Origin of the sequence: Rhodocyclus purpureus, assembly GCF_016653115.1 — a bacterium.
Taxonomy (GTDB): domain Bacteria; phylum Pseudomonadota; class Gammaproteobacteria; order Burkholderiales; family Rhodocyclaceae; genus Rhodocyclus; species Rhodocyclus purpureus.
Map to the genome: position 1 here is coordinate 57672 of NZ_NHRX01000016.1, position 56504 is coordinate 114175.

Consider the following 56504-nt stretch of genomic DNA (forward strand, 5'->3'; position numbering starts at 1 on the left):
CGGTTGTAGCCGATGCGCAGGTGGCGTTGCACCAGCGAGATCGACGCGCGCTTGTTCTTGAGCACCACCTCGACAGCCTGGTCGTAGAGTGGGTCGGCCTCGGCATCGCTGCCATCGCCGTCCTCTCCACCCTCGCCGCCCTCCTCGTCGTCGGCAGTGCCGGTGAGGACACCATCGACGTAGTCGGGCGATCCGGTCGTCTTCAGGTAATCGACGATGCGGTGCACCTCGTCGTCGGCGACGAAGGCGCCGTGGACACGGGTCGGGTAGCCGGTTCCCGGCGCCATGTAGAGCATGTCGCCTTGGCCGAGCAGCGCCTCGGCGCCCATCTGGTCGAGGATTGTGCGCGAATCGATCTTCGACGAGACCTGGAAGGCGATGCGCGTCGGGATGTTGGCCTTGATCAGGCCGGTGATCACGTCGACCGACGGCCGCTGCGTCGCCAGGATCAGGTGGATGCCCGAGGCGCGCGCCTTCTGCGCCAGACGCGCGATCAGCTCCTCGACCTTCTTGCCGACGACCATCATCAGGTCGGCCAACTCGTCGATGACGACGACGATGTAGGGCATGGTCGACAGCGGCTCGGGCGTTTCCGGGGTGATCGACAGCGGGTTCGGCAGCTTCTCGCCGGCCTTCTCCGCCTCGCGGATGCGCTGGTTGAGGCCGGCGATGTTGCGCACGCCGACCGCCGACATCAGCTTGTAGCGCCGCTCCATCTCGGCGACGCACCACGACAGCGCGTTGGCCGCCTGCTTCATGTCGACGACCACCGGCGCCAGGAGGTGCGGGATGCCCTCGTAGATCGACAGTTCGAGCATCTTCGGGTCGATCAAGATCAGGCGCACGTGATCGGGCTCTGACTTGTAGAGCAGCGAGAGGATCATCGCGTTGATGCCGACCGACTTGCCCGAGCCGGTTGTCCCGGCAACCAGCACGTGCGGCATCTTGGCCAGATCGGCGACCACCGGCAGGCCGCCGATGTCCTGGCCGAGGGTGATCGTCAGTGGCGACGGGAATTCGAGGTAGGGCTTGCTCGACAGGATTTCCGAGAGTCGCACCGTCTGCCGGCGCGGATTCGGCAGTTCGAGCGCCATGCACGACTTGCCGGGAACCGTCTCGACGACGCGGATCGACACCAGCGACAGCGAGCGCGCGAGATCCTTGGCCAGATTGACGATCTGCGAACCCTTGACACCGACCGCCGGCTCGATCTCGTAGCGCGTGATCACCGGCCCCGGATAGGCAGCGAGTACCTTCACGGTGACGCCGAAGTCGGCCAGCTTGCGCTCGATCAGGCGTGCCGTGAATTCGAGGACGTCGGCGGCCGGACGCTCGGTCTGCGCGGGCGCCGGTTCGAGCAGGTTCAGCGGCGGCAGCGTGCCGCCGACCTCCGTCTCGGGGAACAGCGCCGGCTGCAGTTCGCGCTTGATGCGCTGGTCGACCTTGCTCGAACGCGGCATGGCAGCCGCCGAGGCGGCCGCCGCCGCCAGGACCGACGGCGCGGGCGGCGGCGCCGGCGCTGCATCGACCACCAGAACCGGCTCCTGTACCTCGCTGCGCTTCTTCTTGACCTCGACCACCGCCTCCCGCTGCCGCGCCGTCTGCCGGCCGATGCGCCGGTCGCGCCAGCGCTCGCCGGCGTTGCGCAGCGCGAGGACGCCGTCCTCGATCCAGCCGCCGACGCGCTCGGCGGCTGCGATCCAGGACATCCCGGTGAACACGCCCCAGCAGGCGAAGAAGACGGCGACGAGCAGCAGCGTCCCGCCGGTGAAGCCGAGATAACGGCCCGCTGCCGTCCCCGCCTCGAGGCCGAACATCCCGCCCGGCGCCAGCGGCAAGGTCGCGCCGAGCGAATGGAAGCGCAGCGATTCCAGCGCCGAACTGGAGACGAGCACGCCGGCAAAGCCGGCCAGCGCGATCAGCAAGGGCCGCCGGTCGCTGCTGCGGCTACCGTCGAGGCGCCGGTAGCCGCGCCCGACGAGTACGAAGAGCAGGACGATCAGCCACCATGCCGACAGGCCGAACAGGTAGAGCAGGAGGTCGGCGAGCCAGGCACCGGTGCGTCCGGCCGGATTGTGCACGACCGTGGCCGGCACTGCGTTCGACCAGCCCGGGTCTACGCGATCGTAGCCCCACAGCGCAATCGCCAGGAAGGCTGCGAGCGCGACCGCCACCAGCCAGCGCGCCTCCCGCAGCACGCCGACGATCTTGTCGGGCAGCGGGGTGGGGGTCGCGCCCGTGCGCTTAGAGTTCCTTGAAGACAGAAGCATCGGCAGAGGATCGGGTTCCGCGAAGGTGAGGCCACACGGCATGGACGTTCCGGCGACGGCGCCGTTCATCCAGTCCTGGCAGGAGAAGCCGGATTATAGCCCCGGCGCCGAAGCTGGCAGCGGCGCGCCAACTCAGCCACCCTGCTCCCGGACAAGACGAGGGAGAGCCGGCAGACCCGAATACTACGCGCCTGCCGCCGCCCCACGAAAACCATCCGGCATGGAGATCACCGCGTGGTCAGGCCGGCAGGCACGCAGCCCACCCGCTGCAATCGCCCCTCAGCGCCCCGGATCGACGGCGCCGATCGGGTCGATGCGCTGGTAGCTGACCTCGACCACCTCGATCTCGCGCCAGCCGGCCGGGCTCATGAAGCGGACCCGGTCGCCCTCGCGCGACTTGATCAGCGCGCGCGCCAGCGGCGACACCCAGCTGATGCGCCCGTGCGCGAAATCCGTCTCGTCGACGCCGACGATCTGGTAGCGCTGCTCGTCTCCCGCCTCGTCGGCGACGACCACCGTCGCGCCGAAAAAGACCTGGTCGGTCGCCTCGCGCGCGCAGGGATCGACGATCTCGGCGATGTCGAGGCGCTTGGTCAGGAAGCGGATGCGCCGGTCGATCTCGCGCAGCCGCTTCTTGCCGTAGAGGTAGTCGCCGTTTTCCGAGCGGTCGCCGTTCGATGCCGCCCAAGCGACGACCTCGACCACGTGCGGGCGCTCGAGGCGCAGCAGGTGATCGAGTTCGTCCTTGAGGCGGGCGTGCCCGCCCGGCGTGATGTAGTTGCGCGTTCCCGGCGGCAAGGGCGTCGCCGCGGCTTCCCCGTCCTCATCCTCGTCGTCGCGTTCGCGCGTGAATGCCTTGCTCATGCTCTCCCTTGACCCGAAGCGCCGCTTAATAACCGATGGTGAAGCCGGGCACGTCGACACGGATCATGTCGCGCCCGAGCGCCAGCGCCGCATTGCGTGCGAAGCACTCCGCCCAATCCTGGCCATCGGCAAAGCGCTGCTCGCCGCCGTAGCGCGCGACGTTCAGGATCTTGTCGATGATCAGCACCTTGCCCATCGGATTGCCCGGCTCGCACTCCAGATCGGCAAACTCGCGGTCGAACCAGCGCCTGGCCTCGTCCGCGTTTCCCTTGGCCAGACTGGCCGACGACATCTTGAACTCGTATTCCCGGTCTTTGCCGAAAGACACGATTAAGTGAGTCTGCATCGCTCTCCTCCTCGGTGATCGCACCCATTCGGGTTGCCCGCATATTCTATTCGTTTTCGCCGACCATCGGCCCCGGGCGGCGGACGCCGATCCGCTATAATCTTTGCCCGACTTTCGCTCGGCGCCCGCCGATCCCCTACTGCCCGTGCCTTCCGTCAAGCCAAGCTCCGCCGCAAAGCCCGTTCCCTCCCCCCTCACCGCCGGCAGCAGCCTGCTCCCCGGCCTGCCTGCGCTGCCGGGCGCCGGCCGCCGGCTCACGCTGCTTCCGCTGGCCGGCTCCGCCGATGCGCTGGCGATCGCGCAACTGGCGAGCGCCATGCCCGGACGCCTCTTCGCCGTGCTCACGGCGAGTGCCGGCGATGCGCAGCGCCTGCTCGACGAGATCCCGTGGTTCGCCCCCGGACTGCGCGTCCGCCTCTTGCCGGACTGGGAAACGCTGCCCTACGACAGCCTGTCGCCGCACCACGACCTGATTTCCGAGCGCCTGGCGACGCTCTACGCGGTGATGCGCGGCGACTGCGACGTGCTGCTGGCGCCGGCTTCCACCGCCGCCTGCCGCCTGGCGCCGCCCGCCTACCTCGCCGGCCACACCTTCTTCCTGAAGAAGGGCGAACGGCTCGACGTGAACGGCCTGCGCACGCAGCTGACAACCGCCGGCTACAGCCACGTCACGCAGGTAGTCTCGCCCGGCGAATACTCGGTGCGCGGCGGGCTGATCGACCTCTTCCCGATGGGTTCGCCGCTCCCTTACCGCATCGACCTGTTCGACGAAGAGATCGACAGCATCAAGACCTTCGACGTCGACACGCAGCGCACCATCTACCCGGCGCCGGAGATCCGCCTGCTGCCGGCGCGCGAGTTCCCGCTCGACGAGCGCGGCCGCACCGGCTTCCGTCAGCGTTTCCGCGAGCGTTTCGAAGGCGATCCGGCGCGCTGCCCGCTCTACCGCGACGTCTCCGCCGGCGTTGCCCCGGCCGGGATCGAATACTGGCTGCCGCTGTTCTTCGAGGAGACGGCGACGCTGTTCGACTACCTGCCCGAGAACGCGACGCTGATCACGCACGGCGCGGTCGCCGAGGCGCTGCGCGAATTCTGGAAGGACGCCGAGTCGCGCCACGCGATGCTGAACGGCGACCGTACGCGACCGCTGCTGCCGCCGGCCGAAGTCTTCCTCGCCGAGGAAGCCTTCTTCGCCGCCGCGCGCCGCCACGGCCGCATCCAGATCAGGCGCAGCGCGGCCGGCGGCGTAGCTGACAGCGAAGCTCACGGAGAAACGGCCAGCGACGAGAGCGCCGCGCCTGCCGAAGACTCGGCGCCGCCGACGATGGCGCCGCCGCCACTGGCCATCGAGCGCCGCGCCGAGGATCCGCTCAGCCGCCTCAAGGCCTTCCTCGCCGCCTACCCCGGCCGCGTACTGCTGCTCGCCGAATCGGCCGGCCGGCGCGAGACGCTCGCCGAACTGTTCGCGACGCACGGGCTGAAGCCCGCCGCCTGCGCCGACTTCGCCGCCTTCTGCGCCGGCGACGCGCGGCTCGCGCTCACCGTCGCGCCGCTGCACGAAGGCTTCCTCGTCGCCGGCGAGCATGGCGACGCGCTCGCCTTCCTGAGCGAGAGCGAGCTCTTCGCCGGCAGCCCGACGCGGCGCACCCGGCGCGAGGCGCAGCGCCGCGCCTCGATCGACAACTGGCTCAGGGACCTCACCGAACTCAAGGTCGGCGACCCGGTGGTGCACGAGCAGCATGGCATCGGCCGCTACCAGGGCCTCGTGCACCTCGACCTCGGCGAAGGCGACACCGAATTCCTCGAACTGCACTATGCCGGCGACGCCAAGCTCTACGTCCCGGTCGCGCAACTGCACGTCATCTCGCGCTATTCGGGCGCCGACCCGGACGCCGCGCCGCTGCACCCGCTCGGCTCGCCGCAGTGGGACAAAGCCAAGCGCCGCGCCGCGCTGCAGGCGCGCGACACCGCCGCCGAACTCCTGACCCTGTACGCCGCGCGCGCCGCCCGCCAGGGCCACGCCTTCGACTTCAAGGCCAACGACTACGACGCCTTCGCCGAAGGCTTCGGCTTCGACGAGACGCCGGACCAGGCCGCCGCGATCGCCGCGGTGATCGAGGACATGAAGTCGGGCCGGCCGATGGACCGCCTCGTCTGCGGCGACGTGGGCTTCGGCAAGACCGAGGTCGCGCTGCGCGCCGCCTTCTGCGCGGTCGCCGGCGGCAAGCAGGTCGCCGTGCTCTGCCCGACGACGCTCCTCTGCGAGCAGCACTACCGCACCTTCTGCGACCGCTTCGCCGACTGGCCGGTGAAGATCGCCGAGCTGTCGCGCTTCCGCTCGGCCAAGGAATCGGCTCAGGCGCTCGCCGAACTCGCCGACGGCCGCCTCGACATCGTCATCGGCACGCACAAGCTCCTGCAGAAGGACGTCAGGTTCTCGCGCCTGGGACTCGTCATCATCGACGAGGAACACCGCTTCGGCGTCCGCCAGAAGGAGGCGCTCAAGGCCCTGCGCGCCGAGGTCGACGTGCTGACGCTGACCGCGACGCCGATCCCGCGCACGCTCGGGCTCTCGCTCGAAGGCCTGCGCGACTTCTCCGTGATCACCACCGCGCCGGCCAAGCGCCTGGCGATCAAGACCTTCGTCTACACGCTCTCCGACGGCATCGTGCGCGAAGCGCTCCTGCGCGAGTTCAAGCGCGGCGGCCAGGTGTACTTCCTGCACAACGAGGTCGACACCATCGACAACATGCGCGAGAAGCTGGCCAAGCTCGTTCCCGAAGCGCGCATCGTCGTCGGCCACGGGCAGATGGGCGAGCGCGAGCTGGAGCGCGTGATGCGCGACTTCACCCAGCAGCGCGCCAACCTGCTGCTGTGCACGACGATCATCGAGACCGGCATCGACAACCCGCACGCCAACACGATCATCATCAACCGCGCCGAGAAGTTCGGCCTCGCGCAGTTGCACCAGCTGCGCGGCCGCGTCGGCCGCTCGCACCACCAGGCCTACGCTTACCTGCTCACCCACGACGAGGGCGCGCTGTCGAAGCAGGCGCGGCAGCGGCTCGAAGCGATCCAGGCGATGGAGGAACTCGGCTCGGGCTTCTACCTCGCGATGCACGACCTCGAAATCCGCGGCGCGGGCGAGGTCCTCGGCGAGAACCAGTCGGGCGAGATGCAGGAGATCGGCTTCAACCTGTACACGGAGATGCTCAACCGCGCCGTCGCCGCGCTGAAGCAGGGGCGCGAGCCCGACCTCACGCAGCCCCTGGGCCTCACCACCGAGATCAACCTGCACATGCCGGCGCTCCTGCCCGACGCCTACGCGCCCGACGTGCACGAACGGCTGACGCTCTACAAGCGGCTGGCCAACTGCGCGAGCGACGAGGAGATCGACGAGCTGCAGGAAGAACTGATCGACCGCTTCGGCGAACTGCCGGCGCAGGCGCAATGCCTCCTGGCGACGCACCGCATCCGTCTCCTCGGCAAGCCGCTCGGCATCGCCAAGCTCGACGCCACCGCCAGCCAGATCGTCGTCCAGTTCCTCCCCAACCCGCCGATCGAAGCAATCCGCATCATCGACCTGATCCAGAAGAACCGGAACTACAAGCTCGCCGGCCAGGACCGTCTGATCCTCACGCGCGCCACCGCCAACCTCGGTGAAAAGGTCGGCGCCATCCGCGAGATGTTCAAGCAACTGGCCTGAATAGAAGAACGAACTGGATTGCCACGGCGCTGCGCGCCTCGCAACGACGGGATGGCGACGCGTCATCGCGAGCCCACAGGGCGTGGCGATCCAGTACGTAGGGCTCATCTCCGGGCGCCCATGGATGGCCGGCAAGGGCGAGGAAACAGAAGAACGAACTGGATTGCCGCGGCGCTGCGCGCCTCGCAATGACGGGATGGCGACGCGTCATCGCGAGCCCGAAGGGCGTGGCGATCCAGTGCGTAGGGCTCGTATCCGGGCGCGCATGGATGGCCGGCAAGGGCGAGGAAACAGAACAACGAACTGGATTGCCACGGCGCTACGCGCCTCGCAATGACGGCAGCGGATGGGCGCGTTGCATGCCCGGGGGCGGCATAACTCGCCATGACTGGCAATTCCAGAGAATCAAGGATAACGTCCCCGGAATTGTGGGGGAATGCTCTTGCGCTGTTTCACGCTAAACTAGCGGTCTTTGTTCAGCCGACTTCTTGACCAAGGGGACGATCCATTTAATTCAAGGAATCAAGCACACCGTCCCCGAGATGATAAAACCATGACCACTGCCGATATCGACAACATCAACGTCGCGTCCTTCGACCCGATGCCGACGCCCCTGGAAATCATCGAGCGGCTGCCGCTCACCGTGGCCGCGGCCGAGTCGGTGCGGGCCGGACGCCAGGCGCTGCGTGCGATCCTCGACCGCCAGGACCCGCGCTTCTTCGTCGTCGTCGGCCCCTGCTCGATCCACGACCCGGTCGCCGGGATGGACTACGCGCGCCGGCTGAAGGCGCTGGCCGACGAGGTCGGCGACACGCTGCTGCTAGTCATGCGCGTCTATTTCGAGAAGCCGCGCACCACCACCGGCTGGAAGGGCTTCATCAACGACCCGGACATGGACGACTCGTTCCGCATCGACCGCGGCATCGAGGAGGCGCGCCGTTTCCTGCTCGCCGTCGCCGAGCTCGGGCTGCCGGTCGGTACCGAAGCGCTCGACCCGATCTCGCCGCAGTACATCGGCGATCTGATCACCTGGACCGCGATCGGCGCGCGCACCACCGAATCGCAGACCCACCGCGAGCTCTCCTCGGGCCTGTCCACGCCGGTCGGCTTCAAGAACGGCACCAACGGCGACGTCGGCATCGCCGTCAATGCGATCGTCTCCGCCTCGCGCCCGCACAGCTTCCTCGGCATCAACGAACAGGGCCGCTCGTCGATCGTGCGCACGCGCGGCAACCGCTACGGCCACCTCGTCCTGCGCGGCGGCGACGGTCGCCCGAACTACGACACGGTCAGCGTGCAGATCGCCACCGAGGCGCTGGCCAAGGCCAAGTTGCCGGCGAACATCGTCGTCGATTGCTCGCACGCCAACAGCCACAAGAAACCCGAACTGCAGCCGAAGGTGCTCGCCGACGTCGTGAACCAGGTCCGCCTCGGCAACCAGTCGATCGTCGGCGCGATGATCGAATCGAACCTCGTCGCCGGCAACCAGCCGATCCCCGACGACCCGGCCAAGCTGATCTACGGCTGCTCGGTCACCGACGCCTGCGTCGACTGGGAAACCACCGAAAAGGCGTTGCGCGAAGCCGCGGTCCTGCTGCGCGACGTGCTGCCCGCGCGCCTCTGAACAACCTCCATTTTCCGCTGACCCATCGTGAGCCGTGACCTGATCATCCTCGGCGGCGCCGTGCCGACCTTCCTCATCGACCGTGCCGCTGCCGCCACCGGCGCGGCCAGCATCGAACCGCGTCCGCCGCAGGCCGTGCGCCTGCGCGACGTCTGGCGCAACGCCGAATTCGACGCCGAGGTCGCCCCCCTGCTCCATCAGGAAAAGCTCGACTGGGCCTTCATCGACAGCGGGCGCAAGCTCGCCGACTACGGCCTGATCGTCTTCGACATGGACTCGACCTTGATCACCATCGAGTGCATCGACGAACTCGCCGACTTCGCCGGACGCAAGGCCGAAGTCTCGGCGATCACCGAAGCCGCGATGCGCGGCGAACTCGACTACCGCGAGAGCCTCGGCCAGCGCGTCGAAGTCCTCGCCGGGCTCGACGCGCGCGTCCTTGCCCGCGTCTATAGCGAGCGCCTGCAGTTGTCGCCGGGCGCCGGCGAACTGCTCGAGGCCGTGCGCGCCGCCGGCCTGCGCACCGCGATCCTCTCCGGCGGCTTCACCTACTTCACCGAGCGCCTGCGCATCGAACACGGCTTCGACTTCGCCACCTCGAACCGGCTCGAAATCGCCAACGGCAAGCTCACCGGCCGCGTCCTCGGCGAGGTCATCGACGCCGCCGCCAAGGCCGAGCACGTGCGCCGGCTGCGCGCCGAATTCGGCCTCGAGCGCGAGCAGGTGATCGCCATCGGCGACGGCGCCAACGACATCCCGATGCTCGGCGAAGCCGGCCTCGCGGTCGCCTTCCGCGCCAAGCCCGCCACCCGCGCCAAGGCCGACGCCGCGATCAACTTCGGCGGACTCGACCGGATCGCCGAAGTGCTCGGCTGAAATTCCAGGAGTGAATGAAGAGGGCTGAAACCGCAACCGTCGCGAGCCTGCAATGCGTGGCGAACGATAGCGCGTCATCGCAAGCCCGCAGGGCGTGGCGATCCAGTGCGGGGGGCTGATATCGGGTCGGTCGTGGATAGCCGGAAAGAGCGAGGAAACAGAAGAACGAACTGGATTGCCACGGCGCTACGCGCCTCGCAATGACGGCAGCGAATGGCTGCGTTTCATGCTCGGGGGTGGTACGAATCTCCACGAGCGTCAGCGCGGCGTAAACCCGACTACACCGTCATTGCGTAGTAGCCCCCATTTCCTAGCGCTCGTCGATCCACCCCTGCTGGATCGCTTCGAGGATCTTCTCGCCGCAGTGCCGGCTGTCGTCGGTGAAGCCCGGCAGCGCGAGCACCAGGTTCATCAGGTCGACGAAGTTGATGGTCAGCGGATCGATGTCCGGGTGACGGTCGGCGAGTTCGACGGCGATGTCGTTGACGTCGGTCCACTTCATGAGCGGTGCCCCTCCTTGGCCATGTTGATCGTGTAGCGCGGGATCTCGATCACCAGCGGCGTGTCGCCGACGGTCGCCTGGCAGGAGAGGCGCGAGTTCGGCTCCAGCCCCCAGGCCTTGTCGAGCAGGTCTTCCTCGAGTTCGTCGGCATCATTGAGCGAGGCGAAGCCTTCGCGCACGACCACGTGGCAGGTAGTGCAGGCGCAGGACATCTCGCAGGCGTGCTCGAGCGGGATGTCGTTGTCGAGCAGCGCCTGGCACAGCGAGGTGCCGGGCGCGGCTTCGATCAGCGCACCGTCGGGACAGAGCTCGACGTGCGGCAGGACGATGATCTGGGTCATTGGCTTTCCTCCCCGGCGATTTCGGCGACGCTGCGCCCGGCCAGGGCGCGGCGGATGTTCTTGTCCATGCGACGGGCGGCGAAGTCCTTGGTGTCGGCGTCGAGCGTGTCCATGGCGAGCGTGATGTGGCGGCGGTTCTCGCCGAGCGCGGCGGCCTGCAGCGCCACGATCGCCGCCTCGATGCGCGCGCGCTCGTCGTCGGCGAGCAGTTCGCCGTCGCTCTTCAGCGCCGACTGCACCGCCTCGATCAGCCGCTGCGCCTCGACCTGGATCTCCTTCAGCGCACGGCGCATCGCGTCGTCGCGCGAGTGTTCGAGCGAGTCCTTCAGCATGTGCGCGATCTCGTCATCGGAGAGGCCGTAGGACGGCTTGACGACGACGCTGGCCTCGACGCCCGCGGTCTGCTCGCGCGCCGACACCGACAGCAGGCCGTCGGCGTCGACCTGGAAGGTGACGCGGATGCGCGCGGCACCGGCGACCATCGGCGGGATGCCGCGCAGTTCGAAGCGCGCCAGCGAGCGGCAGTCGGTGACGAGTTCGCGCTCGCCCTGCACCACATGCACCGCCAGCGCGGTCTGACCGTCGCGGAAGGTGGTGAAGTCCTGCGCGCGCGCGATCGGGATGGTCGAGTTGCGCGGGATGATCTTCTCGACGAGGCCGCCCATCATCTCCAGGCCGAGCGAGAGCGGGATCACGTCGAGCAAGAGCCAGTCGTCGGCGCTGCGGTTGCCGGCGAGCAGGTTGGCCTGCTTGGCGGCGCCGAGCGCGACGACCTTGTCCGGGTCGAGGTTGTTGAGCGGTTCCTTCTTGAAGAACTCGCCGACGGCACGCTGGATCTGCGGCATGCGCGTGGCGCCGCCGACCATGATCACGCCGTTCACGTCATCGACGCCGAGTTTGGCGTCGCGTAGCGCCTTCCTCACCGGCTGCATCGTCTTGGTGACCAGGGTGCGCGTGATCTCGGCGAAGATCTCGGTGGTCAGCGTCAGGTCGACGACTTCGCCGGAGGAGAGCCGCGCGGTGATCGGCGCGGCGCCGTGGAAGGTCAGGTATTCCTTGGCTTCGCGTGCGCGCGACAGGATGAAGCGCGCGTCCTGCGGCGACAGCGGCTTCAGCTTGGCGGCCTCGATGATCCAGCAGAAGATGCGCTGGTCGAAGTCGTCGCCGCCGAGCGCCGAGTCACCGCCGGTGGACAGGACCTCGAAGACGCCGCGCGAGAGCTTCAAGATCGAGATGTCGAAGGTGCCGCCGCCCAGGTCATAGACCGCATAGACACCTTCGGCGGCGTTGTCGAGGCCGTAGGCGATCGCCGCGGCGGTCGGCTCGTTGAGCAGGCGCAGCACGTTGAGACCGGCCAGCCGCGCCGCGTCCTTGGTCGCCTGCCGCTGCGCGTCGTCGAAGTAGGCGGGGACGGTGATCACCGCGCCGACCAGGTCGCCGCCGAGCGCGGCCTCGCCGCGCTCGCGCAGGGCGCGCAGGATGTCGGCGGAGACCTCGACCGGGCTCTTCGGGCCGGCCGCCGTGTGCAGGCGGACCATGCCGGGGGCGTCGTCGAACAGGTAGGGCATAGACTCGCGATGGGCGATGTCCTTCAAGCCGCGCCCCATGAAGCGCTTGACCGAGACGACGGTGTTCCTGGGGTCGCTCGTCTGGTGCGCCTGCGCTTCATAGCCGACTTCGCAGCCGTCGCCCGTATAGCGGACGACCGAGGGCAGGAGCGAGCGACCGAGTTCGTCGTTGAGGACGACCGCCATTCCCGAGCGCACGGTGGCGACGAGCGAGTTGGTCGTGCCGAGGTCGATGCCGACCGCCAGGCGGCGCTCGTGCGGCGCGTCGGACTGGCCGGGCTCGGCGATTTGGAGAAGAACCATGGAGCGGTTTCCGGTTAGTTGTTTTTTTTCAGTCGTCGAGCGCTTCTTCGGCGTCGCCGATGTCGGCGAGGAGTTTCTCCTCGAACATCAGGCGGCGGATGCGGTCCTCGGCGGCGCGCAACTCGGCGGCACGCGCCTCACCAGCGGCGCTCCCTGCGCGCTCGAGGACGGCGGCGAGTTCCTCGTAGTGCGCACGCAGGCGGCGGTCGAGATCGTCGCGCAGGCGGTCGAGCTGATCGAGGTCGCGCGCCTGCGCCGCGTCGGCGACCGCCTCGCGCAATTCCATCTGCGCGATCAGGAAGTCGGCCGGCAGGGCGGTATGGTCGTGCGCGAAGTCCTTGTCGCTGCCGAGCAGCCCGATCAGGTAGCGCGCCCGCGCGAGCGGTTGCTTCAGCGTCTGGTAGGCTTCATTGACCCGCGTCGCCAGTTCCAGCGAGCGCCGTCGTTCGGCGTCGCCGGCGCTGGCGAAGCGGTCGGGATGCACTTCGACCTGCAGTGCACGGAAGCGGCTGTCGAGTTCGCGGCCGTCGATGCGGAAGTCGCGCGCCAGTCCGAACAAGGCGAAATGATCGCGCGCGGGTTCCCAGGTGCCCGGCGCGCCGTCGGCAAGCCCGGCCATCAGACCTGGAAGCTCTCGCCGCAACCGCAAGCGTCCTTGACGTTCGGGTTGTTGAACTTGAAGCCTTCGTTGAGGCCCTCGCGCACGAAGTCGAGTTCGGTGCCGTCGATGTAGGGCAGGCTCTTCGGATCGACGATGACGCGCACGCCGTGCGACTCGAAGAGGATGTCCTCGGCCTCGATCTCGTCGGCGAATTCGAGCTTGTAGGCCATTCCCGAGCAGCCGCTGGTGCGCACGCCGAGGCGCAGCCCGACGCCGCGCCCGCGTTTTTCGATGAACTTGGCCACGTGCGTGGCCGCCCTTTCGCTCAACGTTACCGCCATTCCTTCATCTCCTTTGCTGAGTGTGCTTGCGCCGGACCTACTGGCGCCGGCCCTTATTCTGCCGACTTCTTGCGGTAGTCGGCCACTGCCGCCTTGATCGCGTCCTCGGCGAGGATCGAGCAGTGGATCTTAACCGGCGGCAGCGCCAGTTCTTCGGCGATCTGCGTGTTCTTGATCGCCAGCGCTTCGTCGAGCGACTTGCCCTTGACCCATTCGGTCACCAGCGACGACGAGGCGATCGCCGAGCCGCAACCGTAGGTCTTGAAGCGCGCATCCTCGATGATGCCATCCTTGCCGACCTTGATCTGCAGTTTCATCACGTCACCGCAAGCCGGCGCGCCGACCATGCCGGTGGCGACGCCCTCTTCTTCCTTGGCGAAGGAACCGACGTTGCGGGGGTTTTCGTAGTGGTCGAGGACCTTGACGCTGTATGCCATGTTGAGTCTCCTTGTTGATTCGGACAGCCCGTAGCTGCCAGCGGCTCCGCCGATTGACCAGCGCGCGCCGCCCTTGTTCCGGATTTTCTAACGCGAAACTGCAAAAGATGAAGCGAGGGCACGCTCCCCGAACAACAGCCCGTCAGCGCGAGCCCGCAGGGCGTGGCGATCCAGACAACGCGTCATCGCGAGCCCGTAGGGCGTGGCGATCCAGTACGTAGGTCTCGCATCGGGTCGCCCGAGTTGGCGAGGCCGCGAAACTGGAAGAACACACTGGATTGCCACGGCGCTGCGCGCCTCGCAATGACGCCGAGGCTGAATTTCATGCTGGGGGATGGCGCAAGCTGCCGTGACCGTCACGAATTCGAGCGCGTTCAGTGCGCCGCCCACTGCACGGTCGACAGATCGACACCTTCCTGCACCATCTCCCACAGCGGCGAGAGTTCGCGCAGCTTGCCGATCTTCTCGTGCAGGAGCTTGACCGCGTAGTCGATCTCCTCCTCGGTGTTGAAGCGGCCGATGGTGAAGCGGATCGAGCTGTGCGCGAGTTCGTCGTCGCGACCGAGCGCACGCAGCACGTACGAGGGTTCGAGCGAGGCCGAGGTGCAGGCCGAACCGGACGACACCGCCAGGTCCTTGATCGCCATCAGCATCGACTCGCCTTCGACGTAGGCGAAGCTGATGTTGAGGTTGTGCGGGACGCGCTGGTCCAAGTCGCCATTGACGTAGGTCGCCGGCAGGTCGGCGAGGCCGGCGAGCAGGCGGTCGCGCAGCGCCTTGATGCGCGCGTTCTCCTCGACCATTTCTTCTTTCGCGATGCGGAAGGCTTCACCCATGCCGACGATCTGGTGCGTCGCCAGCGTACCCGAACGGAAACCGCGTTCGTGACCGCCGCCGTGCATCTGCGCTTCGAGGCGGATGCGCGGCTTGCGGCGGACATAGAGCGCGCCGATGCCCTTCGGGCCGTAGGTCTTGTGCGCCGAGAAGCTCATCAGGTCGACCGGCAGCTTGGCGAGATCGATCTCCACCTTGCCGGTCGCCTGCGCTGCGTCGACGTGGAAGACGATGCCGCGCTCACGGCAGATGGCGCCTATCTCGGCGATCGGCTGGATGACGCCGATCTCGTTATTCACGAACATCACCGAGGCGACGATGGTGTCGGGCTGGATCGCGGCGCGGAAGGCGTCGAGGTCGACGAGGCCGTTCTCCTTGACGTCGAGGTAGGTCGCCGTGAAGCCCTGGCGCTCGAGTTCGCGCACGGTGTCGAGAACCGCCTTGTGCTCGGTCTTGACCGTGATGATGTGCTTGCCCTTGCCCTTGTAGAACTGGGCGGCGCCCTTCAGCGCGAGGTTGTTCGACTCGGTCGCGCCCGAAGTCCACACGATCTCGCGCGGGTCGGCATTGACCAGCGCGGCGACCTGCGCGCGCGCTTCCTCGACCGCCGCCTCGGCTTCCCAGCCGAAGGAGTGCGAGCGCGAGGCCGGGTTGCCAAATTTCTCGACGAGGTAGGGAATCATCTTTTCTGCGACACGCGGATCGACCGGGGTGGTCGCCGAGTAATCGAGGTAAATCGGCAGTTTCAGCATGCTATCGCTCCATGTTCCGGTCCGTCGCGGAAGAGTCCGCGCCAACCCTGTTCAAATTCCCTGCAAACCTTTTGTTCCATCTTCAAACCGTGCTGCCATCCTGCCCAAGCTGCTGCACAGCCACTGGCGAGCGCTTGTTCCCTGCCCTGTCCGTTCCCTGCTCGCTCAAACACCGAGCAGGCGGCGCAGCTTCTGCGTGGTCGCCTGCACGGCCGCCAGGAAATCGTCGACCTGCCGCTCGTCGTTGCCCGCACCGAGGCTGACGCGCAGGGCGCCCTGCGCCAGCAGCGGATCGACCCCCATCGCCAGCAAGGTCTGCGAAGGCCCGACCTCGCTGCTCGAACAGGCGCTGCCGCTGGCCACCGCGAAGCCGGCGCGGTCGAGCTGGCCGACCAGGGTCTCGCCGTCGATACCCGGCAGGGCGAAGTAGCAGGTGTTCGGCAGGCGCTCGGCGGTGGCGGCGAAGATCGTCGCCCCCATCCCGGCGAGCGCGCTCTCCAGCCGCGCACGCAGCGCCTGCAGCCGGGCCGCCGCTTCGACACGGCGCGCCGCGGCGAGTTCGCAGGCGAGGCCGAAACCGACGATGGCAGCGAGGTTTTCGGTACCCGAACGCAGCCCACCCTCCTGACCGCCACCTGCGATCAGGGGCTCCAGGTCTACGCGACGGTCGCGGATCAGCGCGGCGGCACCCTGCGGGCCGCCGATCTTGTGCGCCGAGACGCTCAGCGCGCGCACCCCGGCGCGCTTGAGCGCGCGGAAATCGACCGCGACCTTGCCCAGCGCCTGCACGGCATCGGTATGGAAGCAGCTCGTGCCGCCTGCACGGGCGGCGTCTGCGGCCAGCGCCGCGACGTCCTGGACGACACCCGTCTCGTTGTTGGCGAGCATCACCGAGACCAGCGCCGGGCGCAGCGCGAGCACTGTACGCCAGTCGTCGGCGTCGACGCGTCCCTCGCCATCGACGGCGATCCGGCGCAGTTGCCAGCCACGCCGCTGCAGTTGTTCGGCCGGACGCAGCACGCTCGGATGCTCGGTCGCGCCGACCGCGATCAGGCCGGCCGGCAGCCGTCCGGCAGCGCCCTTGACGAACAGGTTGTTGGCCTCGGAACCGCCGGAGACGAAGACGACTTCGTCGGGCTCGGCGCCGACGGCCGCGGCGACCTGCGCACGCGCGGCGTCGAGCGCGCGCTTGGCGGCGCGACCGTACTCGTGCCGCGCCGAGGCGTTGCCGCAGCGATCGCCGAGCCACGGCAGCATCGCCGAGCGCACGGCCGGGTCGAGCGGCGTCGTCGCGTTGTGGTCGAAGTAGGCCGGGGCGAACATCGCGTCAGGGGTGCGCTGCAGCCTTGGCCGACGAGCGGCGGATGGTCAGCGGGCGCTGCTGCACGGGCGCGCTCAGACCGAGCTTGCTGCGCTGGCGTTCGACGAGGTCGGCCAGCGACACCGAGCTCAGGTAGTCGTACATCTTCATGTTGAGCGTCGTCCACAGATCGTGCGTCATGCAGCGCTCGGCGTCGCGGCAGTTCTCGAAGCCACCGCATTGCGTCGCGTCGAGCGGCTCGTCGACGGCACGGATGATGTCGGCGACCGACACCTCGGCGAGCGGGCGTGCCGTGCTGTAGCCACCGCCGGGGCCGCGCACGCTGTCGACGATTCCACTGCGGCGCAGCTTGCCGAACAGCTGCTCCAGATAGGACAAGGAAATGCTCTGCCGCTCGCTGATCCCGGCCAGCGTCACCGGACCTTCGCCATTGTTCAGCGCGAGGTCGATCATCGCCGTGACGGCAAAACGCCCTTTGGTGGTCAGTCTCATGCGTGCTCCTTGGTCCGGTACCCGAACGTTTTAGTCAAGTAATCGTACTATAGGAGATGCGCCGGCGATTAGTCAACGATTTTACTCAGGTATTTCGGATCGAAGCGGTCGGCGACGGCGAGTTCGTCCTCGACGCTGACGCCCGCCTCTTCCAGGCGTGCGCGCAGGAGCTCGATGCGCCGGTCGGTCTCGACCGCGTGGTCGAGCAGGCCGTGGATCGCCTTGGACAGGGGGTCGTCCTGCCCGGTCGCCAGCGCGTAGGCCGAGAAGCCGAGCTTGCCGGCCTTCTCCTCGCGCCGCTGCGCCTGCTCGTTGTCGATGATCCGCGCCGGGTTGCCGACCGCGGTCGAGCCGGGCGGCACGTCTTTGATCACCACCGCGTTCGAGCCGACCTTGGCGCCGGCACCGATGCTGATCGGGCCGAGCACCTGCGCACCGGCGCCGACGACGACGCCGTCACCGAGCGTCGGATGGCGCTTGCCCTTGTTCCACGAGGTGCCACCGAGGGTGACGCCGTGGTAGAGCGTGACGTCGTCGCCGATCACCGCGGTCTCGCCGATGACGACGCCCATGCCGTGGTCGATGAAGAAGCGCCGGCCGATCACCGCGCCCGGGTGGATTTCAATGCCGGTGAAGAAGCGGCCGAGTTGGGAGGTGAAGCGGCCGAGCCAGAACAGGCGCATCTGCCAGAACGCGTGCGCCAGGCGGTAGAAGATGACCGCGTGTATGCCGGGATAGCAGGTCAGGACCTCCCACGACGAACGGGCAGCGGGATCACGGTCGAACACCGACCGGATGTCTTCGCGCAGGCGGCTGAACATGAACTGGAAAACTCCACAAAGTCGCCGCAATCGAGGGCCCGGGGCCGCAAGGGCGGCGCGGCGCCGACACCCCTGCAAGGCCGGAATTCTAGAATGCCCGACTTTTTCAATCAACTTTTAACGTGAAACTGTGAAGGGATGAGGCAAAAGCGCTGCCCCGAAGCAGTAGCAGGTCATCGCGGGCCCGCAGCGCGTGGCGATCCAGACAACGCGTCATCGCGAGCCCGTAGGACGTGGAGATCCAGTGCGTAGGCCTCGAATCGGGTCGCCCGAGTTGGCGACGCCGCGAAACTGGAAGAACGAACTGGATTGCCACGGCGCTACGCGCCTCGCAATGACGGCAGTGAAGCGAATCCGTCATCGCGAGCCCGCAGGGCGTGGCGATCCAGTACGTAGGTCTCGCATCGGGTCGCCCGAGTTGGCGAGGCTGCGAAACTGGAAGAACGAACTGGATTGCCACGGCGCTACGCCCCTCGCAATGACGGCAGTGAAGCGAATCCGTCATCGCGAGCCCGCAGGGCGTGGCGATCCAGTACGTAGGTCTCGCATCGGGTCGCCCGAGTTGGCGACGCCGCGAAACTGGAAGAACGAACTGGATTGCCACGGCGCTACGCCCCTCGCAATGACGGCAGTGAAGCGAATCCGTCATCGCGAGCCCGCAGGGCGTGGCGATCCAGTACGTAGGTCTCGCATCGGGTCGCCCGAGTTGGCGACGCCGCGAAACTGGAAGAACGAACTGGATTGCCACGGCGCTGCGCGCCTCGCAATGACGGCAGTGAAGCGAATCCGTCATCGCGAGCCCGCAGGGCGTGGCGATCCAGTACGTAGGTCTCGCATCGGGTCGCCCGAGTTGGCGACGCCGCGAAACTGGAAGAACGAACTGGATTGCCACGGCGCTGCGCGCCTCGCAATGACGGCAGTTAGGCGTATCGGCGGGATCCGTGGTGCACAAGCGGCAACGCTCGATCGCGGCGGCTGCCGTCCGCGTAATTATGTCCTCTGATTTCAGCGCTTGATCTTGCGTTCAACCGCGTCGAGGATGCCGCGCAGGATGTTGATCTCGTCGCGCTCCAGCCCGGCACGGCCGAACAGGCGCCTGAGCTTGGGCAGCAGGCGTTTCGGCTGGCGCGGGTCGTGGAAGCCGGTGTCGATCATCACGCGCTCCAGGTGAGCGAAGAAGCCCTCGTTCTCCTCGATCGTCGCCGGTTTCGAAGCGAAGGGCACGACCGGCGAATCGACGGGCGGCTCACCCGAGTAGGCCGCGAGGCGCAGTTCGTAGCAGACGAGTTGCACCGCCGCACCGAGGTTGAGCGACTGGAAATCGGGTTGCGACGGGATGTGCAGGCAACGCTGGCAACGCTGCACCTCGTCGTTGGCCAGTCCCGCCGTCTCGTTGCCGAAGACGAAGGCGATCGGTCCGTCGGCGGCCGCAGCGAGGAACAACGGTGCCGCTTCGCGCGCGGCCAGCGGCGCGGGCCCCAGGTTGCGCCGGCGCGCGGTCACCGCGACCGCGAAGACCGCGCCGGAGAGTGCCTCGTCGAGCGTCTCGCAGACGCGCGCAGCGGCGAGGATGTCGTCGGCGCCGGCGGCCCGCGCACTCGCCTCGGCGTCGGGAAAACGCTTCGGCCGCACCAGCGCCAGGTCGGCGATTCCCATCGTCTTCATCGCCCGCGCTGCCGCGCCGATGTTGCCCGGGTGACTGGGGTGCGAGAGGACGATGCGCAGGCGGCCGAGCGCCTGCTCTGGATTCAAGGCGGGGCTCGGCGGGAGTGCGGTGATCGGATCGTTCAGGAGAGTGGACATCGAGGCTGGGGTCGGAAAGCAAAGTGGAACGAGGAGAGGCGTCGCGGCTTGAGCCGCTCTCACGGCTCGCGCGGAACCGGGCTGTCGTGGGAAGGCCGGAAGGCCGAATCAAGGACCGCCGACGCGGGCGTTTCACGTTAAAATGTTCGATTCGATCAACAGGAACAGTGGGCGGCAGCCGCCGCGCGTCGGGTTCTCAATCAGCCATGCATCCAGCACTCAACATCGCCATCAAGGCCGCGCGCCGCGCCAGCCAGATCATCAACCGTGCCTCGCAGGACATCGACCGGATCCAGGTCACGCGCAAGCAGCAGAGCGACTTCGTCACCGAAGTCGATCGCGCCGCCGAGGCCGTGATCATCGAGACGCTGCGCGAAGCGTATCCCGAACATTCGATTCTAGCAGAAGAGTCCGGCCGCTCCGCCGGCCGTGATACGGGCAGCGAATACGAGTGGATCATCGACCCGCTCGACGGAACGACCAACTTCATCCACGGCGTTCCGCAGTACGCGGTGTCGATCGCGCTCAGGCACAAGGGCGTGCTGACGCAGGCGGTGGTGTACGACACGGTGCGCAACGAGCTGTTCACCGCGAGCAAGGGCGCCGGCGCCTTCCTCAACGACCGCCGCATCCGCGTCTCGCGCTGCCTGAAGCTCGAGGACGCGCTGATCGGCACCGGCTTCCCCTACCGTGCCTTCGAGCACGCCGACGCCTACCTCGGCATCTTCCGCGAACTGATGCAGAAGAGCGCCGGCATGCGCCGCCCGGGATCGGCCTCGCTTGACCTGGCCTGGGTCGCCTGCGGCCGCTTCGACGGCTTCTTCGAGTTCGGTCTCTCGCCCTGGGACATGGCCGGCGGCGCCCTGCTCATCGCCGAAGCGGGCGGCATCGTCGGCGACCTCGCCGGCGAAACCTCCTACCTCGACAGCGGCAACATCATCGCCGGCAACCCGAAGGTCTTCGCGCAACTGCTGCAGGTAGTGGCGCCGTTCCGCTCGGCAGCGCTCAACGCCTGATCGGCGAGCTTGGTGGCGGCGCGCAGCGTCGCCGCTGCCGGCCCCGAGTACGGGCTTGCCGACCACCTCGCGCCGGAAACGCGCCTATACTGTTGCTTGAGGCGCGAGCCTTGCGTGTCGCGCGCGTAGCCGAAGGAACGAGGCGTCGGTGATCCCGCCATCGTCGACTTCATGACAGGCGGGAACCACGCAGGCAGCGCAATGCTTGTGCGGGACCAACGATGCGATCGGGAAGATCACATCGGCGAGGAGACGAAAATGTCGCTGAGCTACGTGGTGGTGGCGGGGCGTTACGAGCAAGGCGTGCGCAAGATAGAATGCTTCCGTCCTGCCGAGAACTTCGAAGAAGCCTTCGCCCAGCTGACGGCCGCAGCCAACGGACACCAGTTCGCCCATATCGAGATCTATCACGGCGGGCAGGTCTACACCTTCGCGAAGGATTCCGGCGCCTCCTGCACGCCCCAACCGCACGACCCGCTCCTGCTCAACGATCGGCGCAATTGCGCCCGTGGCGACCGGCGCAAGGGACCTGCGAACGATCGCCGCAAGGACAGGGACCGCCGCCTGGCGGCGACGGTGAACCAGTTCTACTGAAGGGTTTGGCGAATCACCCGCGGATGAAGTGCTGCCGGTAGTACTGCAGTTCGGCGATCGACTCGCGGATGTCCGAGAGCGCCGTGTGCGCGCCCTTCTTGACCATTCCCTTCGCGATCTCCGGCTGCCAGCGGCGGCACAACTCCTTGACCGTGGACACGTCGATGCTGCGGTAGTGGAAGAAGTCTTCGAGCTTCGGCATGTAGCGCACCATGAAGCGGCGATCCTGGCCGATCGAGTTGCCGCACATCGGCGAAGTGCGCGCCGGCACGTATTCGGCCATGAACGCGAGCGCTGCCGCCTCGACCGCTGCCTCGTCCAGGGTCGACGCGCGGACGCGGGCGACCAGGCCGGAAGCGCCGTGCGTCTTCTGGTTCCATTCGTCCATCGCCGCCAGCACCGGCTCGGGCTGATGCACCGCCCACTCGGGTGATTCGGCGATCACGTTGAGCTCGTTGTCGGTGACGATCATCGCCAGTTCGATGATCCGCTCGCGCTCGGGGTCGAGCCCGGTCATTTCCATGTCCAGCCAAACGAGGCGGTTCGCGTCCTCTGCCATATAATCCACCAATCTCCTGCAATGCTTGGGGTTCACCGCCGCCGGCGCAGCCAGCGGCGGCCGCCCTGCTCCGGGCATGGGCGCTAACCGCCTGCCGGGTCCGGGACGCAACTTTTCCTGGCGACATTTTCTCATATTGCGCATGAACACTTTCACGATCGTCTTTCTCGCCGCGCTGCTGGCGACCACCGCCGTCCGGCTGTGGCTCGCCAGGCGACAGATCGCGCACGTGCTCGCGCATCGCGACGCGCCACCGGCGCAGTTCGCCGGGCGCATCGACCTCGCCGCGCACCGCAAGGCGGCCGACTACACGATCACGCGCACGCGCTTCGGCATCGCCGCCCTCGGCGTCGAAACCGCGCTGCTCTTGCTGTTCACGCTCGGTGGCGGCATCGAGGCCTTGCTCGACTTCTGGCACGGACGGCTCGCGCCAGCTGCCAGCACGGAACTGGCAACGGGGAGCGAACTGTGGTCAGGCGTCGCGCTGATCGTCAGCGTCTTCCTGATCTCGGCCATCGTCGACCTGCCCATGGCCTGGTGGCGGCAGTTCGTGATCGAGGAACGCTTCGGCTTCAACCGCATGACGCAGGGTCTCTTCTTCAGCGACCTCGCCAAGCAGGCGGCGATCGGTGCGCTGCTCGGCATCCCGACGATTGCCGCCGCGCTGTGGCTGATGGAACGGATGGGCGAGGCTTGGTGGCTTTGGGTGTGGACCTTCTGGTGCGCCTTGAACCTGCTGCTGCTGTTCATCTTCCCGACCTGGATCGCGCCGCTGTTCAACAAGTTCACGCCGCTCGCCGACGACGCGCTGAAGGCACGCATCGAGGCGCTGCTCGAACGCTGCGGCTTCGCGGCCAGCGGTTTCTTCGTCATGGACGGCTCCCGCCGCTCCGCCCATGGCAACGCCTACTTCACCGGCTTCGGGCGCAACAAGCGCATCGTCTTCTTCGACACGCTGCTCTCACGGCTGCAGCCGCAGGAAGTGGAGGCCGTGCTCGCGCACGAACTCGGCCACTTCCGCCTGCGCCATGTGCTGAAACGTATCATGCTGATGTTCGTGCTCGCACTCGCCTTCCTTGCGTTGCTCGGGCTGCTCGCGCAGTCGCCCTGGTTCTACGCGGGACTCGGCGTCAGCGAGGCGGGCGACGCGCAGGCGCTGCTGCTCTTCTTCCTTGCGGCGCCGGTATTCGCCTTCCCGCTGACGCCCATGATGAGCCTGCTCTCGCGCACGCAGGAGTACGAAGCCGACGCCTACGCGGCAGCGAACGCCGCCGCCACCGACCTCGTCAGCGCGCTGGTCAAGCTCTACGAGGACAACGCCTCGACGCTGACGCCGGACCCGCTGCACTCGCTCTTCTACGACTCGCACCCGCCGGCCGCCCTGCGCGTCGCCAACCTGCAAAAACTCGCTGCCGGGGCCGGATGAACGCGGCCCCTCGGACCCGCAGCACCCGCCCCAACGATCATGGCGAGTCGTGCCACCCCTGAGCATGAAACGCGGCCCTTCGCTTCAATGCCGTCATTGCGAGGCGCGTAGCGCCGTGGCAATCCAGTTCGTTCTTCTGTCTTTGGGCCCTTTCCGATGCGAGACTTACGTACTGGATCGCCACGCCCTGCGGGCTCGCGATGACGGGCTGCTGCTCAGGGCAGCGTCTTTGCCTCGTTCTTTCGCAGTTTCACGTTGACGCCACCGGGGGAAACATCCTGAACATGCTTGACGCCGAAGTCATCGCCGCCCATGGGCGCCAGTACCGGGTGGCGCTCGCCGACGGAAGGACCCTGCTCGCCTTCCCGCGCGGCAAGAAGAGCGAGGTCGCCTGCGGTGATCGCGTCCAGCTCGCCCTGAGCGGCGACGGCCAGGCGGTGATCGAGTCGGTGGCGCCGCGCCATTCGCTGCTCTACCGCTCGAACGAGTTCCGCAAGAAGCTCGTCGCCGCCAACGTCACGCAGATCGTCTTCGTCGTCGCCGTCGAGCCGGGATTCTCCGACGAACTGCTGACGCGCTGCCTGATCGCCGCCGAAGATCAGGACCTGTCGGTGCTGATCGTGCTCAACAAGTGCGACCTCGCCGCGGGCGTACCGAATGCGCTGGCGGCGCTGGCCCCATTCGTGAAGCTCGGCTACCCCCTGCTGCAGCTCTCGGCGCGCGACCACGCCGAAGACCTGCGCCCCCACCTCGAAGGCCAGTTGAGCGTCCTCGTCGGCCAGTCGGGGATGGGCAAGTCGACCCTGATCAACGCGCTGGTTCCGGGCGCCGAGGCGGCAACGCGCGAGATCTCGACCGCGCTCGACTCGGGCAAGCACACGACGACGCACGCGACGCTCTACCGCTTCGACGCCGGATCGGCGCTGATCGACTCGCCGGGATTGCAGGAATTCGGCCTGCACCACCTCGACCTGACGACGATCGAGCACGCCTTCGTCGAATTCCGGCCGTTCATCGGCCAGTGCCGCTTCCGCAACTGCCGCCACGAGAAGGAGCCCGACTGCGCGATCCGCGCCGCGGTCGCCGCCGGCGAGATCGACCCGCGCCGCTACGAAGTCTTCCGCACCCTGCGCGCGCAGGCCGGGTGAAGCGTCAGCCGGCGGATTGTCCACGCTGCAGTTTCACGTTATCGCGCTGCCGCACCGATGCTCGCGGCTGAGGTCGGCCGGCAGACCTCGACAGGCCGCTTGTCGGTCATCGCGCCTACGAGGCTACGAAGCTTCACAGCATGCCCTTTTCGCAGAGAATGTAGTGCTGAACACTACTTTGGAGATCAACATGCAGAGTATTTCAGCCAGCGAGGCCAACCGTCACTTCTCGAACGTGCTTCGCAAAGTCGCATTGGGTGAAGTGGTAACGGTCCTGTCACGTGGAAAATCCGTGGCGACGATCGCGCCGATTACCCGTACCGATGAAGGGCGCGAAGAGGCCAGGAGAGCGCTTGTTGCCCGGCTGCGCAAACAGCAACCATCGGGAGAGCGCAATTGGCAGAGGGGCGAAATCTACGGATGTGGGACGCGCTGATACGCGCCGTCGCTGCCGAGAGTCACTGCCGAATCCTGCTGAGCGAGGACTTTCATCCCGGCTTTACCTGGCGAGGAATCACTGTCGTCAACCCGTTCGCGGCGGAGCAACCGGCGCTGCTCAAGCGCATCCTCGGCGAATGGCCTTAAGCTGTCGGCTCATCGCTTGAACGGATTACTTTGGGGAGCGTGGGTAAGTATCGGCTTGCTCTTGGCCAACGACCATGGCGAGTCGTGCCCCCCCTGAGCATGAAACGCAGCCACTCGCTACCGTCATTGCGAGGCGCGTAGCGCCGTGGCAATCCAGTTCGTTCTTCCAGTTTCGCGGCCTCGCCAACTCCGGCGACCCTATGCGAGACCTACGTACTGGATCGCCACGCCCTGCGGGCTCGCGATGACGGATTCGCTTCACTGCCGTCATTGCGAGGCGCGCAGCGCCGTGGCAATCCAGTTCGTTCTTCCAGTTTCGCGGCCTCGCCAACTCGGGCGACCCGATGCGAGACCTACGTACTGGATCGCCACGCCCGTCGGGCTCGCGATGACGGTTACGGTCTCAGCCCCTCTCCATGCAGTCCCGGCACTGCCGTCATTGCGAGGCGCGTAGCGCCGTGGCAATCCAGTTCGTTCTTCCGTCTTCTAGCCCTTGCCGGCCATCCACGCGCGCCCACATACCCGACGAGTTGCGAGCACGGGCTTGCGCGCTAGAAATCGCAGCCGGCGGGGCAGACGTCGCGTGACAGGGCCTGCACGTCGGGAATGAAGTAGCCGCGTCCCTGGCGGACGATCAGGGACTTGTCCTCGAGCTCGCGGAACGCGCGCGAGAGATGTGAATCGCTGATTCCGAGCCGTGAAGCGAGCTTGTTGCGCGGGATCGGCAGGTGCAGGCTGTGCGTGCCGTCGTCGCCCTGCGGCAGCTTGTCGAAATGGCAGACGATGTAGCAGACGAGCCGGGCAGCGGCCTTCTTGGTGCAGAAGGTGAGCATGTCGCGGCTGGCGAAGTCGATGCGCTCGGCGACGAGCGACATCAGGCGGCGGGCGAAGGCGGGATAGTTCGCCATCCATTCGCTGACCACGTTCTCGGGCAACTGCAGCACGGCCGCCTGCGTCAGGCTGCGCGCCGAGTAGAGCAAGGCGCGCTCGCCGAAGAGAGTCTCCTCGCCCAGGGTCGCGCCGATGTTCACGAAGTCGAGGATCTTCTCGCGACCCACGCCATCGACGAAGAACAACTCGATCGTCCCGTGTGCGATGATCCACAGGCCCGGCTGCTGCGTGCCGGCCTCGACGAAGACAGTCTCCGGCGCCAGCCGCAGCTGGCTGCCGAGCTGTGCCGCCAACGCGGCGTCGACGACGCTGGCCGGGACGTCGCGCAGGAGAGGGGCTGATTTGATGAGAGCAATTTCGGTATCACTGAAGGGCATGAGACTCCTTTTGGACATCGCCGTCGGTGCGCCCGCGAGCGCAAATCTTCCGACTCCACATCTTTCAGGCTACTTCATTAGCGCCGTCACTGCAAAGACGATGCCATAGATGCACCAAAATAGGCACCGCAATGCACAAAAAAGTGACGAACCCCAAGTAAAATGCGCGGTGGTGTCACTCGACCACTTCCCGCCCGCGACCTTCGCCGTCGCGGACTGCACAGCCCGCAGACGCACGCGGCTGGAGAAGCGGTAAATCTGCTGTCGCCTCACCACAGCGCTGTCCGGTCCAGGGCAGGTGCAGGGGCTGCGCCCCTGATGCCTGCCGCACGGTAGCGCCGCCAAGGCGAGCGCGGCGACGATCAATTTTTTGCTGAAAGTTCTGCAATGTCACTAACCATCGGCATCCCGAAGGAAACCTACGCAGGCGAAAAGCGCGTTGCCACCGTCCCCGACGTCGTCGAGAAACTGATCAAGCTCGGTTTCTCGGTGGTCGTCGAGAGCGGCGCTGGCGCGGCGGCCAATTTCTCCGATCTCAGCTACCAGAGCGCAGGTGCGACCATCGTTCCGTCCGCCGCCGAACTCTGGGGCGGCGCCGACATCTTCTTCAAGGTGCGCGCGCCGAACCTCGACGAAGTGGCCCTCCTGAAGGAAGGCAGCACGCTGGTGAGCTTCATCTGGCCCGCCCAGAATCCGGAGTTGATGCAGGCACTGGCAGCGAAAAAGGTCACGGTACTGGCGATGGACAGCGTGCCGCGCATGTCGCGCGCGCAGAAGATGGACGCGCTCTCGTCGATGGCCAACATCGCCGGCTACCGCGCGGTGGTCGAAGCCGCGCAGCACTTCGGGCGCTTCTTCACCGGCCAGATCACCGCCGCCGGCAAGGTGCCGCCGGCCAAGGTCTTCGTCATCGGCGCCGGCGTCGCCGGCCTGGCTGCGCTCGGCGCTGCGGTCGGTCTCGGCGCCATCGTGCGTGCCAACGACACGCGTCCCGAAGTAGCCGATCAGGTCAAGTCGATGGGCGCCGAGTTCGTCCCGGTCGATTACGTCGAGGAAGGCTCTGGCGTCGGCGGCTACGCCAAGGTGATGTCCGAAGGCTTCCAGAAGGCGCAGCTGGCGACCTTCGCCAAGCAGGCCAAGGAAGTCGACATCATCATCACCACCGCGCTGATCCCGGGCCGTCCGGCACCGAAGCTGATCACCGCCGAGATGGTGCAGAGCATGGCGCCCGGCTCGGTCATCGTCGACCTCGCCGCCGAACAGGGCGGCAACTGTGAACTCACGGTCCCCGGCGAAGTGGTCGTCCGCCATGGCGTCACCATCATCGGCTACACCGACCTGCCGAGCCGCCTATCGAAGCAGGCGTCGACGCTGTACGCGACCAACCTCCTGCGCCTGACCGAGGAACTGTGCAAGACCAAGGACGGCGTGCTCAACGTCAACATGGACGACGAGGTCATCCGCGGCGCCACCGTGATCAAGGAAGGCAACATCACCTGGCCGCCACCGCCGCCGAAGCTCTCGGCAGCGCCGGCGCAGGCCAAGCCCGCCGCCGCCGCGCCCGCACCGGCGAAGAAGTCGGGTGGGCATGGTGCGGCCTCCGAGCCGATGTCCGGCACCTCGCTGGCGCTCGTGTTCGGGGTCGGCGCCCTGCTCTTCTGGCTGATCGGTGCCTACGCGCCGGCGGCCTTCCTCGGCCACTTCACCGTCTTCGTGCTCGCCTGCTTCGTCGGCTACATGGTCGTCTGGAACGTGACGCCCGCGCTGCATACGCCGCTGATGAGCGTCACCAACGCCATTTCGAGCATCATCGCCATCGGTGCGCTGGTCCAGATCGCGCCGCCGCTCGCCGAACTCGGCGCCACGCAGCGTCCCGATGACTGGATCCGCTGGCTCGCGGTCGCCGGCATCGTCCTCACCGCGATCAACATGTTCGGCGGTTTCGCCGTCACCCGCCGCATGCTGGCAATGTTCCGGAAGTAACCACCATGTCAGAAAGCCTCGCAACGATCGCCTACGTCGGCGCCACCATCCTCTTCATCCTCAGTTTGGGCGGCCTCTCCAACCCTGAAACATCGCGCCGCGGCAACCTCTACGGCATGGTCGGCATGACCATCGCCGTGCTGGCAACGGTGTTCGGTCCGCGCGTGACCATGGCCGGGATCCCCTGGATCATCGGCGCCATGGTCGTCGGCGGCGCCATCGGCGTCTTCGCCGCGCGCACCGTCAAGATGACGCAGATGCCCGAACTGGTCGCGCTGATGCACAGCCTGGTCGGTCTGGCCGCCTGTCTGGTCGGCTTCGCCAGCTACATCGACACCTCGATCGTGTTCAGCGGCGCCGAGAAGGCGATCCACGAAGTCGAGATCTACGTCGGCATCCTGATCGGCGCAGTCACCTTCTCGGGTTCGCTGATCGCCTTCGGCAAGCTGTCCGGACGCATCGGCGGCAAGCCCCTGCTGCTGCCGGCACGGCACTGGCTGAACCTCGCCGCACTGGTCGTCGTCATCGCCTTCGGCTGGCAGTTCCTGCAGGCCGAGACGATGCAGGCAGGCCTGCTGCCCCTGTTCGTGATGACGGCCATCGCGCTGCTCTTCGGCATCCACATGGTGATGGCCATCGGCGGTGCCGACATGCCCGTGGTGGTGTCGATGCTCAACAGCTACTCGGGCTGGGCAGCGGCGGCGACCGGTTTCATGCTCTCCAACGACCTCCTGATCGTCACCGGTGCGCTGGTCGGCTCGAGCGGCGCGATCCTCTCCTACATCATGTGCCGCGCGATGAACCGCAACTTCATCAGCGTCATCGCCGGCGGCTTCGGCAGCGGCGGCGGTACGCCGGCGAAGAAGGCCGAAGGCGAACCGGCCGGCGAGGTGGTCCCGGTCAGCGCCGCGGAAACCGCCGAACTGCTGAAAGATGCCAAGAGCGTCGTCATCGTCCCCGGCTACGGCATGGCGGTGGCGCAGGCGCAGCACACGGTGTTCGAGATCACCAAGACCCTGCGCGAGCGTGGCGTCAATGTGCGCTTCGGCATCCACCCGGTCGCCGGGCGCATGCCGGGGCACATGAACGTGCTGCTCGCCGAAGCCAAGGTGCCCTACGACATCGTGATGGAAATGGACGAGATCAACGACGACTTCCCGGACACCGACGTCACCATGGTCATCGGCGCCAACGACATCGTCAATCCGTCGGCCGCCGAGGACCCGACCTCGCCGATCGCCGGCATGCCGGTGCTCGAGGTGTGGAAGGCGAAGACCTCGATCGTGATGAAGCGCTCGATGGCCTCCGGCTACGCCGGCGTCGACAACCCGCTCTTCTACAAGGAAAACAACCGCATGCTCTTCGGCGACGCGAAGAAGATGCTCGACGAGGTGCTCACGGCCCTCAAGGCCTGAGCGTCGGACGCCGCGGGGAGCAGCCGCTCCCCGCAGCCTGCCTTCGCCGACAGGCACGAGGCCGGTTCCGCAACACGCGGAACCGGCCTCGTTTCATTCGGGCAGCCGGACCGGAAAGAGAAGAGGCCGGATCCGTCGATGACGGATCCGGCCTCCTTTCAGGCAGGCGGCGCAAAGCCGCCGGGCGCGATTACATGCGCTCGAAGACGACCGCGATGCCCTGGCCGCCGCCGATGCACATCGTCACCAGCGCGTAACGGCCGCCGCTGCGATGCAGTTCGTGGATCGCCTTGGTGGCGATGAAGGCACCGGAACAGCCGACCGGGTGGCCCAGCGCGATGGCGCCGCCGTTCGGGTTGGTCTTGACCGGGTCGAGGCCGAGCCCGCGCGAGACGGCGATCGCCTGCGCGGCGAAGGCTTCGTTCGACTCGATCACGTCCATGTCGGCGAGCGACAGACCGGCACGCTGCAGCGCCAGCTTGGAGGCCGGGATCGGGCCTTCACCCATCAGCTCGTTGGGAACGCCGGCGACCGCCGAGGAGACGATGCGCGCGATCGGCTTGTGGCCGCCGGCAGCAGCGGCTTCGGCCGAGGCGAGGACGAGGAAGGCAGCGCCGTCGTTGATGCCCGAGGCGTTGCCGGCGGTGACCGTGCCGTCCTTCTTGAACGCCGGCTTCAGCGCGGCAAGCTTCTCCACGGACGTCGCCTTCGGGTATTCGTCGGTGTCGAAGACGATGTCGCCCTTGCGGCTCTTGATGGTGATCGGGACGATCTGCGACTTGAAACGGCCGTCGGCGATCGCCGCCAGCGCGCGCTGCTGCGACTCGACGGCGAAGGCATCCTGTTCCTCGCGCGTGATGTTCCACTTGCTCGCCAGGTTCTCGGCGGTGACACCCATGTGGCCGACGCCGAACGGGTCGGTGAGGACCGAGACCATCATGTCGATCATCTTGGTGTCGCCCATGCGCGCGCCGTTGCGCATCGCCGGCGACAGGTAGCCGCCGCGCGACATGACTTCGACGCCGCCGCCGATGCCGAAGTCGGCTTCGCCGAGCATGATCGACTGTGCCGTCGACACGACGGCCTGCAGGCCGGAGGCACAGAGGCGGTTGACCGCCATCGCCACCGAGTCCATGCCGAGACCGGCCTGGATCGAAGCGACGCGCGCGACGTAGGCGTAGCGCGACTCGGTCGGCATGGTGTTGCCGACGGTGACGTACTTGATCTTCTCGGCGTCGACGCCCGAGCGGGCGATCGCTTCCTTCATCACCAGGCCGCCCAGTTCGGCGGGCTCGAAGCTGCTCAGCGAGCCGCCGAAAGAACCGATCGGCGAACGCGCCGCGCTGAGAACTACGACTTCTTTGCTCATCTACTACTCCTTCGTGGTTAAAATCAACCGGCGACGAGGCCGGCAAGCTTCGACAACAGCAGGGTCAGGGCACGCCATGGACATGCGCACCGCGTGAATGAGGAAACGCGACATCATACCGTGGCGAGCCTTGCCGCGAGAATGCGCAGCATGGCGGCGGTCGCCCCCCAGATGAAGTAGTCGCCCCAGGGAACCGCGTAGTAGTGCCCGGAACGACCTTGCAGGGTGTAGGGATGGCGCTGGTAGTTGCGCGGATCGAGCACGAAGCTCAGGGGCACCTCGAAGATCTCGGCGACCTCGAAGGCGTCGGGCGCCAGCGCAAAGGGCGGCGTCAGCGTCGCCACCACCGGCGTCACGCGGAAACCGGTGATGGTGTGGTAGTCGGGAAGGAAGCCGAGCACCTCGACGTGTACGGGGTCGAGGCCGATCTCCTCGGTCGCCTCGCGCAGCGCGGTATGCGTGGGGCTCGGGTCGCCGGCATCGACGCGGCCGCCGGGAAAGCTGATCTGCCCCGGATGGTCGCGCAGGTGCTCGCTGCGCCGGGTCAATAACAGGGTCGGCGCCGACTCGCGCAGGACGATCGGCACCAGCACCGACGCCGGCGTCGCCGCTTCGGCAGCGAGATCGTGCGCGCCGTCGTCGCCGTGCCGCTGCTGCCCGCCGTCGCGCCTGTCGCCGTCAACCTCGTGCTGCAGCACCGCAAGGAGGCGCTGGCGGAAGGCAACGGGGTCGAAGATCGACGACATCGGCAGTGGCTCAGGCCGGCTCGCCCAGGTCCTCGCCGGGGGCGATCTCGGCCTGCGCCGCCGCCAGTGCGTCCTGCAGGGTCTCCTCGGGCAAGGCGTTGATGATCGTCGACGCCAGATCGGCAGCGGCGACCGCGTCCGGTGGCAGCTGCTTGCTGTCGAGTCCGGCGATCAGCGCCGCCGCCGCACCGACGACCTGCAGCAGGCTCTCGCGCTCCCCCATCAGGATTTCAAGTTCGCGGCGCAACATGGCGATTTCCTGGTCGCGATGGGGCATGGAGTTCTCCGGGAGTTAGGCGTGGACGTCGGTGCTAAGCGTTGTTGGACCTGTTTCAGTCGCGGAAGTTGCCGGAGCGGATCGGAAAATCGGTGATCGTCTTGTTCACCAGCGCGATGCACGCCTGCAGCTCGTCGCGCTTGGCGCCGGTCACGCGCACTTCATCGCCCTGGATCGACGCCTGCACCTTGAGCTTCGCATCCTTGCACAGCTTGACGATCTTCTTCGCCAGCTCGCTGTCGATGCCGCTCTTGATCTTCAACTCCTGCTTGACCTTGTTGCCCGAGATCTTCTGCACCGGCTGGTGGTCGAGGCGCTTGACGCTGTCCTTTTCCTTCTTTTCCATCGCCGGGAAGAGCAGGTCCTTGATCTGGTCGAGCTGGAAGTCGGAGTCGCCGTAGAGCATGATCGACTTGTCCTTCTCGTTCAGTTCGACCTTGGCGCTGGTTCCCTTGAAGTCGTAGCGATTGACGATGGCGCGGCCGGCAACGTCGATCGCGTTCTTCAACGCGACCATGTCGGCTTCGGAGGTGAAATCGAAGGATGGCATGAACTCTCCTCCGCGGCCGCTCAGCCGAAGTGGCAGACGTAGTGGTAGGGCTCGTCGCAGGCGATCTCGAACGACGAGTTGGCGGGAATCGAGAAGGACTCGCCGACGCCATAGGTCTTCCACTCGCTCTCGCCCTTGATGCGCGCGCGGCACGAACCGCCGACGCATTCCATGACTTCCGGCACACCGGTATTGAAGATCAGCGACGAGGGCAGGATGACGCCGACGGTCTTGCGCGTGCCGTCGGCGAAGATGACGGAGGTGCTGACGCACTTGCCGTCGAAGAAGACGTTGCTTTTCTTGACGACGCTGACGTTATCGAATTGGCTGCTCATGAAAAAAATCCCATCAAAAACCGACGGCAGTGCCGCCGGGCAAAGGTGCGAAGCGCGCCGTCAGGTTGACGCGCGCAGCGTGTGTTGGTCCTCCGGATTTTCCCACGTTTCCGCAGCAGCGGGAAAGACCAATCACGGGGACGCCATACACAATTACGGGACTAATTAACGTCCTCGTAATCAGCATACCCACATCAGCAGGAGCGGTCTTCGCCCGACTCGGGCCGCGCCACTGCAAGCGAGATCTCGCGCAGGAAGGCGACCAGCCCGCCGATCAGCGCCAGCAAGGCGGCGACGAACAGCCCGGCGACGACACGGTCGGAGTTGAGGTGCATCTCGGCGCCGACGAAGAGCGCGACGACGACCAGGCTGACGAGAAGCGCGCTCAGCACGCACAGGGAGATCGCCCCCTGGATCCAGCGCTTGCGCTGCCTCAGCGTGCGGATTTCCTCGCTGTCGGCAGCCGCGCCCTTGCCGGCCGCCCTGCCCTGCAGCTGGCGCCGGCGGTCGACGATGCGCGCCAGCCGGTTGACCAGTACACCGAGGATCGAGCCGACGCCGGTGAGCAGGAACACCGGCGCGACCGCCATCTCGATGACCTGGGCGACGCCCGGGTAGTTGGCATCCATGCGGCTATCCGCCAGCGCTCACATTCCCAGGAACTTCTCGAGAATGGACTTGGCGATGAAGCCGAGCATGCCGAAGGCGAGGACGAAGAAGAGGATCAGCGTCCCCTTCTTGCCTGCCTTCGACTTCCACGCCAGTTCGGCGATGATGAAGAGCATGAACAGGATGAAGGCGCCGACGCCGAAGCTCATCCCGAAGTCGGCGATCTGCTCCTCGCTCAGCCCGAACATGGCGCGTGCCCGGCTAGCCTGCTCACGCCTTGCGCGCGGCCAGGTTGGCGGCGATGCGCATGCGCAGCGCGTTCAGCTTGATGAAGCCGCCCGCATCCTTCTGGTCGTAGGCGCCGGCGTCGTCCTCGAAGGTGGCGATGGTCGAGTCGAACAGCGAGTCGGTCTTCGAGTCGCGGCCGACGACGATCACGTTGCCCTTGTACAGCTTGAGGCGGACCCAGCCGTTGACGGTCTGCTGCGTGTAGTCGATCAGTGCCTGCAGCGCACGGCGCTCGGGGCTCCACCAGTAGCCGTTGTAGACCAGGCTGGCGTAGCGCGGCATCAGGTCGTCCTTGAGGTGCGCGACCTCGCGGTCGAGCGTGATCGACTCGATCGCACGGTGTGCCTTGAGCAGGATCGTCCCGCCGGGGGTCTCGTAGCAGCCGCGCGACTTCATGCCGACGTAGCGGTTCTCGACCAGGTCGAGGCGGCCGATGCCGTGCTTGCCGCCGAGCTGGTTAAGCTTCGCCAGCAGTTCGTGCGCAGGCATGCGCTCGCCGTTGATCGCGACCAGATCACCGTTGGCGAATTCGAGGTCGAGGTACTCGGCCGCGTCCGGCGCCGCTTCGGGCGACACCGACCAGCGCCACATCGACTCCTCGGCTTCGGCGGCCGGGTCTTCGAGGTGACGGCCTTCGTAGCTGATGTGCAGCAGGTTGGCGTCCATCGAGTAGGGCGAGCCGCCGGCCTTGTGCTTCATCTCGACCGGGATGCCATGCTGCTCGGCGTAGGCCAGCAGCTTTTCGCGCGAGAGCAGGTCCCACTCGCGCCACGGGGCGATGATCTTGATGCCGGGCTTCAGCGCGTAGGCGCCGAGTTCGAAGCGGACCTGGTCGTTGCCCTTGCCGGTGGCGCCGTGCGCGATGGCGTCGGACCCGGTCTGGTTCACGATCTCGATCAGGCGCTTGGCGATCAGCGGCCGTGCGATCGAGGTGCCGAGCAGGTACTCGCCCTCATAGACGGTGTTGGCGCGGAACATCGGGAAGACGAAGTCGCGCACGAATTCCTCGCGCAGGTCGTCGATGAAGATGTTCTCGGGCTTGATGCCGAACTTGAGCGCCTTGGTGCGCGCCGGCTCGAGTTCCTCGCCCTGGCCGAGGTCGGCGGTGAAGGTCACCACCTCGCACTGGTATTCGTCCTGCAGCCACTTCAGGATCACCGAGGTGTCGAGCCCGCCCGAGTAGGCGAGGACGACCTTGTTGATGGCTTTCTTGCTTTCGCTCATGTGCGATCTCCATTGGTGAAACAAGCGCCGGCACCCGTGCGCCGACGTCGCGTCTCAAGATTCGATCAGGATTCGGTCTGGATGCGGCCGAGGACCAGGTACTCCATCAGCGCCTTCTGCGTGTGCAGGCGGTTCTCGGCCTCGTCCCAGACCACGCTCTGCGGACCGTCGATGACCTCGGCGGTGACCTCCTCGCCGCGGTGCGCCGGCAGGCAGTGCAGGAAGATCGCGTCCTCGCGGGCGACGCGCATCATCTCGGCGTCGACCTGCCAGTCGGCGAAATCCTTGAGCCTTTCCTCGTTCTCGGCCTCGTAGCCCATCGAGGTCCACACATCGGTGGTGACGATGTCGGCGCCGCGCGCCGCTTCCATCGGGTCGGCGAACTGCTGGAAGTGGTCCGTACCGACGAGGCCGACGCGCTCGGGCTCGATCTCGTAGCCGGGCGGGGTCGACACATGGACACGGAAGTCGAGCACCTCGGCTGCCTGCAGCCAGGTGTTGCACATGTTGTTCGAGTCACCGATCCAGGCCACCGTCTTGCCCTGGATCGGGCCGCGGTGCTCGATGAAGGTGTAGATGTCGGCCATGATCTGGCACGGGTGGTACTCGTTGGTGAGCCCGTTGATCACCGGCACGCGCGAGTTGGCGGCGAAGCGCTCGACGATGTCCTGCTCGAAGGTGCGGATCATCACCAGGTCGCTCATGCGCGAGATCACCTGCGCCGCGTCCTCGACCGGCTCGCCCCGCCCGAGCTGCGAGTCGCGCGTGTTGAGGTAGATCGCCGAACCGCCGAGCTGCTGGATGCCGGCCTCGAAGGAGAGGCGCGTGCGCGTGCTCGCCTTCTCGAAGATCATCACCAGCGAGCGATCGGAGAGCGGCCAGTACTGCCGGTAGCTCTTGAATTGATCCTTGATCCAGCGCGTGCGCGCGAACAGGTAGTCGTATTCCTCGCGCGAGAAATCCTTGAACTGGAGGAAATGGCGGATGCTGCCGGTGTTCGTCTTGAGTCCCATGATCAATCCTTGGCGGCCAGGAAATCGCGGATCAGCGCAGCCAGGCGGACGACGAGTTCGCGTCCTTCTTCGACGCTGAAGTTGAGCGCCGGCAGCAGGCGGACGACCTTGTCGGCGGTGACGTTGATCAGGAGGCCGGCGTCGAGGCCGCGCTGGACGAGGACGCCGCAGGGACGGTCGAGCTCGATGCCGATCATCAGGCCGCGGCCGCGGATGTCGACGATTCCCTTAGCACCGGCGAGTTCGCTGCGCAGGCCCTCGCGGATCATCTGGCCGACGGCGACCGTGTGCTCGAGCAAGCCTGCCTTAGCGACCGTGTCGAGCACGGCGAGCGCCGCACTGCAGGCGAGCGGATTGCCGCCGAAGGTCGAGCCGTGGTTGCCCGGGCCGAACAGTCCGGCGGCACGGCCGCTGGCGAGACAGGCGCCGATCGGAACGCCGCCGCCCAGGCCCTTGGCCAGGGTGACGACGTCGGGCAGGATGCCTGCGTGCTGGTAGCCGAACCACTTGCCGGTCCGGCCGATCCCGCACTGCACCTCGTCGCAGATGAGCAGCCAGCCCCGCTCGTCGCAGAGCGCGCGCAGGCCGTGCAGGTAGTCGGGGTCGGCGAGATGGATGCCGCCTTCGCCCTGCAGCACTTCGAGCATGACGGCGACAACGTTGTGGTTGTGCTCGCCGACGGCACGGATCGCGGCCAGGTCGTTGAACGGGACGCGCACGAAACCGGAAACGAGCGGCTCGAAACCCGCCTGCGTCTTGCGGTTGCCGGTGGCCGACAGCGTCGCCAGCGTGCGCCCGTGGAACGAATGTTCCATGACGATGATGTTGGCGCTGTCGATGTTGCGCTGGTGTCCGTAGAAGCGCGCGAGCTTGATCGCCGCCTCGTTCGCCTCGGCGCCGGAGTTGCCGAAGAACACTTCGTCCATGCCGGACAGTGCGGCCAGGCGGTCGGACAGTTCTTCTGCCGCGGGAATACGATAGAGATTGGAGGTGTGCAGCAGGCGCGCCGCCTGCCCGGCGATCGCAGCGACCAGCGCCGGGTGATTGTGGCCCAGCGTATTGACGGCGATCCCGGAGAGCGCGTCGAGGTAGCTGCGCCCCTCGCTATCGGTGACCCTGCTTCCCTGACCGTGAGTGAAAGCCACCGGCAGGCGGGCATAGGTATTCATCAGGTGAGACATAAGCATCCTCTTGTGTGAGGCCCTGAAACTGAAACGGCGGCTTGCGCCGCCGGATTGACGAAGATCGTCGCTACAAAGCCGCAGGCTGCGGCATTCTCTGCCGCAACGGGGGAGTCGCCACGACAGGCACGGCCCCGGCCAATCGAGTATTCGATGTTAAGGGAAAAGCAAGGCCTTGTACATCGTCCCCGCTGCCCCTGCGCTAGCGCGAATACGCACGCCGCGGGCGTTGTCGTGCGTCGGGCGTTTTCAGGGCCGCCGCTTTCGTGAAAATGAAGGAACTTCTGATTGTGCCGGCAGTCCGTGACCACCATGTTACCCCTGTTGCAGACCGTGCATGCCGGGGCCGGAGCGAATACTGGATCATGTTTCGCTGTGTGAGGCCTTAGCCCTGTATACTTCGACCCGTGTTGCTCCGCCACCGCAACCTAATCCAGCAGACCGCCAAAATGCAAACGTCTTCTGAAACGCCACAGCCCAATCCCTCCGGCACGACGTCGAGCGCCGCGGAGGCCTCCCCTGCAACCACGCCCGCACGCGCGGCCGCACGCCCCGGGTCCTTCGTCATCGTCGGCCAGACGACCGGTGGCAAGCGCTTTCGCCCGAGCGACTGGGCAGAACGCCTGTGCGGCGCCTTGTCCGCATTCGGTGCGCGCAAGCGGGTCCAGTACTCGCCTTATGTCGGCCCCGGCGATTTCGAGGGCTTCAAGGCAGTCTTCGTCGATGGCGAGCTCTACGAGTTCGAGCCGACGGCCTACCGCTTCGTGCAGCACTTCGCGCACGACAACGAACTGCGCGTCGTCGAGAACGTGACGCGTGCACAAATCGAAGGCGCCGCCAGCTAGCCGACGAGACAACCCTGGCCACCGTAGGTGGCCAGATCGGCGGCAATCGCATTGGCTGCCGGGAAGTTTGTATGGCACCAGTCGGGGGCGATCAGCGTCGGCGGACGCGCAGTCGCCGTCACCCGGTGGAAGATCACCTCCGGTGGAGTCCGCCGGATCAGGTCGGCGGCGATCGCCGCGTAGGCCGCGAGCGTCGGTGGCGCCACTTCCCCACGCGCATGCTGTGCCGCCATGCTGCAGCCCTTGACGATCATCAGCGGGTGCAGCTTGATCCCCTCGACGCCGAGCGCCAGCACCCTGGCGTGCGTCTCGCGCATCATCGCCTCGCTCTCCCCGGGCAGCCCCAGGATCAGATGCGCGCAGACCGGTACACCGAAGCGCCGCGCGCGGGCCACCGCGTCGGCGTAGGCGGCGAAGCCGTGTCCGCGGTTGATCCTCTGCAAGGTCTCGTCGTGCGCGCTCTGTAGCCCGAGTTCGAGCCACACCTCGTAGCCCTGCGCCCGATAGCCGGCGAGGATCTCCAGCACGCCATCGGGAACACAGTCGGGACGCGTGCCGACGCACAGGCCGACGACGTCGCTGTGGCTCACTGCCTCGGCGTAGAGGCGGCGCAATTCCTCGACTTCGGCGTAGGTATTCGTGTACGCCTGGAAATAGGCAAGGTAACGCGTCGCCCGCGTCAGCTCAGCACGACGCGCGGCCATCTGCACGCTGATCGGCTGCTCGGCCTTGCCCTCGTTGAACGAGAGCACGCTGCAGAAGGTGCAGCCGCCGCGGCCGAGCGTGCCATCGCGGTTCGGACAGGTGAAGCCGGCGTGCAGGGAGAGCTTGCGCACGCGCGTGCCGAAGCGAGCCTTGAGGTGGCGGCCGAAGGTGTTGATGTGGGTTTCGAGTTGCACGGGCGGTGGGTCGGGAGGCGGGCGTCGGAATCCGGCGTATCGCCCGGAAAGGCGCGAATCTTAGCACCGGTCGCCGCCAGCGGCGACGGCACAGGCCACGGGTGTGCTGTCGCCAATATTTACAGCAGCACCCAGCACTCCCGAAAAAAACTGCTCAAGCCATTGTTTTTCCTGAACCAGGAACCCCGGCCCGAAAAATGCTATAGTCATTTCGCATGCGTTGCCGGCATCGCTCGCAGCCGGTGCTGCGACCCGGCACACGGAGAGCCATCATGAAAACCGCCCTGAAATTCCTCGTCGTCCTCTGGCTCTGGCTGCTCGGCGCGGCCAGTGCCTCGGCCCTGCCCTTCAGCTCACTTTACGTCTTCGGCGACAGCCTGTCGGATACGGGCGCCAGCGACTCCTCGGTGCTGAGCCTCTACAAGCTCATGAACCAGTGCAGCGCCTTCCACAACTGCCCGCCCTACGCCGATGCACGCTTCTCGAACGGCCGCACCGCCGCCGAATACCTCGCGGCCGCAATCCTGCCCGGTGGCGTGACGCCGTCGAACTTCCAGAGCTACGCGATCGGCGGCGCGACCACGGGGATCGGCAACATCGCAGACAACGGCAGCACCACCAGCGTCGGCAGCCAGGGAGCACCCGGCATGGCTGCGCAACTGGCGCTCTACCAGTCGACGCTGGGAACTGCCGGCAAGGCCGACCCGAACGCGCTGTATTTCATCTGGGGAGGCGCCAACGATTTCATTGCCCAAGGATCGCCCATCGCTGCCGCCGGCAACATCGCCGGCTACGTCGGGATGCTGGCGGCTGCCGGCGCCACCCACATCATGGTTCCCAACCTGCCCGATCTGAGCCAGACGCCGCGCTTCCTCGACCCGGACCTGCGCACACCCGAATCGGCGATGCTGCAGGGGCTGGCAGCGCAATTCAGCGCAGCCTTCAACGCCACGCTGCCGGGCTTGCTCGACGCCGTGGAGCTGGCAACCGGTGCCGACATCATCACGGTCGATACCTACTCGGTGCTCGCGAGCATCCCCTTGGGCACGCACAATCCCGGCTTCACCAACAAGTCGGACACCTGCCTGAACTGGAGCGTGACCGGCGAAGCGTTGATCTGCGGCACCCCTGACGCGTACGTCTTCTGGGACTACGAGCATCCGACCACCGCTGCGCATGCACTGCTCGGCAGCGCTTTCGCCGCTGCGCTGATTCCCGAGCCCGGCACCTCGGCACTGCTCGCGCTCTCCCTCCTCGCCCTACCCCTGGCCTCGCGCAAGCACGCTCGCGCGCAGCGCCAGCCTGGCTGAGCAGGAGCTTGCACCCCCCGCTGCCGCCCAGCCGGCGGCGGACCGGCTCGGGTACCAGGCGACCGTCACGCTTCCGTGAACGACTGTTACAGCCGCGTTAAAATGGGCGACCGATGCGCGCGCATCGGCCAGTCACCCAGTCCTCGGAGTCCATAATGCCGGTGAAAATCGTCCAGTCGACCGCATCCGCCTACCAGTATCCGCTCTTGATCAAACAGCTCCTGCTCACCCCGCTGGCGACAGCCCCCGAGCAGACGATCACCTACCAGGGGCGCGTGCGTCACACCTACAGCGAATTCCGGCAGCGCATCGGACGACTCGCCAACGCACTGGCCGGACTCGGCGTAGAGGCCGGCAGCACGGTGGCGGTGATGGATTGGGACAGCCACCGCTACCTCGAATGTTATTTTGCGGTACCGATGATGGGCGCGATCATCCAGACCGTTAACGTCCGCCTCTCGCCCGAGCAGATCCTGTACACGCTGAACCACGCCGAAGCCGATATTCTGCTGGTCAACAGCGAGTTCCTGCCGATCCTCGCGGCGATCGCCGACCGCCTGCAGACGGTGAAGCACTTCGTCCTGCTCAACGACGAGGCCAGCCTGCCGCAAGCGCCGGTCAGCTTCGCCGGCGAGTACGAGGCACTGCTCGCCGCCGCCGACGAGGATTACGAATTCCCCGACTTCGACGAGAACGCGCAGGCCTCGGTGTTCTACACCACCGGCACCACCGGCGACCCGAAGGGTGTCTACTTCAGCCATCGCCAGCTCGTCCTGCACACGCTCGGCGTCGCAGTTGCCGCGGGCGCTTCGCGCACCCAGGGCCGCCTGCACCGCGAGGACGTGTACATGCCGCTGACGCCGATGTTCCACGTCCACGCCTGGGGCTTCCCCTACATCGCGACGATGCTCGGCGTGAAGCAGGTCTATCCGGGGCGCTACCAGCCCGACCTGCTCTGCCGGCTGATCGCCGACGAGGGCGTGACCTTCTCGCACTGCGTGCCGACCATTCTGCACCTCGTCCTGAGCCACCCGCACGCCAAGGACCTCGACCTGTCGGGCTGGAAGCTGGTCATCGGTGGCTCGGCGATGCCGGAGGCGATGGCGATCGCCGCGCACAAGCGCGGCATCGACCTGTTCACCGGCTACGGCATGTCGGAAACCTGCCCGGTGCTCTCGCTCGCCCACCTCACGGACGCCGACCTGCAATTGCCGCCCGAGCAGCAGGCGGTGCTGCGCGCCAAGACCGGGCTGCCGCTGCCGCTCGTCGACCTGCGCATCGTCGACCAGGACATGCAGGACGTGGCCCACGACGGCAAGGCGACCGGCGAGGTCGTCGTGCGTGCGCCGTGGCTGACGCAGGGCTACCTGAAGTCGCCGGCAGCGGCTGAGGAACTGTGGGCCGGCGGCTACCTGCACACCAGCGACATCGGCAACATCGACCAACGCGGCTACGTGAAGATCACCGACCGCATCAAGGACGTGATCAAGGTCGCCGGCGAATGGACCTCGTCCCTGCAGATCGAGGACATCATCGCCAAGCACGAGGCGGTGCAGGAAGTCGCGGTGATCGGCGTCCCCGACCCGAAGTGGGGCGAGCGGCCGCTGGCACTGGTACTGTTGAAGCCCGAGCACGCAGGCGAGGTCAGCGAACACGTCATCCGCAACTACGCGGCGCACGCGATCGAGGCGGCCGGCATCTCACGCTACGGCATCCTGCTCCAGGTCTCCTTCGTCAAGCGCCTCCTGAAGACCAGCGTCGGCAAGATGAACAAGCGCGACATGCGCGCCGACCCGGACGCGCTGCGCGAGTGAGCGCGCGCCGCCCTCAGTGGAGGCCGGCGCAGACCCGGTTGCGACCGCGGCTCTTCGCTGCGTAGAGGGCCCGGTCCGCCTCGCTCAGGAACTCGGAGAGCACGCCCTGCTGCCGTGGCCGGCAGCTGGCTGCACCGATGCTGATGGTGACCACGTCGGCCACCTGCGACTGCGGATGGGGGATGTTCAGTTCGGCGACGCGCCGGCGCAACCTTTCGCCCACCAGCAGGGCACCGGGCGCATCGCAGTCGGGGAGGATGGCGAGGAACTCCTCGCCCCCGTAGCGACCGACGAAGTCGCTGCAGCGCAGCAATCCGGCGCGCAGTTCGTGCGCCACCCGGCGCAGGCAGACGTCGCCGAGGCCGTGTCCACAGCAGTCGTTGTAGGCCTTGAACATGTCGATGTCGATCATCAGCAGCGACAGCAGGCCACCGCTGCGCTGCGCACGGGCCCACTCGCTGCTCAGCGTCGTTTCCAGTGCCCGCCGGTTGGGGATGTCGGTGAGCCCGTCTACGAAAGCCATCCTTTCGAGCATCTCGGACTTGAGCTTGAGCCGGACATGGACGGCGACGCGCGCCTTGACGAGCAGGATATCGAAGGGTTTGCTGATGTAGTCCACGGCACCGAGCGCAAAACCCTGTTGCTGATCCCTGGGCTGGTCCAGCGCCGTCACGAAGATGACCGGAATGTTCCGGGTGCTGATCTCGCCCTTGATGCGCCGGCAGACTTCGTAGCCGTCCATTCCCGGCATCATGATGTCGAGCAGGATGAGGTCCGGCTTCCGCTCCTCGCCAAGGATGGCCAAGCCTTCCTCACCGCTCGACGCAGTGCGCACCAGGTAGTCCTTGCGCAGCGCGTGCGTCAGCAACTGACAGTTGATCGGCGTATCGTCGATGACCAGGATGTAGGGCAGCGGCGGCGCTGCCGTGTTGGCTGCGCCCCGCCGCTCGGCGTCCCCGTGCGGCGCGACGGGCGTGTCGAGGCTGGGTCCGCGCTCTTCTGCGGACGAGGTTGCAGGAGGGATCATGGACGACAGCTTGCGAACGGGCGGGGAGTCAAGGATATCGGCCGGCGTACCCCGCTGGCAACCCTTATCGGCGCGTGGTACACGGCAGCGACGGTCCTGCCACCCCTCGCAAAATAGTGAAAGACGGCAGCGCTGCGATATCCTTTGGCAAGCGCCTGCCGATCTGTTAAAAACACCTTACGCGCCCAACCCCGAACAGGTCAGACGGCAAGCCGCCGCACGATCCCCCCCGAGACCCAAGAGATGTCCTCTGGCGCCGCGAAAACCACTCCATTCCGGCAAGGCTGGCCCTCACTGCTGCCGCTGCTGCTCACCTTCCTCGCGCTCGGCGGGCTCGCGATCCAGCAGAACATCTCGCAGCACCGGCAGACGCTGGAGGCGCAGTTGCGCACGACCGGCGAGCTGCAGGCAGCGCAACTCGGCGTCTGGGTCGACGAACGCAAGAAGGATACGCAGCTTCTCCGCAACGATGGCATCTTCGCGCAGCCGTACACAGCGTGGCGCAGCGACGGCAACGCCAGCGCGCGCAGCGGACTGCTCGCCCATCTCGCCAGGTTTTGCGACAACTACGCCTACGCGGACGTGCTGCTGCTCGACGGCGAGGGCGAACTGCTGGCAGCGGTCCGGCCAGCCTCAGCGTCCATCGATCCGCAGTTGCGGGCGACCGCTCGCCTGGCGCTCGGCGACGGGAAAGTGCATGTGCTCGGCCCCTACCGCGACGCGGCAGGCAGCCTCCATCTCGATTTCGTCGCCACCCTGGCACCCTCGGGTCCGCTCGTGGTCCTGCGCAGCGACCCAGCGGCCTTCATCGTGCCCACGCTGAACGCGGCGCAACACCCCGGCACCACGAGCCTCCTGGTGCGCCGCGACGGGGATACGCTCATCCTTCTCGGCGCAGCGCAGCGCGGGACAGAGATCACCGGAGTACGCCTGCCGCTGGCGGCGCCATCGCTGGAGGCGGCGCTCGTGCGCAACGCAGCGGCGAAGCTCGGCGCAGGGCTCGACCAGCGCGGCGTTGCCACGCTCGCCACACTGCATGCGGTCGGCGGAACCGACTGGCAGTTGCTGGTGAAGATGGACGAGAGCCAGATCCTCGAAGCCGCGCTCGGCGACATCCTGCTGATCGCACTCTCATGCACGCTGCTCGTGCTGATGTCCGCCGCGGCCCTGCTTGCCTTCAGGCAAAGGCAGCAGCTGCTCAGCACGCAGGCGGAACAGGCAGCACAGGCAGAACGCCTGCGTGCGCTGCAGCTCCTCGACGCGATCGCAAAGAACTCCTCCGACATGATCTTCGCCAAGGACAACGAGGGGCGCTACCTGTTCTGCAATGCCGAGGTGGAGTACCTCAGCGGCAAAAGCACCAGCGAGATTCTCGGCGCGGACGACACGGCGCTGTTTCCCCCGGCCGTCGCGGAAGCGCTGATGGCCAGCGACCGGCTGGTGATGAGCGCCCAGCGCACCATCAACGGGCAACTGGATCTGACCGATCCTTCCGGCCGGCAGATCACCCTGCTCACCACCAAGAATCCGCTGCGCGACGCCGAAGGATCGATCATCGGCGTCTTCGGCATCGCGCACGACATCACCGAGATGCGGCGCGCGAAGGAACTGCTGCAGCGCGCCAACCGGGCGCTGCGCGCGGTCAGCGAGAGCGGACGCGTCATCATGCGCGCGACCGACGAGGGACAACTGCTGCACGACATCTGCCGCCTCGTCGTCGAGTTCGCCGGTTATCGCATGGCCTGGGTCGGCATCGCCGAGGACGACGTCAGACGCTCGGTGCGCCCGGTGGCGCATTGCGGCGTCGGTGCGGATTACGTCGCTGCGCTCGACGTCTCGTGGGCCGACGTCGACCGCGGTCGCGGCGTGATGGGTGCCGCGATCCGAGAGCGACGCGCGGTGATCGTCAAGGACATCGCCCACGACCCGCGCTTCGCCCCGTGGCGGGAAGATGCCTTGCGCCACGGTTTCGCAGCGGCGGTCGGGCTGCCGCTGATCATCGGGGAGCGCTGCGTCGGCGCGCTGGCGCTCTACGCCGCCGATGCCGACGCCTTCAACGACGACGAACTCGGGCTGCTCGTCGGGCTCGCGCAGAATCTCGCCTACGGCATGCAGGCCTTGCGCGTGCGCGCCGAGCGCGACCGCGCCGAGGCCGCCTTGCGCACGAGCGACGCGCGCCTGCGGCTGGCACAGCACGAGGCCGGAATCGGCGTCTGGGAACTGGACATCGCCAGCCAGCGCACGATCTGGAGCAGCGAGATGGAAGCGCTCTACGGCCTGCCGGCGGGGAGCTTCTCCGGTCGCCAGGAGGACTGGATGACGCTGATCCTTCCTGAAGACCGTCCCGCCGTACGCGCCGAAATCGCCGAAGTCATGGCGCATGCACGCAGCTTCGCGATCGAATTCCGCATCCGCGACGCACGCGGCGAAGTGCGCTGGCTGGTCTCACGTGGCAACGTCCTGCTCGACGAGGGGCGTAAGCCCACCCGGGTCATCGGCGTCAATATCGACATCACCGAACTGAAGCGCGCCGAAGAGCAGCTGCGCAAGCTGTCGCAGGCGGTCGAGCAAAGTCCCGAGAGCATCGTCATCACCGACCTCGGCGGGACGATCGAGTACGTGAACGACGCCTTCCTCGCCGCCACCGGTTACCGCCGCGAGGAAGTGCTTGGCCGCAATCCGAAGATCCTGAATTCCGGACGCACGCCGCGCGAGACCTACGCGGCGATGTGGAAATCGCTGGCCAGTGGCCGGTCCTGGCGCGGCCAGTTCATCAACCAGCGCCGCGACGGCAGCGAATACGTCGAGTTTGCGATCATCAGCCCGATCTTCCAGGCCGACGGCCGCATCACCCATTACCTCGCGGTCAAGGAAGACATCACCGAGAAGAAGCGCCTCGGCGAGGAACTCGACCGTCACCGCCTGCACCTCGAACAACTCGTCGCCGAGCGCACCGCCGAACTCAATGCCTTGAAGGAGGCCGCCGAAGCCGCCAACCGCGGCAAGAGCGACTTCCTCGCCAACATGAGCCACGAGATCCGCACGCCGATGAATGCGATCATCGGCCTCACGCACGTCCTCAAGGCACGCATCACCGATCCTTACCAGCGCGAGCAGCTCAACAAGATCACCATCGCCGGCAGGCACCTGCTCGACGTCGTGAACGACATCCTCGACATGTCGAAGATCGAGGCCAACAAGCTCCAGCTCGAAATGGGCGACTTCAACTTCGAGGAACTGGTCGACAGCGTGTGCACGCTGATCCAGGACCGCGTCCACGAAAAGGGGATCGAGCTGGTGATCGACATCGAGGCAATGCCGGAGGTAGTGCATGGCGACAGCCTTCGCCTGCGGCAGATCCTGCTCAATTTCGCCAGCAACGCACTCAAATTCACCTCTGCCGGCAGCATCTTCATGCATTTCCGCGTTGTCTCGGCGGCCGACGACAAGATCGTCGTCCGCTTCGCGGTGCGCGACACCGGCATCGGGATCAGCGCCGAGCAGCAGCAGCGGCTGTTCCAGGCCTTCGAGCAGGCCGACGCGTCGACGACGCGCAAGTACGGCGGCACCGGCCTTGGACTGGCGATCTCGCGCCGCCTGGTCGAAATGATGGGTGGCAGCATCGGCGTCGACAGCGATCCCGGTCAGGGCAGCACCTTCTGGATCGAGGTCCCGCTCGGCTACGGAGCGGTACCGGCGCTGGCGCAGCCAGTGGCTGCGGGGGGCGAACTGCGCGCACTGATCGTCGACGACCTCGCCGCAGCACGCTCGGCACACCGCCACATCTGCGAGCGCCTGGGCATCCGCGTGCGCGAGGCCGCCGACGCGAGCGAAGCGCTGCAGGCGGTGCAGGCGGCCGACGCTGCCGGCGTTCCCTTCGACCTGCTGCTCGTCGATCGCGAGATGCCCGGCTGCGACGGTGTCGAACTCGGCAGGCAGCTGGCGACGCTGCCGCTGTCGCGGCAACCGACGCGCATCCTGTGCGCCACCAGCCCCGACCGGGCATCCGCCGCGGCGCTCGCCGAAGCCGGCTACTTCAAGGTACTGAAGAAGCCGCTGAGCCCGTCGCGTCTGACTGCGCTGCTGCAGCCGCTGCAGGCCGGAGAGCCCGTCGCAGCGTCCGCCTCCGTCAGCGCCGTCGAACATCGCCTGCGCCGCTGCGCGGGTGCGCGCATCCTGCTTGCCGAGGACAACCCGATCAACCAGGAGGTGGCGCTGAGCCTGCTGGGCAGCGTCGGCCTCACCGCCGACGTCGCCGACAACGGCCTCGTCGCCGTGAACAAGGCCGCGACGACACCCTACGACCTGATCCTGATGGACGTGCAGATGCCCGAACTCGACGGCTTCGCCGCAACGGGACGCATCCGCAGCCTGCCGCAACACGCGACGACGCCGATACTGGCGATGACGGCGAACGCCTTCGACGAGGATCGACGCGCCTGCCTCGCCGCCGGAATGAACGCGCACATCGCCAAGCCGGTCGACCCCGAGCACTTCTTCGCCGCGCTGAGCCAATGGCTGCCGCAGCCCGAAGAAGGTGGCATGCCGGCGGCGGTGCCGGTCGCAGCACATGCCCTTGCCGACGACACACTCAGGCGCAGCCTCGGCGGGATCGCAGGGCTCGACCTCGAACGCGGGCTGAAGAGCCTGCGCGGCGACGAGCGCAGCTACCTGCGGCTGTTGCGGCGTTTCGCCGAGGATCCGCAGGAGGAGCGTCTCTCCCAAGCCATCGAGCACGGCCGGATCGATGAAGCGATGAGGCTGGCGCACACGCTCAAGGGAAGCTCGGGTACCCTCGGACTGGTCGAGCTGCAGTCGGCGGCACAAGGGCTGGAGGCGGTGCTGCGTGCCGGCGGCGGCAGCGAATCACTCACCTCCTCGCTGACGTCCTCGCTCACGCAGATCGGCGAGGGCCTCGCCCGACTGCGCGCGCTGCTGGAGACGATTCCCGAACAGGCGACGACAGCAGTCCGCGCCGATACGGAGCAGGCACTCGCTGTCCTCCGCCAGCTGGAACCCCTGCTCAGTTCGGGAGATGCACGGGCACCACGGGTTTTCGCGGAAAACAGGCCGCTGCTGCAGGCCAGCCTCGACCAGTCCCTGCTGAAGCAGTTCGATCAGCAACTGGGCGCCTGGGATTTCGCCGAAGCGGCGGAGACCTGCCATGAACTGATGCGCCGGACCGGCGCGGGAGGAGAGCGAGAGAATGGAAGCGCCAACTGATCCGCTACCCGGCGAGCAGCCCGCTGCCGACGCGCCCGTCGTCCTCGTCGTCGACGACAACCCGGAAAACCTGCACGTCATCGCCGAGCTGCTGTCGCCGTACTACCGCGTCCGCGTCGCCAACTCGGGGCCGCGCGCGCTGCAGCTGGTGGCGCAGGCGCCTTGCCCGGAATTGATCCTGCTCGACGTGATGATGCCGGGCATGGACGGTCATGCCGTGATCGCCCGGCTCAAGGAAAATCCGGCGACGCGCGCGATCCCGGTCATCTTCCTCACCGCGCTGGACTCGACCGAGGATGAGGAGAAGGGACTCGAACTCGGCGCCGTCGACTACATCACCAAGCCGCTGCGCCCGGCGATCCTGCTCTCCCGCGTGCGCACGCAGCTCGGCTTCTTCCGCTCGCGCAAAGCGCTGGAACGCTACAAGGACGAACTCGAGCGGAGGGTCGAGGAACGCACGCAGAAACTCGCGCAGGCGCTGCAGGCGGTCGAATCGGCGAGTCGTGCGCGCAGCGAATTCCTGAGCAACATGAACCACGAGATCCGCACGCCGATGAACGGCATCCTCGGCACGAGCGAACTGCTGCTCGCCAGCGGGCTCAACGACGAACAGCGCGAGCTGGCCGAGATGACAAAAGAAAGCGCCGATGCGCTGTTCGTCATGCTCAGGGACGTGCTCGAGTTCGCCGCGGCGGATTCCGAGCAACAAACACTGGTCGTCGCACCGTTCGCGCTCGGCGAAGTGATCGAGGCGATCTCGCGGCGCTTCGCCGCCCCCGCCGCCGCCAAGCAGCTGGCCTTCGCTTGCCGGATCGCGCCGGAGACGCCGACGACGCTGCTCGGCGACTCGGCCAGGCTCACGCAGATCCTGGCCAGGATCGTCGACAACGCGGTGAAGTTCACGCCGGCCGGCGCCGTGTCGGTCGAGGTCGGGCCGGTCCCCACCGCCGAGCGTGCGGCAGCGCAGTCGGTGTGGCTGCGTTTCGACGTGCGCGACAGCGGCATCGGCATCCCCCCCGAGCACGCCGAGCGTATGTTCCAGCCATTCACGCAGGCCGACGCCTCGCTGACCCGACGCCACGGCGGCACCGGGCTCGGGCTCGCCATCGCCGCCGCCCAGATCAGCCTGCTGCGCGGAACGATCACGCAGCAGCCGGTTGCCGGCGGCGGCACCCTGTTCCGGATCGAAGTGCCGTTCGTCCGGCTCCCGGAGGGAAGTGCTGCCGCAGGCGGCTGAGCCGCGCGCGCAGCCCCGCTCAGAAGCCGACTGCGAGCAACGCCAGCGCTGCCGCCACGGTGGCGACGAAGGCGCTGCCGTAAAAGACGAGGCGTGCGCCGTTGCCCGCGTCGATGCCGAAGTCGTGCAGGCTGTGAAAGATGCGGTGCGCGGCGTGCCAGAAGAAGAAAGCGACGACGGCGAGGACGAAGGCCTTGCCGATCGGGTTCTGCACGAGCGCGAGCACGTTCTCGTAGCGCATCGCGTCGGCGGGCAGCAGGAAGCCGAGCGGGATCGCGATGCCGGTGATGAAGACCAGCATCGGCCCGATCAGCGCCGAGATCATGCCGCCGGCGCCGAACAGCGCCCAGAAGATCGGCTCGGGCGAACGCCGCTGCGCCTTGTCGCCGGCGACGCGGATCGAATGGGTGGTACGCACTTGCAGTTTCATCGCGCCAGCTCCCGGACGATGACGAAGAGGACGAGGCTCGCCGCCGCCGCCGCCGCGAGCGCGCCACCGGTGATCGCGGCCTCGGGCAGACGACGGCCGCCGACGCGCACGGGCGGCATCGTCTTCGGCATGATCTCGAACCAGGTCCATGAATGGAAGGCGAAGACCGCCAGCAACAGGCCGTGGAAGGCGATCGACAACGGGCTCTGCAGCGCTGCCAGCCAGCCGTTGAAGGCCGCCTCGCCTTGCGCCAGGCGGATCAGGCCCACCAGCAGGATCAGTGCGTAGGCGCCGACGAAGAGCGCGCTACCCTCGCGCGCCATGTAGCGGACGAAGAAGGGATTGCGCCGCCACCAGCCGGCCATCGGACGCACGTAGGGGCGGCGCGGGTTCGCCGCCTCGCCGCCCTGGCCCGAGCGCCCGGCCAGGTACACCGGACTGCCGGCCGCGTGGCCGGGCTTGTGCAGCGGATCGATGGTCTTCACTTGCCGCCTCCCTTGCCGAGGAAACCGAGGAAATACTCACGCACGCTGGCGCCCTTGGCCTGGTTCACCGCGCTCGCCGGATCGACGCCCTTCGGGCACACCTCCGAGCAGTAGCCGACCGCGGTGCAATGGAAGGCGCCGCTCTCGGCACCGACCACCGGCATGCGCTCGCCGGCACCGGCGTCGCGCGAATCGCTGTTGTAGCGATGCAGCAGGGCCAGCGCCGCCGGACCGACGAAGTCCGGGGAAAGCCCCACCTGCGGACACGCCGCGTAGCAGAGCAGGCAGTTGATGCACGCACTGTACTGCGCGTAGGCCTCCATCTGCGCCGGCGTCTGCCGGTATTCGCCCTGCTCGAGCGCGCGCGGCTCCTTCGGGATGATCCACGGCTTCACGCTCTCCAGCTTCTCCATGAAGCTGTCCATGACGATCACCAGGTCGCGTTCGATCGGGAAGTTGGCCAGCGCCTCGACCCTGATCCGCCCGCGGTAGTCGCGCAGGAAGGTCTTGCACGAGAGCTTGGGGATGCCGTCGACCATCACCCCGCAGCTGCCGCAGATCGCCTGCCGGCAAGACCAGCGGAAGGACAGCGTCGGGTCGAGGTGGTCCTTGATGTACTGCAGTGCCTGCAGCACCGACATGTCCTCGGTGCAGGGGACGACCCAGGTCTGCAGGAAGGGCGCCTTGTCCTGTTCGGGACGGTAGCGCATGACTTCGATTTCGATGCTCTCGTTGAGCGCGTGCTGCATCTTCGCTTCCTCCTACTGTGCGGCCGCGCCGCCGTAAGCGCGCACGGCCGGCTGCGAACGGGTGATCTTCACCGGGCCGTAGTCGATCCTCGGCGCGCCGGCGCCCGCATGGTACGCCAGCGTGTGCTTGAGGTAGTTCGCATCGTCGCGCTGCTCGAAGCCGTCGAGGCGCTGGTGCGCACCGCGCGATTCGCGCCGCTCGATCGCCGAATGCGCGATCGCCTGCGCGACGTCGAGCTGGTAGTCGAGCTCGATCGCCAGCAGCCAGTCGCTGTTCCAGACGCTCGACTTGTCGTCGACGACGACGCGCGCAAAACGCTCGCGCAACTCGGCAAGCTTGTCGCAGGTGACCTGCATGCGCTCGGCCGAACGGTAGATGCCACAGCCGAACTCCATCGCCCCGGCCATCTCGCTGCGCAGCACCGCGCTCTTCTCGCCATGGCTGCCCGCCGGCGCGCTGCGCGCGCGCAGGGCCAGCGCGCGGTCGCGGGCGGCCTGGGCGAGCTTGATCACTTCGGCGCCGGCAGCCGGCGCGCTCGCGCGGGCAAAGGCCGCCGCCGCGAGGCCCGCCTTCTTGCCGAAGACGCACAGCTCGGCCAGGGAATTCGAACCGAGCCGGTTGGCGCCGTGGATGCCGACGCTCGAACACTCGCCGGCGGCAAAGAGCCCGGGCAAGGGCGAAGCGCAGTCGCCATCGACGAGGATGCCCCCCATCGTGTAATGCACCGCCGGGCGCACCGGGATCGGCGTCTGCGCGGGGTCCACGCCGAGGAATTCGAGCGCGAGTTCGCGGATCTGCGGCAGGCGCTCGCGGATCCGCTGCTCGCCCAAGTGGCGCAGGTCGAGGTGCACGTAGCTGCCGTGGCGGCCTGCGAGCGTCCGCCCCTTCTGCTCCTCGAACCAGAAGGCCTGGGAGAGGCGGTCGCGCGGGCCGAGTTCCATCGCCTTGTTGCGCGGCGTCGGCTCAGCCGGACCGAGGCCGTAGTCCTGCAGGTAGCGGTAGCCGTCGCGGTTGACGAGAAATCCACCCTCGCCGCGGCAGGCCTCGGTGAACAGGAGGCCTGTACCCGGCATGCAGGTCGGGTGGTACTGGACGAACTCCATGTCGCGCAGCGGGACGCCGTGCCGGTAGGCGATCGCCATGCCGTCGCCGGTGACGATGCCGGCGTTGGTGTTCTCGCGGAAGACGCGCCCGGCGCCGCCGGTGGCGAGGATCACCGCCTTCGCCTCGATCAGCGTGAAGCGGCCCGAGGCCACCTCGATGACGACGACGCCCTGCGCGCGCCCGTCGTGGACCACGAGGTCGAGGCAGAAGTACTCGTCGAAACGGCGGATCGACGGGTACTTCAGCGAAGTCTGGAACAGCGTGTGCAGCATGTGGAAGCCGGTCTTGTCGGCGGCGAACCAGGTGCGCTCGATCTTCATGCCGCCGAAGGCGCGCACGTTCACGCGGCCGTCTTCCTTGCGGCTCCACGGGCAGCCCCAGTGTTCGAGTTGCACCATCTCCTCGGTGCAGCGGGCGACGAAATCCTCGACGACGTCCTGCTCGCACAGCCAGTCGCCGCCGGCGACGGTGTCGTCGAAGTGATGTTCGAGGCTGTCGTGCGCCTGTACCACGCCGGCCGAACCGCCCTCGGCAGCGACCGTGTGCGAGCGCATCGGATAGACCTTGGAGACGAGGGCAATCGACAGGGTCGGGTCGGACTCGGCGACGGCGATCGCCGCGCGCAGGCCGGCTCCGCCGGCGCCGACGATGACCACGTCGGCCTTGAAAATTTCCACGTTCACTCCTTTCTGCGAAGCAAGGATGCGGCCCGACGCCGCTCAAGTCAGTGTCAGGGTGTCCCGCATCTTAACGTGATCGAGCGTGTGCAGTCCTTGATCCGGGCATGCCGGCCCGCCCACGGCCGCCTGCTGCAGCAGCGTCCCTCATTCGGGCCTCATTCGGGCCTCACGGCCCTCCCACAGACGAAGCTCATTCGGCACAGCCCAGGCTCAGGCCGGCTTGAACACCATCCAGTAGAGGTTGGCCAGCACCAGCAGGGTGGCGATCACGCCGACGACGACCCAGATGCGCTCGTCCCGCCAGTAAGCCTCGGGGATCTCACCGCCGTCGGTGAACTGCCGGGCGCGTCGCGCCTGGCGGATCTGGATCGGGATCAGGACGCACAGCCAGAGCAGCCCCGAGACGAGGAAGAGCGCGCTCCCCCAGCCGATCCAGCGCGCCTGCAGCAGGCCCCCGTCGCTCAGCCAGACGTTGGCAACGCCGCTGACGAGGACGAGACCGGCACCACCGAAGGTGAACAGGTAGTCGGTGAGCGTCACCTGCCGTTGCGCGAAGGCGATCACCGCCGGCTGGCGCGTGCGGTTGGCCATCAGCTTCCACCACAGGGTGAGGATGACGTTACCGAGAAAAAGGACGACGCCGAGGAGGTGCAGGCTCTTCAGCAGCAGGTAGGCGTCGTTCATCGACCGAGCGCGCAGGCGGCCGGTCGGCCGGCGCCGAGCAAGGACAGGGTGACGCACAATTCAGCACGCCACCCCGCGCACCATTCAGCGCGCGATCCGGCACACAGGTGCCGCGTCGTCTCAGGCAGCGCCGCCTTCACTGCGCGGCGGGCGCGGCGGACGCGGCTTGCGGAACTGCTTCTTGGGCTGCGGCGCCTGCTCGCCATCGCCGGCAGCCGGCTGACTGGCGGCGTTGGCCTGTGCCCTCGGCTGGCCGGCCTGACGCTGGTGGCCGCCCTTGCCCTGGCCGCCTTGGCCACGTGGACCTTGCTGGCGCGGCGCAGCCGGCGCCCCGGGCACGCGGCCGGCGCGTTCGCTGCCGGTATCGCGGTTGCCGGGCGCCAACTGGATTTCCAGTTCGTTCAACTCATCCCATTCGGCGTCGGTACGATCACGGTCCGGTATCGCCAGCAACTGTTGCATGCGCCGGCGCGGAGAAACAGGTTGTTGTGCGTTCATGGCGGCATTATCCCATGGTTCGCCCGATCGTGGGCGTTACGGCAAGCGCTAGCGGCGCGGCCAGGGATCCCTGGCCGCGCCTCATGAAGAGACCACGGGCGACGGCGGCTGGTTCCTGAAGTGGTCGCCCCGCGGTCCGCGGCCGGTGTGCCTGAGCGAGTAGGGACCCGGCGACAGGCAGCGCGGCCGAAAAAAAAACGGCGCCTGCGGCGCCGTTTTTCGAGTAGCCCGGCGCCTCAGGCGGCAGCCAGCGCCTTGATCTGCGCGGAGAGGCGGCTCTTGTGGCGCGCGGCCTTGTTCTTGTGCACGATCTTCTTGTCGGCGATGCGGTCGATGACCGAGACCGATTCCTGGAAGATGCTTTGCGCGGCGGTCTTGTCGCCGGCGACGATTGCTTTCTGCACACGCTTGATCGCCGTGCGCAGGGTGGAGCGCAGGCTGGCGTTGTGCGCGCGTTGCTTGACGGCCTGGCGGGCACGCTTGCGGGCTTGTGCGCTGTTTGCCATGTGTAAGAGTCCTGAAGTAGCTGAAGCGTTGATCGAAAGCGCACGATTGTACGCAGCTCGGACGACGGATGCAAGTACGATGATCGACCGGCCCATGCATGGGGCCTCTTGATTGCGTTTGGTCGGCGCCCGCGAAGCCGCTAAGATGGCGCCTTTTCCCCTTCGCCCAAGCGACCAAGAGTTCCGGATGAACCTGCTCAGAGCCCTCGCCACCGTCAGCAGCATGACCCTGCTGTCGCGCATTCTCGGCTTCGTCCGCGACTTCGTCATCGCCCGCACTTTCGGCGCCGGCATGATGACCGACGCCTTCTTCGTCGCCTTCAAGCTGCCCAACCTGCTGCGCCGCCTGTTTGCCGAAGGCGCCTTCTCGCAGGCCTTCGTCCCCGTGCTCGGCGAATACAAGAACAAGCGCGGCGAGGCGGCAACCAAACACCTCGTGGACAACGTCGCCGGCCTGCTCTTCGTCGCGCTGCTGGTGGTGACTGCGCTCGGCATCGCCGGCGCGGCGCTGCTCGTCTGGGTGTCGGCGCCGGGCTTCGCCGCCGACGGCGAGAAGTTCGAGCTCACCGTCACGCTGACGCGCATCACCTTCCCCTACATCCTGTTCATGTCGCTGGTCGCGCTCGCCGGCGGCGTGCTCAACACCTGGAGCCGCTTCGCCATTCCCGCGTTCACGCCGGTGCTGCTCAACCTGTCGTTCATCGCCATGGCGCTGTTCGCCGCGCCCTATTTCGACCCACCAGTGCTGGCGCTGGCCTGGGCGGTGTTCATCGGCGGCATCCTGCAGCTCGCGCTGCAGATCCCGAGCCTGAAGAAGATCGGCATGCTGCCGCGCTTCTCCTTCGACTGGAAGGACGAGGGCGTGCAGCGCATCCTGAAGCTGATGGCACCGGCAGCACTCGGCGTCTCGGTGTCGCAGGTGAGCCTGCTGATCAACACCATCTTCGCCTCCTTCCTCGCCGCCGGCAGCGTCTCCTGGCTCTACTACGCCGACCGCCTGATGGAGTTCCCCGCCGGCATGCTCGGCGCGGCGCTGGGAACGATCCTGCTGCCTTCTCTCGCCAGATGTCACGCCGAGGAAAGGCTCGACGAGTACGCGAAGCTGCTCGACTGGGGATTGCGCCTCACCTTCCTCTTGGCAGCACCGGCGGCGCTGGCAATGGCGCTGATCGCCGCGCCGATGGTTGCGACGCTGTTCCACCACGGCGCCTTCACCGCCGACGACGTCTATCAGACGCGCGACGCGCTCGCCGCCTACAGCGTCGGGCTGGTCGCGCTGATCCTCGTCAAGGTGCTGGCGCCGGGCTTCTACGCGCGGCAGAATATCCGCACCCCGGTCAAGATCGCGATCGTCTCGCTGCTGGTGACGCAGGTGCTGAACCTGCTGCTGATCGGCTGGCTCAAGCACGCGGGCCTCGCGCTGGCGATCAGCCTTGCCGCCTGCCTCAACGCCGGACTGCTCTACCACGGCCTGCGCAAGCGCGGGATCTACGCGCCGCAACCCGGCTGGGGCAAGTTCCTCGCTCGCCTCGCGCTCGCGCTGTGCGCGCTCGGCATGGCACTGTGGTTCGCCGCCGGCGACACCGCCGACTGGCTACGCTGGGGCGTCGGCGAGCGCCTGCTG

52 protein-coding genes (2 of these 52 cut by a window edge) are annotated in these 56504 nt (G+C 67.1%); 17 read left to right on the forward strand and 35 right to left on the reverse strand.

Annotation, left to right across the window (positions count from 1 at the left end):
* The 3 genes from CCR84_RS03140 to CCR84_RS03150 all read right to left on the reverse strand — a co-directional run.
* Positions 1-2264, reverse strand: partial view of a DNA translocase FtsK gene (locus CCR84_RS03140; protein WP_242508509.1) — the 5' portion only. The gene continues 100 nt to the left of window position 1, outside the view; the window shows 2264 of its 2364 coding nt (coding positions 1-2264); its start codon is at positions 2262-2264; the stop codon falls past the left edge of the window.
* 285 nt (positions 2265-2549) lie between these two features.
* The gene (gene greB / locus CCR84_RS03145; RefSeq protein ID WP_201209487.1) at positions 2550-3134 is read right to left on the reverse strand and encodes a transcription elongation factor GreB; all 585 of its coding nucleotides are present in this window, start codon (positions 3132-3134) and stop codon (positions 2550-2552) included.
* Between the two features lie 25 nt (positions 3135-3159).
* A complete protein-coding gene (locus CCR84_RS03150) occupies positions 3160-3480 on the reverse strand; it encodes a hypothetical protein (protein ID WP_201209488.1) in 321 nt (106 codons plus the stop codon).
* Positions 3481-3712: 232 nt separating this feature from the next.
* Between CCR84_RS03150 and mfd the strand changes: the two genes are divergently transcribed.
* From mfd to serB, 3 genes are all read left to right on the forward strand, one after another.
* Entirely contained in the window at positions 3713-7186 is a 3474-nt protein-coding gene (gene mfd, locus CCR84_RS03155) for a transcription-repair coupling factor (RefSeq protein WP_242508510.1), read from the forward strand.
* Between the two features lie 553 nt (positions 7187-7739).
* The gene (locus CCR84_RS03160) at positions 7740-8810 is read left to right on the forward strand and encodes a 3-deoxy-7-phosphoheptulonate synthase (RefSeq protein WP_201209489.1); all 1071 of its coding nucleotides are present in this window, start codon (positions 7740-7742) and stop codon (positions 8808-8810) included.
* A gap of 27 nt (positions 8811-8837) precedes the next feature.
* Positions 8838-9686, forward strand: a complete 849-nt coding sequence (gene serB / locus CCR84_RS03165; protein ID WP_201209490.1) for a phosphoserine phosphatase SerB — start codon at positions 8838-8840, stop codon at positions 9684-9686.
* A 310-nt stretch (positions 9687-9996) separates the two neighbouring features.
* Here serB and iscX read toward each other — a convergent pair whose 3' ends face one another.
* The 11 genes from iscX to CCR84_RS03220 form a co-directional block, all read right to left on the reverse strand.
* Positions 9997-10188, reverse strand: coding sequence for a Fe-S cluster assembly protein IscX (iscX, locus tag CCR84_RS03170; RefSeq protein ID WP_201209491.1), 192 nt, complete (start codon positions 10186-10188; stop codon positions 9997-9999).
* Positions 10185-10529: an ISC system 2Fe-2S type ferredoxin gene (fdx, locus tag CCR84_RS03175; RefSeq protein ID WP_201209492.1), complete on the reverse strand. Its 345-nt coding sequence runs from the start codon at positions 10527-10529 to the stop codon at positions 10185-10187. Before fdx ends, iscX begins: the two co-directional genes overlap by 4 nt.
* A complete protein-coding gene (hscA, locus tag CCR84_RS03180) occupies positions 10526-12400 on the reverse strand; it encodes a Fe-S protein assembly chaperone HscA (RefSeq protein ID WP_201209493.1) in 1875 nt (624 codons plus the stop codon). The genes fdx and hscA overlap by 4 nt, the downstream gene beginning before the upstream one ends.
* 28 nt (positions 12401-12428) lie before the next feature.
* The gene (gene hscB / locus CCR84_RS03185) at positions 12429-13019 is read right to left on the reverse strand and encodes a Fe-S protein assembly co-chaperone HscB (RefSeq protein WP_201209494.1); all 591 of its coding nucleotides are present in this window, start codon (positions 13017-13019) and stop codon (positions 12429-12431) included.
* On the reverse strand, positions 13019-13342 hold the full coding sequence (gene iscA / locus CCR84_RS03190) for an iron-sulfur cluster assembly protein IscA (protein ID WP_201209495.1): 324 nt from the start codon (positions 13340-13342) through the stop codon (positions 13019-13021). The genes hscB and iscA overlap by 1 nt, the downstream gene beginning before the upstream one ends.
* 53 nt (positions 13343-13395) lie before the next feature.
* Positions 13396-13779: a Fe-S cluster assembly scaffold IscU gene (iscU, locus tag CCR84_RS03195; RefSeq protein WP_201209496.1), complete on the reverse strand. Its 384-nt coding sequence runs from the start codon at positions 13777-13779 to the stop codon at positions 13396-13398.
* A gap of 374 nt (positions 13780-14153) precedes the next feature.
* On the reverse strand, positions 14154-15365 hold the full coding sequence (locus CCR84_RS03200; RefSeq protein ID WP_274610771.1) for an IscS subfamily cysteine desulfurase: 1212 nt from the start codon (positions 15363-15365) through the stop codon (positions 14154-14156).
* Positions 15366-15530: 165 nt separating this feature from the next.
* A complete protein-coding gene (locus CCR84_RS03205; protein WP_201209497.1) occupies positions 15531-16688 on the reverse strand; it encodes a cysteine desulfurase family protein in 1158 nt (385 codons plus the stop codon).
* A gap of 4 nt (positions 16689-16692) precedes the next feature.
* On the reverse strand, positions 16693-17178 hold the full coding sequence (gene iscR, locus CCR84_RS03210; protein WP_201209498.1) for a Fe-S cluster assembly transcriptional regulator IscR: 486 nt from the start codon (positions 17176-17178) through the stop codon (positions 16693-16695).
* 68 nt (positions 17179-17246) lie between these two features.
* A complete protein-coding gene (gene cysE, locus CCR84_RS03215) occupies positions 17247-17999 on the reverse strand; it encodes a serine O-acetyltransferase (protein WP_201209505.1) in 753 nt (250 codons plus the stop codon).
* Between the two features lie 1005 nt (positions 18000-19004).
* Positions 19005-19751 carry an RNA methyltransferase gene (locus tag CCR84_RS03220; RefSeq protein ID WP_201209659.1) on the reverse strand — a complete coding sequence of 249 codons (747 nt, stop codon included), beginning with the start codon at positions 19749-19751 and terminating at the stop codon, positions 19005-19007.
* 257 nt (positions 19752-20008) lie between these two features.
* Here CCR84_RS03220 and CCR84_RS03225 point away from each other — a divergent pair, with 257 nt between their 5' ends.
* Both CCR84_RS03225 and CCR84_RS03230 read left to right on the forward strand, forming a co-directional pair.
* Positions 20009-20818, forward strand: coding sequence for an inositol monophosphatase family protein (locus tag CCR84_RS03225; protein ID WP_201209507.1), 810 nt, complete (start codon positions 20009-20011; stop codon positions 20816-20818).
* A gap of 258 nt (positions 20819-21076) precedes the next feature.
* Positions 21077-21412 carry a hypothetical protein gene (locus CCR84_RS03230; RefSeq protein ID WP_201209514.1) on the forward strand — a complete coding sequence of 112 codons (336 nt, stop codon included), beginning with the start codon at positions 21077-21079 and terminating at the stop codon, positions 21410-21412.
* Between the two features lie 13 nt (positions 21413-21425).
* Here the strand turns inward: CCR84_RS03230 and orn are convergent, their stop codons facing one another.
* Complete coding sequence (gene orn, locus CCR84_RS03235) at positions 21426-21971, reverse strand: oligoribonuclease (RefSeq protein ID WP_201209516.1); 546 nt, start codon at positions 21969-21971, stop codon at positions 21426-21428.
* A 142-nt stretch (positions 21972-22113) separates the two neighbouring features.
* Here orn and CCR84_RS03240 point away from each other — a divergent pair, with 142 nt between their 5' ends.
* From CCR84_RS03240 to CCR84_RS03255, 4 genes are all read left to right on the forward strand, one after another.
* Positions 22114-23397: a M48 family metallopeptidase gene (locus tag CCR84_RS03240; RefSeq protein ID WP_201209518.1), complete on the forward strand. Its 1284-nt coding sequence runs from the start codon at positions 22114-22116 to the stop codon at positions 23395-23397.
* Between the two features lie 284 nt (positions 23398-23681).
* Positions 23682-24545, forward strand: coding sequence for a ribosome small subunit-dependent GTPase A (gene rsgA / locus CCR84_RS03245; RefSeq protein ID WP_201209525.1), 864 nt, complete (start codon positions 23682-23684; stop codon positions 24543-24545).
* Positions 24546-24708: 163 nt separating this feature from the next.
* A complete protein-coding gene (locus CCR84_RS03250) occupies positions 24709-24981 on the forward strand; it encodes a type II toxin-antitoxin system Phd/YefM family antitoxin (protein ID WP_338052555.1) in 273 nt (90 codons plus the stop codon).
* A complete protein-coding gene (locus tag CCR84_RS03255) occupies positions 24966-25130 on the forward strand; it encodes a PIN domain-containing protein (protein ID WP_201209527.1) in 165 nt (54 codons plus the stop codon). The genes CCR84_RS03250 and CCR84_RS03255 overlap by 16 nt, the downstream gene beginning before the upstream one ends.
* Positions 25131-25681: 551 nt before the next feature.
* Here the strand turns inward: CCR84_RS03255 and CCR84_RS03260 are convergent.
* A complete protein-coding gene (locus CCR84_RS03260; RefSeq protein WP_201209529.1) occupies positions 25682-26398 on the reverse strand; it encodes a Crp/Fnr family transcriptional regulator in 717 nt (238 codons plus the stop codon).
* Positions 26399-26785: 387 nt separating this feature from the next.
* On the opposite strand from CCR84_RS03260, the gene CCR84_RS03265 reads away from it, so the two are divergent.
* Positions 26786-28381, forward strand: coding sequence for a Re/Si-specific NAD(P)(+) transhydrogenase subunit alpha (locus CCR84_RS03265; protein WP_201209542.1), 1596 nt, complete (start codon positions 26786-26788; stop codon positions 28379-28381).
* A 5-nt stretch (positions 28382-28386) separates the two neighbouring features.
* A complete protein-coding gene (gene pntB / locus CCR84_RS03270) occupies positions 28387-29796 on the forward strand; it encodes a Re/Si-specific NAD(P)(+) transhydrogenase subunit beta (protein ID WP_201209551.1) in 1410 nt (469 codons plus the stop codon).
* Positions 29797-29986: 190 nt separating this feature from the next.
* Here the strand turns inward: pntB and CCR84_RS03275 are convergent, their stop codons facing one another.
* From CCR84_RS03275 to CCR84_RS03320, 10 genes are all read right to left on the reverse strand, one after another.
* Positions 29987-31165, reverse strand: a complete 1179-nt coding sequence (locus tag CCR84_RS03275; protein WP_201209553.1) for an acetyl-CoA C-acyltransferase family protein — start codon at positions 31163-31165, stop codon at positions 29987-29989.
* Between the two features lie 113 nt (positions 31166-31278).
* Positions 31279-31911, reverse strand: a complete 633-nt coding sequence (locus CCR84_RS03280; protein WP_201209555.1) for a CoA pyrophosphatase — start codon at positions 31909-31911, stop codon at positions 31279-31281.
* 10 nt (positions 31912-31921) lie between these two features.
* Positions 31922-32188, reverse strand: coding sequence for a hypothetical protein (locus CCR84_RS03285; protein WP_201209557.1), 267 nt, complete (start codon positions 32186-32188; stop codon positions 31922-31924).
* 55 nt (positions 32189-32243) lie between these two features.
* Positions 32244-32738, reverse strand: a complete 495-nt coding sequence (locus tag CCR84_RS03290; RefSeq protein WP_201209565.1) for a YajQ family cyclic di-GMP-binding protein — start codon at positions 32736-32738, stop codon at positions 32244-32246.
* Between the two features lie 20 nt (positions 32739-32758).
* A complete protein-coding gene (gene ppnP / locus CCR84_RS03295; protein WP_201209567.1) occupies positions 32759-33073 on the reverse strand; it encodes a pyrimidine/purine nucleoside phosphorylase in 315 nt (104 codons plus the stop codon).
* A gap of 194 nt (positions 33074-33267) precedes the next feature.
* On the reverse strand, positions 33268-33702 hold the full coding sequence (locus tag CCR84_RS03300) for a DUF2721 domain-containing protein (RefSeq protein ID WP_201209569.1): 435 nt from the start codon (positions 33700-33702) through the stop codon (positions 33268-33270).
* An 18-nt stretch (positions 33703-33720) separates the two neighbouring features.
* Positions 33721-33930, reverse strand: coding sequence for a DUF2788 domain-containing protein (locus CCR84_RS03305; protein ID WP_201209571.1), 210 nt, complete (start codon positions 33928-33930; stop codon positions 33721-33723).
* 22 nt (positions 33931-33952) lie between these two features.
* On the reverse strand, positions 33953-35194 hold the full coding sequence (locus tag CCR84_RS03310) for an argininosuccinate synthase (RefSeq protein WP_201209573.1): 1242 nt from the start codon (positions 35192-35194) through the stop codon (positions 33953-33955).
* 65 nt (positions 35195-35259) lie between these two features.
* Complete coding sequence (gene argF / locus CCR84_RS03315) at positions 35260-36207, reverse strand: ornithine carbamoyltransferase (protein WP_201209575.1); 948 nt, start codon at positions 36205-36207, stop codon at positions 35260-35262.
* A 2-nt stretch (positions 36208-36209) separates the two neighbouring features.
* Complete coding sequence (locus CCR84_RS03320; RefSeq protein ID WP_201209577.1) at positions 36210-37388, reverse strand: aspartate aminotransferase family protein; 1179 nt, start codon at positions 37386-37388, stop codon at positions 36210-36212.
* Between the two features lie 449 nt (positions 37389-37837).
* Between CCR84_RS03320 and CCR84_RS03325 the strand changes: the two genes are divergently transcribed.
* Positions 37838-38233, forward strand: coding sequence for a DUF3579 domain-containing protein (locus CCR84_RS03325; RefSeq protein WP_201209579.1), 396 nt, complete (start codon positions 37838-37840; stop codon positions 38231-38233).
* Here CCR84_RS03325 and mnmL read toward each other — a convergent pair.
* A complete protein-coding gene (gene mnmL, locus CCR84_RS03330) occupies positions 38230-39132 on the reverse strand; it encodes a tRNA modification radical SAM protein MnmL/YtqA (RefSeq protein ID WP_201209581.1) in 903 nt (300 codons plus the stop codon). The two genes, CCR84_RS03325 and mnmL, sit on opposite strands and share 4 nt — an antisense overlap.
* A 272-nt stretch (positions 39133-39404) precedes the next feature.
* Between mnmL and CCR84_RS03335 the strand changes: the two genes are divergently transcribed.
* Entirely contained in the window at positions 39405-40442 is a 1038-nt protein-coding gene (locus CCR84_RS03335; RefSeq protein ID WP_201209583.1) for an SGNH/GDSL hydrolase family protein, read from the forward strand.
* 155 nt (positions 40443-40597) lie between these two features.
* A complete protein-coding gene (locus CCR84_RS03340; RefSeq protein WP_201209591.1) occupies positions 40598-42256 on the forward strand; it encodes a fatty acid--CoA ligase in 1659 nt (552 codons plus the stop codon).
* A gap of 13 nt (positions 42257-42269) precedes the next feature.
* On the opposite strand, the gene CCR84_RS03345 is transcribed toward CCR84_RS03340, so the two are convergent.
* Complete coding sequence (locus tag CCR84_RS03345; protein ID WP_201209598.1) at positions 42270-43283, reverse strand: diguanylate cyclase; 1014 nt, start codon at positions 43281-43283, stop codon at positions 42270-42272.
* A 243-nt stretch (positions 43284-43526) separates the two neighbouring features.
* Here CCR84_RS03345 and CCR84_RS03350 point away from each other — a divergent pair, with 243 nt between their 5' ends.
* Both CCR84_RS03350 and CCR84_RS03355 read left to right on the forward strand, forming a co-directional pair.
* Positions 43527-48506 (forward strand): PAS domain S-box protein, encoded by a 4980-nt coding sequence (locus CCR84_RS03350; protein WP_201209600.1) that lies wholly within the window; start codon positions 43527-43529, stop codon positions 48504-48506.
* Positions 48490-49743 (forward strand): sensor histidine kinase, encoded by a 1254-nt coding sequence (locus CCR84_RS03355; protein ID WP_201209602.1) that lies wholly within the window; start codon positions 48490-48492, stop codon positions 49741-49743. The genes CCR84_RS03350 and CCR84_RS03355 overlap by 17 nt, the downstream gene beginning before the upstream one ends.
* Positions 49744-49762: 19 nt before the next feature.
* Here the strand turns inward: CCR84_RS03355 and frdD are convergent, their stop codons facing one another.
* The 7 genes from frdD to rpsT all read right to left on the reverse strand — a co-directional run bounded on the left by frdD (position 49763) and on the right by rpsT (position 54880).
* Positions 49763-50173, reverse strand: coding sequence for a fumarate reductase subunit FrdD (gene frdD / locus CCR84_RS03360; RefSeq protein WP_201209604.1), 411 nt, complete (start codon positions 50171-50173; stop codon positions 49763-49765).
* Positions 50170-50658 carry a fumarate reductase subunit C gene (locus CCR84_RS03365; RefSeq protein WP_338052557.1) on the reverse strand — a complete coding sequence of 163 codons (489 nt, stop codon included), beginning with the start codon at positions 50656-50658 and terminating at the stop codon, positions 50170-50172. The genes frdD and CCR84_RS03365 overlap by 4 nt, the downstream gene beginning before the upstream one ends.
* The gene (locus CCR84_RS03370) at positions 50655-51407 is read right to left on the reverse strand and encodes a succinate dehydrogenase/fumarate reductase iron-sulfur subunit (RefSeq protein WP_201209606.1); all 753 of its coding nucleotides are present in this window, start codon (positions 51405-51407) and stop codon (positions 50655-50657) included. The genes CCR84_RS03365 and CCR84_RS03370 overlap by 4 nt, the downstream gene beginning before the upstream one ends.
* A 12-nt stretch (positions 51408-51419) precedes the next feature.
* Complete coding sequence (gene frdA / locus CCR84_RS03375) at positions 51420-53189, reverse strand: fumarate reductase (quinol) flavoprotein subunit (RefSeq protein ID WP_201209609.1); 1770 nt, start codon at positions 53187-53189, stop codon at positions 51420-51422.
* Positions 53190-53402: 213 nt separating this feature from the next.
* On the reverse strand, positions 53403-53876 hold the full coding sequence (locus CCR84_RS03380; protein ID WP_201209611.1) for a DUF2269 family protein: 474 nt from the start codon (positions 53874-53876) through the stop codon (positions 53403-53405).
* Positions 53877-53996: 120 nt separating this feature from the next.
* On the reverse strand, positions 53997-54374 hold the full coding sequence (locus CCR84_RS03385) for a hypothetical protein (RefSeq protein ID WP_201209613.1): 378 nt from the start codon (positions 54372-54374) through the stop codon (positions 53997-53999).
* A 236-nt stretch (positions 54375-54610) separates the two neighbouring features.
* Positions 54611-54880, reverse strand: a complete 270-nt coding sequence (rpsT, locus tag CCR84_RS03390) for a 30S ribosomal protein S20 (protein WP_201209615.1) — start codon at positions 54878-54880, stop codon at positions 54611-54613.
* 187 nt (positions 54881-55067) lie between these two features.
* Between rpsT and murJ the strand changes: the two genes are divergently transcribed.
* Positions 55068-56504: the 5' portion of a murein biosynthesis integral membrane protein MurJ gene (gene murJ, locus CCR84_RS03395; RefSeq protein WP_201209617.1), read on the forward strand. Its footprint extends 102 nt past the window's final position; only the first 1437 of its 1539 coding nucleotides appear in the window; its start codon is at positions 55068-55070; the stop codon falls past the right edge of the window.

What these genes read in the sequence shown, in the direction of transcription:
- greB (WP_201209487.1), bottom strand. Translation starts at nt 3,134, where the DNA reads ATGAGCAAGGCATTCACGCGCGAACGCGACGACGAGGATGAGGACGGG.
- CCR84_RS03150 (WP_201209488.1), bottom strand. Translation starts at nt 3,480, where the DNA reads ATGCAGACTCACTTAATCGTGTCTTTCGGCAAAGACCGGGAATACGAG.
- CCR84_RS03160 (WP_201209489.1), top strand. Translation starts at nt 7,740, where the DNA reads ATGACCACTGCCGATATCGACAACATCAACGTCGCGTCCTTCGACCCG.
- iscX (WP_201209491.1), bottom strand. Translation starts at nt 10,188, where the DNA reads ATGAAGTGGACCGACGTCAACGACATCGCCGTCGAACTCGCCGACCGT.
- fdx (WP_201209492.1), bottom strand. Translation starts at nt 10,529, where the DNA reads ATGACCCAGATCATCGTCCTGCCGCACGTCGAGCTCTGTCCCGACGGT.
- hscA (WP_201209493.1), bottom strand. Translation starts at nt 12,400, where the DNA reads ATGGTTCTTCTCCAAATCGCCGAGCCCGGCCAGTCCGACGCGCCGCAC.
- hscB (WP_201209494.1), bottom strand. Translation starts at nt 13,019, where the DNA reads ATGGCCGGGCTTGCCGACGGCGCGCCGGGCACCTGGGAACCCGCGCGC.
- iscA (WP_201209495.1), bottom strand. Translation starts at nt 13,342, where the DNA reads ATGGCGGTAACGTTGAGCGAAAGGGCGGCCACGCACGTGGCCAAGTTC.
- iscU (WP_201209496.1), bottom strand. Translation starts at nt 13,779, where the DNA reads ATGGCATACAGCGTCAAGGTCCTCGACCACTACGAAAACCCCCGCAAC.
- CCR84_RS03200 (WP_274610771.1), bottom strand. Translation starts at nt 15,365, where the DNA reads ATGCTGAAACTGCCGATTTACCTCGATTACTCGGCGACCACCCCGGTC.
- CCR84_RS03205 (WP_201209497.1), bottom strand. Translation starts at nt 16,688, where the DNA reads ATGTTCGCCCCGGCCTACTTCGACCACAACGCGACGACGCCGCTCGAC.
- iscR (WP_201209498.1), bottom strand. Translation starts at nt 17,178, where the DNA reads ATGAGACTGACCACCAAAGGGCGTTTTGCCGTCACGGCGATGATCGAC.
- cysE (WP_201209505.1), bottom strand. Translation starts at nt 17,999, where the DNA reads ATGTTCAGCCGCCTGCGCGAAGACATCCGGTCGGTGTTCGACCGTGAT.
- CCR84_RS03225 (WP_201209507.1), top strand. Translation starts at nt 20,009, where the DNA reads ATGCATCCAGCACTCAACATCGCCATCAAGGCCGCGCGCCGCGCCAGC.
- CCR84_RS03230 (WP_201209514.1), top strand. Translation starts at nt 21,077, where the DNA reads ATGTCGCTGAGCTACGTGGTGGTGGCGGGGCGTTACGAGCAAGGCGTG.
- orn (WP_201209516.1), bottom strand. Translation starts at nt 21,971, where the DNA reads ATGGCAGAGGACGCGAACCGCCTCGTTTGGCTGGACATGGAAATGACC.
- CCR84_RS03240 (WP_201209518.1), top strand. Translation starts at nt 22,114, where the DNA reads ATGAACACTTTCACGATCGTCTTTCTCGCCGCGCTGCTGGCGACCACC.
- rsgA (WP_201209525.1), top strand. Translation starts at nt 23,682, where the DNA reads ATGCTTGACGCCGAAGTCATCGCCGCCCATGGGCGCCAGTACCGGGTG.
- CCR84_RS03255 (WP_201209527.1), top strand. Translation starts at nt 24,966, where the DNA reads ATGTGGGACGCGCTGATACGCGCCGTCGCTGCCGAGAGTCACTGCCGA.
- CCR84_RS03260 (WP_201209529.1), bottom strand. Translation starts at nt 26,398, where the DNA reads ATGCCCTTCAGTGATACCGAAATTGCTCTCATCAAATCAGCCCCTCTC.
- CCR84_RS03265 (WP_201209542.1), top strand. Translation starts at nt 26,786, where the DNA reads ATGTCACTAACCATCGGCATCCCGAAGGAAACCTACGCAGGCGAAAAG.
- pntB (WP_201209551.1), top strand. Translation starts at nt 28,387, where the DNA reads ATGTCAGAAAGCCTCGCAACGATCGCCTACGTCGGCGCCACCATCCTC.
- CCR84_RS03275 (WP_201209553.1), bottom strand. Translation starts at nt 31,165, where the DNA reads ATGAGCAAAGAAGTCGTAGTTCTCAGCGCGGCGCGTTCGCCGATCGGT.
- CCR84_RS03280 (WP_201209555.1), bottom strand. Translation starts at nt 31,911, where the DNA reads ATGTCGTCGATCTTCGACCCCGTTGCCTTCCGCCAGCGCCTCCTTGCG.
- CCR84_RS03285 (WP_201209557.1), bottom strand. Translation starts at nt 32,188, where the DNA reads ATGCCCCATCGCGACCAGGAAATCGCCATGTTGCGCCGCGAACTTGAA.
- CCR84_RS03290 (WP_201209565.1), bottom strand. Translation starts at nt 32,738, where the DNA reads ATGCCATCCTTCGATTTCACCTCCGAAGCCGACATGGTCGCGTTGAAG.
- ppnP (WP_201209567.1), bottom strand. Translation starts at nt 33,073, where the DNA reads ATGAGCAGCCAATTCGATAACGTCAGCGTCGTCAAGAAAAGCAACGTC.
- CCR84_RS03300 (WP_201209569.1), bottom strand. Translation starts at nt 33,702, where the DNA reads ATGGATGCCAACTACCCGGGCGTCGCCCAGGTCATCGAGATGGCGGTC.
- CCR84_RS03305 (WP_201209571.1), bottom strand. Translation starts at nt 33,930, where the DNA reads ATGTTCGGGCTGAGCGAGGAGCAGATCGCCGACTTCGGGATGAGCTTC.
- CCR84_RS03310 (WP_201209573.1), bottom strand. Translation starts at nt 35,194, where the DNA reads ATGAGCGAAAGCAAGAAAGCCATCAACAAGGTCGTCCTCGCCTACTCG.
- argF (WP_201209575.1), bottom strand. Translation starts at nt 36,207, where the DNA reads ATGGGACTCAAGACGAACACCGGCAGCATCCGCCATTTCCTCCAGTTC.
- CCR84_RS03320 (WP_201209577.1), bottom strand. Translation starts at nt 37,388, where the DNA reads ATGTCTCACCTGATGAATACCTATGCCCGCCTGCCGGTGGCTTTCACT.
- CCR84_RS03325 (WP_201209579.1), top strand. Translation starts at nt 37,838, where the DNA reads ATGCAAACGTCTTCTGAAACGCCACAGCCCAATCCCTCCGGCACGACG.
- CCR84_RS03335 (WP_201209583.1), top strand. Translation starts at nt 39,405, where the DNA reads ATGAAAACCGCCCTGAAATTCCTCGTCGTCCTCTGGCTCTGGCTGCTC.
- CCR84_RS03340 (WP_201209591.1), top strand. Translation starts at nt 40,598, where the DNA reads ATGCCGGTGAAAATCGTCCAGTCGACCGCATCCGCCTACCAGTATCCG.
- CCR84_RS03345 (WP_201209598.1), bottom strand. Translation starts at nt 43,283, where the DNA reads ATGATCCCTCCTGCAACCTCGTCCGCAGAAGAGCGCGGACCCAGCCTC.
- CCR84_RS03350 (WP_201209600.1), top strand. Translation starts at nt 43,527, where the DNA reads ATGTCCTCTGGCGCCGCGAAAACCACTCCATTCCGGCAAGGCTGGCCC.
- CCR84_RS03355 (WP_201209602.1), top strand. Translation starts at nt 48,490, where the DNA reads ATGGAAGCGCCAACTGATCCGCTACCCGGCGAGCAGCCCGCTGCCGAC.
- frdD (WP_201209604.1), bottom strand. Translation starts at nt 50,173, where the DNA reads ATGAAACTGCAAGTGCGTACCACCCATTCGATCCGCGTCGCCGGCGAC.
- CCR84_RS03370 (WP_201209606.1), bottom strand. Translation starts at nt 51,407, where the DNA reads ATGCAGCACGCGCTCAACGAGAGCATCGAAATCGAAGTCATGCGCTAC.
- CCR84_RS03380 (WP_201209611.1), bottom strand. Translation starts at nt 53,876, where the DNA reads ATGAACGACGCCTACCTGCTGCTGAAGAGCCTGCACCTCCTCGGCGTC.
- CCR84_RS03385 (WP_201209613.1), bottom strand. Translation starts at nt 54,374, where the DNA reads ATGAACGCACAACAACCTGTTTCTCCGCGCCGGCGCATGCAACAGTTG.
- rpsT (WP_201209615.1), bottom strand. Translation starts at nt 54,880, where the DNA reads ATGGCAAACAGCGCACAAGCCCGCAAGCGTGCCCGCCAGGCCGTCAAG.